General features: G+C 69.6%; 59 protein-coding genes and 1 riboswitch (1 of these 60 running past the window's edge). Of the genes, 31 read left to right on the forward strand and 28 right to left on the reverse strand.

All coding sequences use genetic code 11. From position 1 onward, the window contains the following. The first annotated feature begins 208 nt into the window (after positions 1–208). Positions 209–544, forward strand: a complete 336-nt coding sequence (locus tag ABZ796_RS22000; RefSeq protein ID WP_357339782.1) for a DUF1048 domain-containing protein — start codon at positions 209–211, stop codon at positions 542–544. 163 nt (positions 545–707) lie between these two features. On the opposite strand, the gene ABZ796_RS22005 is transcribed toward ABZ796_RS22000, so the two are convergent. Continuing rightward, positions 708–2,324 carry a GMC oxidoreductase gene (locus ABZ796_RS22005; protein WP_357339784.1) on the reverse strand — a complete coding sequence of 539 codons (1,617 nt, stop codon included), beginning with the start codon at positions 2,322–2,324 and terminating at the stop codon, positions 708–710. A gap of 297 nt (positions 2,325–2,621) precedes the next feature. On the opposite strand from ABZ796_RS22005, the gene ABZ796_RS22010 reads away from it, so the two are divergent. The 12 genes from ABZ796_RS22010 to gcvP all read left to right on the forward strand — a co-directional run bounded on the left by ABZ796_RS22010 (position 2,622) and on the right by gcvP (position 14,663). Further along, positions 2,622–3,965, forward strand: coding sequence for a hemolysin family protein (locus ABZ796_RS22010; RefSeq protein ID WP_357339785.1), 1,344 nt, complete (start codon positions 2,622–2,624; stop codon positions 3,963–3,965). Beyond that, complete coding sequence (locus ABZ796_RS22015) at positions 3,965–5,023, forward strand: hemolysin family protein (protein ID WP_357339787.1); 1,059 nt, start codon at positions 3,965–3,967, stop codon at positions 5,021–5,023. Before ABZ796_RS22010 ends, ABZ796_RS22015 begins: the two co-directional genes overlap by 1 nt. A 66-nt stretch (positions 5,024–5,089) precedes the next feature. Beyond that, on the forward strand, positions 5,090–5,782 hold the full coding sequence (locus ABZ796_RS22020) for a CDP-alcohol phosphatidyltransferase family protein (RefSeq protein WP_357339789.1): 693 nt from the start codon (positions 5,090–5,092) through the stop codon (positions 5,780–5,782). Next, a complete protein-coding gene (locus ABZ796_RS22025) occupies positions 5,775–6,704 on the forward strand; it encodes a DUF881 domain-containing protein (protein ID WP_357339790.1) in 930 nt (309 codons plus the stop codon). The genes ABZ796_RS22020 and ABZ796_RS22025 overlap by 8 nt, the downstream gene beginning before the upstream one ends. Continuing rightward, positions 6,701–7,033: a small basic family protein gene (locus tag ABZ796_RS22030; RefSeq protein ID WP_008359542.1), complete on the forward strand. Its 333-nt coding sequence runs from the start codon at positions 6,701–6,703 to the stop codon at positions 7,031–7,033. Before ABZ796_RS22025 ends, ABZ796_RS22030 begins: the two co-directional genes overlap by 4 nt. 19 nt (positions 7,034–7,052) lie before the next feature. Beyond that, positions 7,053–8,375 carry a DUF881 domain-containing protein gene (locus ABZ796_RS22035; RefSeq protein WP_357339793.1) on the forward strand — a complete coding sequence of 441 codons (1,323 nt, stop codon included), beginning with the start codon at positions 7,053–7,055 and terminating at the stop codon, positions 8,373–8,375. Between the two features lie 93 nt (positions 8,376–8,468). Beyond that, positions 8,469–8,855, forward strand: coding sequence for a glycine cleavage system protein GcvH (gcvH, locus tag ABZ796_RS22040; protein ID WP_357339795.1), 387 nt, complete (start codon positions 8,469–8,471; stop codon positions 8,853–8,855). Between the two features lie 101 nt (positions 8,856–8,956). Then, on the forward strand, positions 8,957–9,439 hold the full coding sequence (locus ABZ796_RS22045) for an FHA domain-containing protein (protein ID WP_091042036.1): 483 nt from the start codon (positions 8,957–8,959) through the stop codon (positions 9,437–9,439). Positions 9,440–9,441: 2 nt separating this feature from the next. Next, a complete protein-coding gene (locus ABZ796_RS22050; protein WP_357339797.1) occupies positions 9,442–10,194 on the forward strand; it encodes a MerR family transcriptional regulator in 753 nt (250 codons plus the stop codon). Between the two features lie 64 nt (positions 10,195–10,258). Further along, positions 10,259–10,726 carry a bifunctional nuclease family protein gene (locus ABZ796_RS22055; RefSeq protein ID WP_091042032.1) on the forward strand — a complete coding sequence of 156 codons (468 nt, stop codon included), beginning with the start codon at positions 10,259–10,261 and terminating at the stop codon, positions 10,724–10,726. A gap of 198 nt (positions 10,727–10,924) precedes the next feature. After that, positions 10,925–11,542, forward strand: coding sequence for a MerR family transcriptional regulator (locus ABZ796_RS22060; RefSeq protein ID WP_357339799.1), 618 nt, complete (start codon positions 10,925–10,927; stop codon positions 11,540–11,542). Positions 11,543–11,624: 82 nt separating this feature from the next. Then, positions 11,625–11,715: riboswitch (glycine riboswitch) on the forward strand. 77 nt (positions 11,716–11,792) lie between these two features. After that, on the forward strand, positions 11,793–14,663 hold the full coding sequence (gene gcvP, locus ABZ796_RS22065) for an aminomethyl-transferring glycine dehydrogenase (protein ID WP_357339801.1): 2,871 nt from the start codon (positions 11,793–11,795) through the stop codon (positions 14,661–14,663). Between the two features lie 111 nt (positions 14,664–14,774). On the opposite strand, the gene ABZ796_RS22070 is transcribed toward gcvP, so the two are convergent. The 4 genes from ABZ796_RS22070 to pepN all read right to left on the reverse strand — a co-directional run bounded on the left by ABZ796_RS22070 (position 14,775) and on the right by pepN (position 22,819). Beyond that, positions 14,775–15,998, reverse strand: a complete 1,224-nt coding sequence (locus ABZ796_RS22070) for a hypothetical protein (RefSeq protein WP_357339803.1) — start codon at positions 15,996–15,998, stop codon at positions 14,775–14,777. Positions 15,999–16,187: 189 nt separating this feature from the next. Next, positions 16,188–19,109 (reverse strand): SMC family ATPase, encoded by a 2,922-nt coding sequence (locus ABZ796_RS22075; RefSeq protein WP_357339804.1) that lies wholly within the window; start codon positions 19,107–19,109, stop codon positions 16,188–16,190. Continuing rightward, entirely contained in the window at positions 19,109–20,308 is a 1,200-nt protein-coding gene (locus tag ABZ796_RS22080) for an exonuclease SbcCD subunit D (RefSeq protein WP_357339806.1), read from the reverse strand. Before ABZ796_RS22080 ends, ABZ796_RS22075 begins: the two co-directional genes overlap by 1 nt. Positions 20,309–20,368: 60 nt before the next feature. Further along, on the reverse strand, positions 20,369–22,819 hold the full coding sequence (gene pepN / locus ABZ796_RS22085) for an aminopeptidase N (RefSeq protein ID WP_357339808.1): 2,451 nt from the start codon (positions 22,817–22,819) through the stop codon (positions 20,369–20,371). 37 nt (positions 22,820–22,856) lie between these two features. Between pepN and ABZ796_RS22090 the strand changes: the two genes are divergently transcribed. Then, complete coding sequence (locus ABZ796_RS22090; protein ID WP_357339810.1) at positions 22,857–23,294, forward strand: OsmC family protein; 438 nt, start codon at positions 22,857–22,859, stop codon at positions 23,292–23,294. Between the two features lie 24 nt (positions 23,295–23,318). Here the strand turns inward: ABZ796_RS22090 and ABZ796_RS22095 are convergent, their stop codons facing one another. Beyond that, positions 23,319–24,380 (reverse strand): S-adenosylmethionine:tRNA ribosyltransferase-isomerase, encoded by a 1,062-nt coding sequence (locus ABZ796_RS22095; protein ID WP_357339812.1) that lies wholly within the window; start codon positions 24,378–24,380, stop codon positions 23,319–23,321. After that, on the reverse strand, positions 24,377–25,072 hold the full coding sequence (locus ABZ796_RS22100; protein WP_357339813.1) for an SDR family NAD(P)-dependent oxidoreductase: 696 nt from the start codon (positions 25,070–25,072) through the stop codon (positions 24,377–24,379). Before ABZ796_RS22100 ends, ABZ796_RS22095 begins: the two co-directional genes overlap by 4 nt. Positions 25,073–25,133: 61 nt before the next feature. Between ABZ796_RS22100 and soxR the strand changes: the two genes are divergently transcribed. Continuing rightward, the gene (gene soxR / locus ABZ796_RS22105) at positions 25,134–25,607 is read left to right on the forward strand and encodes a redox-sensitive transcriptional activator SoxR (RefSeq protein ID WP_357339815.1); all 474 of its coding nucleotides are present in this window, start codon (positions 25,134–25,136) and stop codon (positions 25,605–25,607) included. Between the two features lie 120 nt (positions 25,608–25,727). Here soxR and ABZ796_RS22110 read toward each other — a convergent pair whose 3' ends face one another. Then, positions 25,728–26,456 carry a peptidylprolyl isomerase gene (locus ABZ796_RS22110; RefSeq protein ID WP_357339817.1) on the reverse strand — a complete coding sequence of 243 codons (729 nt, stop codon included), beginning with the start codon at positions 26,454–26,456 and terminating at the stop codon, positions 25,728–25,730. 185 nt (positions 26,457–26,641) lie between these two features. Here ABZ796_RS22110 and ABZ796_RS22115 point away from each other — a divergent pair, with 185 nt between their 5' ends. Next, complete coding sequence (locus ABZ796_RS22115; RefSeq protein WP_357339819.1) at positions 26,642–27,112, forward strand: GNAT family N-acetyltransferase; 471 nt, start codon at positions 26,642–26,644, stop codon at positions 27,110–27,112. On the opposite strand, the gene ABZ796_RS22120 is transcribed toward ABZ796_RS22115, so the two are convergent. The 5 genes from ABZ796_RS22120 to ABZ796_RS22140 all read right to left on the reverse strand — a co-directional run bounded on the left by ABZ796_RS22120 (position 27,067) and on the right by ABZ796_RS22140 (position 30,136). Further along, a complete protein-coding gene (locus tag ABZ796_RS22120; protein WP_357339821.1) occupies positions 27,067–27,594 on the reverse strand; it encodes a MauE/DoxX family redox-associated membrane protein in 528 nt (175 codons plus the stop codon). The two genes, ABZ796_RS22115 and ABZ796_RS22120, sit on opposite strands and share 46 nt — an antisense overlap. Further along, positions 27,591–27,782: a hypothetical protein gene (locus ABZ796_RS22125; RefSeq protein ID WP_357339822.1), complete on the reverse strand. Its 192-nt coding sequence runs from the start codon at positions 27,780–27,782 to the stop codon at positions 27,591–27,593. The genes ABZ796_RS22120 and ABZ796_RS22125 overlap by 4 nt, the downstream gene beginning before the upstream one ends. Before the next feature lie 98 nt (positions 27,783–27,880). Next, complete coding sequence (locus ABZ796_RS22130) at positions 27,881–29,005, reverse strand: endonuclease/exonuclease/phosphatase family protein (protein WP_357339824.1); 1,125 nt, start codon at positions 29,003–29,005, stop codon at positions 27,881–27,883. Positions 29,006–29,014: 9 nt separating this feature from the next. Further along, positions 29,015–29,764 (reverse strand): VOC family protein, encoded by a 750-nt coding sequence (locus ABZ796_RS22135; RefSeq protein WP_357339825.1) that lies wholly within the window; start codon positions 29,762–29,764, stop codon positions 29,015–29,017. 96 nt (positions 29,765–29,860) lie between these two features. Then, on the reverse strand, positions 29,861–30,136 hold the full coding sequence (locus ABZ796_RS22140; protein ID WP_357339827.1) for a Fe-S cluster assembly protein HesB: 276 nt from the start codon (positions 30,134–30,136) through the stop codon (positions 29,861–29,863). 264 nt (positions 30,137–30,400) lie between these two features. Here ABZ796_RS22140 and ABZ796_RS22145 point away from each other — a divergent pair, with 264 nt between their 5' ends. Then, the gene (locus ABZ796_RS22145) at positions 30,401–30,835 is read left to right on the forward strand and encodes an SPW repeat protein (RefSeq protein ID WP_357339829.1); all 435 of its coding nucleotides are present in this window, start codon (positions 30,401–30,403) and stop codon (positions 30,833–30,835) included. Positions 30,836–30,900: 65 nt separating this feature from the next. Here ABZ796_RS22145 and ABZ796_RS22150 read toward each other — a convergent pair whose 3' ends face one another. After that, complete coding sequence (locus tag ABZ796_RS22150; RefSeq protein WP_357339831.1) at positions 30,901–31,323, reverse strand: PPOX class F420-dependent oxidoreductase; 423 nt, start codon at positions 31,321–31,323, stop codon at positions 30,901–30,903. 151 nt (positions 31,324–31,474) lie between these two features. Between ABZ796_RS22150 and ABZ796_RS22155 the strand changes: the two genes are divergently transcribed. Further along, positions 31,475–32,896 carry an aminopeptidase gene (locus ABZ796_RS22155; protein WP_357339832.1) on the forward strand — a complete coding sequence of 474 codons (1,422 nt, stop codon included), beginning with the start codon at positions 31,475–31,477 and terminating at the stop codon, positions 32,894–32,896. 54 nt (positions 32,897–32,950) lie between these two features. Further along, complete coding sequence (locus ABZ796_RS22160; protein ID WP_357339834.1) at positions 32,951–33,829, forward strand: LLM class F420-dependent oxidoreductase; 879 nt, start codon at positions 32,951–32,953, stop codon at positions 33,827–33,829. Positions 33,830–33,886: 57 nt separating this feature from the next. Here the strand turns inward: ABZ796_RS22160 and ABZ796_RS22165 are convergent, their stop codons facing one another. Both ABZ796_RS22165 and ABZ796_RS22170 read right to left on the reverse strand, forming a co-directional pair. After that, positions 33,887–34,327, reverse strand: a complete 441-nt coding sequence (locus tag ABZ796_RS22165) for a DUF3592 domain-containing protein (protein ID WP_357339836.1) — start codon at positions 34,325–34,327, stop codon at positions 33,887–33,889. 48 nt (positions 34,328–34,375) lie between these two features. Next, on the reverse strand, positions 34,376–35,875 hold the full coding sequence (locus ABZ796_RS22170) for a carboxyl transferase domain-containing protein (protein ID WP_357339838.1): 1,500 nt from the start codon (positions 35,873–35,875) through the stop codon (positions 34,376–34,378). Between the two features lie 57 nt (positions 35,876–35,932). On the opposite strand from ABZ796_RS22170, the gene ABZ796_RS22175 reads away from it, so the two are divergent. The 3 genes from ABZ796_RS22175 (at position 35,933) to ABZ796_RS22185 (ending at position 37,227) form a co-directional block, all read left to right on the forward strand. Continuing rightward, entirely contained in the window at positions 35,933–36,106 is a 174-nt protein-coding gene (locus ABZ796_RS22175; protein WP_357339840.1) for a hypothetical protein, read from the forward strand. A 41-nt stretch (positions 36,107–36,147) separates the two neighbouring features. Beyond that, the gene (locus ABZ796_RS22180) at positions 36,148–36,669 is read left to right on the forward strand and encodes a hypothetical protein (protein WP_357339841.1); all 522 of its coding nucleotides are present in this window, start codon (positions 36,148–36,150) and stop codon (positions 36,667–36,669) included. A 189-nt stretch (positions 36,670–36,858) separates the two neighbouring features. After that, the gene (locus ABZ796_RS22185; protein WP_357339843.1) at positions 36,859–37,227 is read left to right on the forward strand and encodes a hypothetical protein; all 369 of its coding nucleotides are present in this window, start codon (positions 36,859–36,861) and stop codon (positions 37,225–37,227) included. Here ABZ796_RS22185 and ABZ796_RS22190 read toward each other — a convergent pair. Beyond that, complete coding sequence (locus ABZ796_RS22190) at positions 37,224–38,588, reverse strand: FAD-binding oxidoreductase (protein WP_357339845.1); 1,365 nt, start codon at positions 38,586–38,588, stop codon at positions 37,224–37,226. The two genes, ABZ796_RS22185 and ABZ796_RS22190, sit on opposite strands and share 4 nt — an antisense overlap. Before the next feature lie 166 nt (positions 38,589–38,754). Here ABZ796_RS22190 and ABZ796_RS22195 point away from each other — a divergent pair, with 166 nt between their 5' ends. Beyond that, positions 38,755–39,318 carry a class I SAM-dependent methyltransferase gene (locus ABZ796_RS22195; protein WP_357339847.1) on the forward strand — a complete coding sequence of 188 codons (564 nt, stop codon included), beginning with the start codon at positions 38,755–38,757 and terminating at the stop codon, positions 39,316–39,318. On the opposite strand, the gene ABZ796_RS22200 is transcribed toward ABZ796_RS22195, so the two are convergent. From ABZ796_RS22200 to tcuA, 3 genes are all read right to left on the reverse strand, one after another. After that, positions 39,312–40,325, reverse strand: a complete 1,014-nt coding sequence (locus ABZ796_RS22200) for a tyrosine-type recombinase/integrase (RefSeq protein ID WP_357339849.1) — start codon at positions 40,323–40,325, stop codon at positions 39,312–39,314. The two genes, ABZ796_RS22195 and ABZ796_RS22200, sit on opposite strands and share 7 nt — an antisense overlap. Positions 40,326–40,417: 92 nt before the next feature. Beyond that, a complete protein-coding gene (locus tag ABZ796_RS22205) occupies positions 40,418–41,086 on the reverse strand; it encodes a GntR family transcriptional regulator (protein WP_357339850.1) in 669 nt (222 codons plus the stop codon). A gap of 41 nt (positions 41,087–41,127) precedes the next feature. Then, positions 41,128–42,612: an FAD-dependent tricarballylate dehydrogenase TcuA gene (tcuA, locus tag ABZ796_RS22210; protein WP_357339851.1), complete on the reverse strand. Its 1,485-nt coding sequence runs from the start codon at positions 42,610–42,612 to the stop codon at positions 41,128–41,130. A 129-nt stretch (positions 42,613–42,741) separates the two neighbouring features. On the opposite strand from tcuA, the gene ABZ796_RS22215 reads away from it, so the two are divergent. The 4 genes from ABZ796_RS22215 to ABZ796_RS22230 all read left to right on the forward strand — a co-directional run bounded on the left by ABZ796_RS22215 (position 42,742) and on the right by ABZ796_RS22230 (position 46,479). Further along, positions 42,742–43,794, forward strand: a complete 1,053-nt coding sequence (locus ABZ796_RS22215; RefSeq protein WP_357339852.1) for a tripartite tricarboxylate transporter substrate binding protein — start codon at positions 42,742–42,744, stop codon at positions 43,792–43,794. Continuing rightward, positions 43,791–44,324 (forward strand): tripartite tricarboxylate transporter TctB family protein, encoded by a 534-nt coding sequence (locus ABZ796_RS22220; protein WP_357339853.1) that lies wholly within the window; start codon positions 43,791–43,793, stop codon positions 44,322–44,324. The genes ABZ796_RS22215 and ABZ796_RS22220 overlap by 4 nt, the downstream gene beginning before the upstream one ends. A 12-nt stretch (positions 44,325–44,336) precedes the next feature. Further along, positions 44,337–45,827 (forward strand): tripartite tricarboxylate transporter permease, encoded by a 1,491-nt coding sequence (locus ABZ796_RS22225; RefSeq protein WP_357339854.1) that lies wholly within the window; start codon positions 44,337–44,339, stop codon positions 45,825–45,827. A gap of 142 nt (positions 45,828–45,969) precedes the next feature. Next, the gene (locus ABZ796_RS22230; RefSeq protein ID WP_357339855.1) at positions 45,970–46,479 is read left to right on the forward strand and encodes a DUF1772 domain-containing protein; all 510 of its coding nucleotides are present in this window, start codon (positions 45,970–45,972) and stop codon (positions 46,477–46,479) included. Positions 46,480–46,491: 12 nt separating this feature from the next. Here ABZ796_RS22230 and ABZ796_RS22235 read toward each other — a convergent pair whose 3' ends face one another. Further along, positions 46,492–46,881: a DUF1304 domain-containing protein gene (locus tag ABZ796_RS22235; RefSeq protein ID WP_357339856.1), complete on the reverse strand. Its 390-nt coding sequence runs from the start codon at positions 46,879–46,881 to the stop codon at positions 46,492–46,494. 77 nt (positions 46,882–46,958) lie between these two features. Between ABZ796_RS22235 and ABZ796_RS22240 the strand changes: the two genes are divergently transcribed. Further along, entirely contained in the window at positions 46,959–48,044 is a 1,086-nt protein-coding gene (locus tag ABZ796_RS22240; RefSeq protein ID WP_357339857.1) for a low temperature requirement protein A, read from the forward strand. Positions 48,045–48,057: 13 nt separating this feature from the next. Here ABZ796_RS22240 and ABZ796_RS22245 read toward each other — a convergent pair whose 3' ends face one another. From ABZ796_RS22245 to ABZ796_RS22255, 3 genes are all read right to left on the reverse strand, one after another. After that, positions 48,058–48,357, reverse strand: coding sequence for a hypothetical protein (locus ABZ796_RS22245; protein ID WP_357339858.1), 300 nt, complete (start codon positions 48,355–48,357; stop codon positions 48,058–48,060). Positions 48,358–48,395: 38 nt separating this feature from the next. Then, positions 48,396–48,743 carry a TraR/DksA C4-type zinc finger protein gene (locus tag ABZ796_RS22250; protein WP_357339859.1) on the reverse strand — a complete coding sequence of 116 codons (348 nt, stop codon included), beginning with the start codon at positions 48,741–48,743 and terminating at the stop codon, positions 48,396–48,398. A 97-nt stretch (positions 48,744–48,840) separates the two neighbouring features. Beyond that, positions 48,841–49,242 (reverse strand): hypothetical protein, encoded by a 402-nt coding sequence (locus tag ABZ796_RS22255; RefSeq protein WP_357339860.1) that lies wholly within the window; start codon positions 49,240–49,242, stop codon positions 48,841–48,843. 81 nt (positions 49,243–49,323) lie between these two features. Here ABZ796_RS22255 and ABZ796_RS22260 point away from each other — a divergent pair, with 81 nt between their 5' ends. Further along, entirely contained in the window at positions 49,324–49,938 is a 615-nt protein-coding gene (locus ABZ796_RS22260) for a GyrI-like domain-containing protein (protein WP_357339861.1), read from the forward strand. A 116-nt stretch (positions 49,939–50,054) separates the two neighbouring features. Next, positions 50,055–51,416 (forward strand): lipase family protein, encoded by a 1,362-nt coding sequence (locus tag ABZ796_RS22265; protein ID WP_357339862.1) that lies wholly within the window; start codon positions 50,055–50,057, stop codon positions 51,414–51,416. On the opposite strand, the gene ddaH is transcribed toward ABZ796_RS22265, so the two are convergent. Both ddaH and ABZ796_RS22275 read right to left on the reverse strand, forming a co-directional pair. Continuing rightward, positions 51,407–52,177 carry a dimethylargininase gene (ddaH, locus tag ABZ796_RS22270; RefSeq protein WP_357339863.1) on the reverse strand — a complete coding sequence of 257 codons (771 nt, stop codon included), beginning with the start codon at positions 52,175–52,177 and terminating at the stop codon, positions 51,407–51,409. The genes ABZ796_RS22265 and ddaH overlap by 10 nt on opposite strands. 13 nt (positions 52,178–52,190) lie before the next feature. Then, positions 52,191–52,685 carry a GNAT family N-acetyltransferase gene (locus tag ABZ796_RS22275; protein ID WP_357339864.1) on the reverse strand — a complete coding sequence of 165 codons (495 nt, stop codon included), beginning with the start codon at positions 52,683–52,685 and terminating at the stop codon, positions 52,191–52,193. 73 nt (positions 52,686–52,758) lie between these two features. Here ABZ796_RS22275 and ABZ796_RS22280 point away from each other — a divergent pair, with 73 nt between their 5' ends. Next, positions 52,759–53,385 carry a class I SAM-dependent methyltransferase gene (locus tag ABZ796_RS22280; RefSeq protein WP_357339865.1) on the forward strand — a complete coding sequence of 209 codons (627 nt, stop codon included), beginning with the start codon at positions 52,759–52,761 and terminating at the stop codon, positions 53,383–53,385. Here the strand turns inward: ABZ796_RS22280 and ABZ796_RS22285 are convergent. Both ABZ796_RS22285 and ABZ796_RS22290 read right to left on the reverse strand, forming a co-directional pair. Then, entirely contained in the window at positions 53,382–53,852 is a 471-nt protein-coding gene (locus ABZ796_RS22285) for a VOC family protein (protein ID WP_357339866.1), read from the reverse strand. The genes ABZ796_RS22280 and ABZ796_RS22285 overlap by 4 nt on opposite strands. 39 nt (positions 53,853–53,891) lie before the next feature. Further along, positions 53,892–53,960, reverse strand: the 3' portion of a protein-coding gene (locus tag ABZ796_RS22290) for a DUF6069 family protein (RefSeq protein ID WP_357339867.1). The gene runs 456 nt beyond the window's last position; the window shows 69 of its 525 coding nt (coding positions 457–525); the start codon falls outside the window, past its right edge — the gene reads right to left on this strand; it ends in the stop codon at positions 53,892–53,894.

Below are 53,960 nucleotides of genomic sequence, written 5' to 3' on the forward strand. Positions count from 1 at the left end.
GGAAACCGGACCCGCCACCCCTGTCACCAGCCGAGATCCGGCTGCGCAACGTACTGCTCAACCACACCCTCGCAGCCTGAGGACCGCGACCGGCGAAAAGTTTCTTCGGATCGGTGCTTGACCTTGACGCTACGTCAAGGCCGCACGCTTCTTCCACAGCCCCAAACCCGGGGCCCGGAACGTACACACCGAACCAAGGAGCACCACCATGAACAACCTCCTCACCCGCCTGATCGGGGACAAGAAGGACTGGAAGCGCATGGAAGCCCGCGCCACCCAACTCCCGGCCGACTACCGCACCGTCTACGCCGAGATGAAGAACTACCTGTGGCGCTTCACCACCGGTGACGGCATGGACATCGTCGCCATCTTGCGCGACATCCTCGACCTGTTCGAGACCGAAGCCGCCAACGCACGCGCCGTCCTCGAGGTCACCGGACCCGACCTGGCCGCCTTCTGCGACACCCGACTCCCCGAGCAGCACGACGCCTACCGCGCCAAGCTCCGCGCGAACCTCAACGAGGTCGCCCAGAAGCTGTCGTGAGGTGGCGGAAAAACGTAAGAGCCCCGCTGGCGTCTCGGGTCACCAGCGGGGCAAGAACAATGTTGCCGCATCACCTAAGGGGTTGTCACCCCCTTTCGGCAAAATCTGCAGAATTTTGCATTGCATGATCCTGGTGGGCCCGAAGCGGCTTCGAGAGACACCGTCAGATGACGGTCCCGACGTCGTTGGCGACGATGTTGTCCATGGCACGCTCGGCGACTGCGGCGATGGTCATCGACGGGTTGCACGCTCCGGTGGTGCCGGGGATGAGCGCACCGTCGAGAACGTAGAGGCCGTCCTGGCCCTGGACCCGGCCGTCGAGATCGCAGACGGTGCCCATGTTGGCACCGCCGAGCGGGTGCCAGGTGCTGTTGACGATGGTGTTGGTGTCGATCAGGGCCCCGAGCCCGCCGCTGATCCGAGAGACCCGATCGTGGATGGCGCGATAGCTTGCCGAGTCACCGCCGAAGGGGAAGCGCAGGCTCACCGAGTCGGTCAGCGAGCTGTAGCGGAAGCTGCCGCGGTCGGCGCTGACGCCGAAGCCGACCAGCATCGTGGCGCCCAGGTCGAGTCCGAGGGGGAGTGGTGGCAGCGACGCCTGGATCACGGTGTTGGCAGTCTCCGGGTCGGCCCAGTCCTGGCTCTGGTAGACGACGGGCCCGCCCTGCGTACCGGTGAGGTTCTCGTCGAAGGGGCGCCACATGTAGATCCGATCGCCGTTGGTGCCCCAGCCCTGACCGAGCTGATCGGGGAGGTCGGGGATGGTGTCGGTCGCTGCCGCTCGGACCAGGAGCTTGCTGGTGTTGAGCGAGCCGGCCGCCATCACCAGCGCCCGGGTGGTCAGGATCTTCTGCTCGACCACGTCGCCGGTGTCGTCGGTACGGTCGACGTGCACCTCCCAGCGACCGTCGGCAGCACGGGCCACCGAGGTCACGTTGTGGCGGGTGGCGACGTGCACGCGCCCCGTAGCCTCCGCCTGGGAAATGTAGGTGACGTCGACCGAGTGCTTGCCGCCGTTGTTGACACCGAGCGCGCAGTCGCCGTTGGTGTAGGACGGCGTCATCTCGCCGCGCAGCTCCGCGAGCGCATAGGACCAGTCGATCGGCATCGGGATCTTCCGCAGGTCGTAGCCGGCAGCCTCCACGCGCTCGCCGAACGTACGCGAGACCCGGTAGCTGTCCGAGGCGATCAGCTCGTCGGGCGCGGTCGCGGCCCCGAGCATCTTGGCCACGCGTGGGTAGTGGACCCTGTCCATGAGCTCGTAGTCGAGCTCGTTCGGAAACCAGGTGTTGAAGACCTCCGCGGACGGCTGCAGCGTCATGCCCTGGTAGACCAGGGAGCCGCCGCCGACACCGGCCGCGCACATGGCCAGCATGTTCTGGCCGAGGACGGGCTCGAGCAGGCCGACGTACGGGCCGAAGTTCAGGGGAGTGCCGACCAGCTTCTGCAGCGGCTTGAGCGCCTCGGGTGCGGTGGTGTGGAACAGCACCCGCTTGTCGAGGGAGCGCACCGTCGGAAAGGTCTGCGCGTCAGGACCCGTCGGCCACCGACGGCCGCGCTCGAGCACCGTGACAGGTACGCCAGCCTCGGCCAGCCGCAGCGCGGCCACCCCGCCACCGAACCCGGACCCGATGACGACCGCCCGATGCTCCTCCCGCACCAGCCGTACGCGGCGGGGCGAGGTGGCTGCCGCTGGGCCGGCGAGCAGCCCGGACGCGGCTGCACCGGCAGCGCCGGCGGCCCCGGCCAGAAACGTACGTCTGGAGGCAGACGTGGACAACGAGGACATGGTCAAGGGGACTCCCTCGGCTCGCGAATCGTCGGTTACTGCCGCGTAAGAGTTGACGAACGGCCAAGGTGTGTCAAGGTTCACAGCCCCGTTCTGGACAACTGTGTCCGGAACGCGACACGTCCACCGAGGCCCGGTACAGCAACGCAGAAGGCGCAACCACAGCCATGTAGGCTGACCGCACTTCCAAGAGCTAAGGACGATCTGAACCCCGATGGACGGACCGCAACCCGGCCAGTATCCATGCCCGCTGAGTGATTCGAGGCCGTACCAGTCGAGGTCGGTGAGATGACCGAGGTCCTGTTCATCCTCCTGGCGCTGCTGCTCGTCGCTGCCTGTGGCGTGTTCGTGGCCGCCGAGTTCTCCCTGGTCACGGTCGACCACTCCCAGGTGGAGATGGCCGCCGAGCAGGGCGACAAGGGCGCCCAGGGCGTGCTCCGCGCGATGAAGGAGCTCTCCAGCAACCTCTCCGGCGCGCAGGTCGGCATCACCGTGACCAACCTCGGCATCGGCTGGTTGTCGGAGCCGGCGATCGCCGAGCTGATCGACGCACCGCTGCTCTCCACCGGGCTGCCCGAGGGAGTGGTGGAGGCGATCGCGGTGGCCATCGCGCTGACCCTGTCGACGATCGTGACGATGCTCTTCGGCGAGCTCGTCCCCAAGAACCTCGCGCTCGCCCTGCCGCTGGAGACCGCGCGCGTCACGCAGGGACCGATGCGCGCCTTCACCCGGCTCATGCGCGGCCCGATCAAGATCCTCAACGGCACCGCCAACGCGATCGTGCGCCGCCTGGGCATGGAGCCGCAGGAGGAGCTGCGCTCGGCGCGCAGCTCGGCCGAGCTCTCCTCGCTGATCCAGCGCAGCGCCCACGAGGGCACCCTCGACGCCGACACCGCCGAGCTGATGGAGCGCTCGGTCGAGTTCGGCACCCGCACGGCGGGGGAGATCATGACCCCGCGCGTACGCGTCCACAGCCTGGATCACAACGACCGTGCCGAGGCCCTGATCGAGCTGACGAGGCGCACGGGCAACTCCCGCTTCCCGGTGCTCGACGACCGCGAGGCCGTGGTCGGCACCGTGCACGTCAAGGCGGCCGTGGCGCTGCCGGTGCACGAGCGGCCCACGGCCAAGGTCAAGCACCTGATGGTGCCGCCGGTGGTCGTGCCCGACTCGCTGCGCCTGGACCCGCTGATGGCGCTGCTGCGCGCGGAAGGGTTCCAGCTGGCCGTGGTGCTCGACGAGTACGGAGACCAGGCCGGCATCGTCACCCTCGAGGACGTGATCGAGGAGATCGTCGGCGATATCGCAGACGAGCACGACCCGCTCAGCGCCCGCGCCCGGCTGCGCCGCGACGGCGGCTGGTCGCTCTCAGGCCTGTTGCGCCCCGACGAGGTCGAGGACATCACCGGTGTCGCCCTGCCCGAGGGGGAGGACTACGACACCGTCGCCGGTCTGATGCTGAGCCTGCTGGGCCGCATCCCCGAGCCCGGCGCGAGCGCCGAGCTGACGGTTCCCGGCAACCCGCCGCCCGACTCCGACGACGACGACGTCTACGCGAGGTATGTGAAGCTGACCGTGGAGCTCATGGACGGTCGCAGGATCGACCGGATCTCGATGCAGGTGATCGGCTGATGAGCACCACGATGGGGCTTGTGCTCGGCCTGGTGCTGCTGCTCGCCAACGCCTTCTTCGTCGGCTCGGAGTTCGCCCTGGTCTCGGCGCGGCGCAGCCAGATCGAGCCGGCCGCCCAGGCCGGTTCGCAGATGGCCAGGATCACGCTGCGGGCGATGGAGAACATCAGCCTGATGATGGCCGGTGCCCAGCTGGGCATCACGGTCTGCTCGGTGCTGCTGCTGGCGATCACCGAGCCGGCGCTCGCCCACCTGCTCGAGCCCGGCTTCGACCTGATCGGGCTGCCCGAGGCGTTCCACCACCCGGTCGCGTTCGTGATCGCGATGCTCGTGGTCACCTACCTGCACGTGGTGGTCGGCGAGATGGTGCCGAAGAACATCGCGCTGGCCGGCCCCGACAAGGCCGCCCTGGTCCTCGGCCCGGCCATCTACGCGGTCGTCTACGTGCTGCGCCCGATCATCGTCGCCTTCAACTATGTCGCCAACGTCTGCATCCGGGCGCTCGGCATCGAGCCCAAGGACGAGGTGAGCTCCGCGTTCACCCGTGCGGAGGTGGCCGCCATGGTCGAGGAGTCCCGCGGCGAGGGGCTCCTGGAGGAGGACGAGTACGGCCGCCTGGCCGGCGCGCTCGGCTTCACCGAGAAGACGGTCGCCAAGGTCACCATCCCGATCTCCGACTGGACGATCGTGCCGCGCGGGGCCTCGGGTGCCGACATCGAGGCGGTGTGCGCCTCGACCGGCTACAGCCGGTTCCCGGTCGCCGCCGAGAACGGCGACCTGGTCGGCTACCTGCACATCAAGGACATCCTCGAGCCCGATGACGTACGCCGCCGGCAGCCTGTCCAGAACAAGTGGATCCGCCCGTTCGCGACCGTCACTCCCGACGACGCGCTCCACGAGACGCTCGAGACCCTGCAGCGCCGTGGCGCCCACATGGCTCGGGTCGTCCGTGAGGACGGCAGCACCATCGGACTGGCGACGCTGGAGGATGTCATCGAGGAGCTGGTCGGCGAGATCCGCGACGCCGCCCACGCCGACGACTCCACGCCTACCGACTAGGGTTGGGTCCGTGCCGCCTCTGGTGACAGGGGCGGTGTCCTGAGTTTGTCGAAATGGAGCCCGTAGATGCCCGACCGTCGATCCGGTGATCCCCGCCTGCACCATGGCCGGGACACGCGGCAGCGACCGCCGGGATCGGCCGACCGCAACCAGCCCGTGCTCGGCAAGCTGCTCAGCATCCTGCGGCTCGTCTACGCGCCGGTGATGCTGTGGGCAGTGATGATCGCCGAGGACGACACGATCGCGCTGTCCGCGTTCGGTCTCGCGGTGGTCACCGACCTGCTCGACAGCTGGCTGAACCGCAAGCAGCTCGGCCGCCGGCGCTCGGGCGAGCTGCTCGACGTGGTGGCCAACACCGTCTTCGTGCTGGCCGCGACGCTCGCGCTCTGGCAGATCGACGTGATCCCGTGGCCGATCGCACTGCTGGTGCCGCTGCGGCTCGTCGGCCTGCTGGCGATGATCCCGGCACTGCGCAGCCGTGGGGTGCGTACGCTTCCGGTCCATCTTCTCGGCAAGGTCGCTGCCTTCTGCCTGCTGGCCTCCTTCCCGCTGCTCTACCTCAGCCATGACATCCCTGAGACGCTCGACCTCGGCCTGGAGCCGAGCCTGCCGATCCAGCTGGCGCAGGCCTTCGGCTGGGCCTTCGCGCTGTGGGGGATCCTGCTGCTGTGGTGGAGCCTGGTCCTCTACGCCCAGGAGGTGCGTCGCCTGATGGCCACCACGCCGCCGTTGGAGAAGGGCGGTACGGCCCGTGCCTGACCAGATCCCCGGCTCCGAGGACCTGCGCGCCTACGTCACCAAGCCGCTGCTGGACCGCATCACCGACCAGTCGATCGACTCCGACTACATGGCCGCCGCCGCGCGGCGCGAGCCCGCGACGGAGGAGCCGACCCGGCGTCGCCGGCCCGGGGTGTGGGCGATGGTGGTCGTCGGGCTCTTCGCGCTGCTGGCCACGACCGCCGCGGTGCAGACCTCCCGCAACGAGGACATCCGCCAGACCAGCCGGCAGGTCCTGGTCGACCGCATCGAGCAGCGCCAGGCCCGGATCGCCGACCTGCATCAGCAGATCTCCGAGCTGCGCGCGGACAACCAGAGCCGCGAGTCGACGCTCAACGCCCTCGGGTCGCGGGCCCAGTCGGCGTCGTCGGCCGCTGCGGCGACCGCGGAGGAGACCGGCTTCGCCCCGGTGACCGGACCCGGGATCAGGATCACGATCGACAACGCGGCCGACGGCAGCGAGGGCGGCACCGTGCGCGACTACGACCTCGCCGTGATCATCAACGGACTGTGGCAGGCGGGTGCGACCGCCATCGCCGTCGACGGCCAGCGGGTCACCCCGCGCAGCGGCGTGATCACCTCCGGTGCCACCCTCCGGATGAACGACGTCTCGCTCTCGCCGCCCTATGAGGTCTCGGCCATCGGCGACACGCGTACGCTGGCCGCACGCTTCGCCGAGACGGTCTCCGGCGCGATGATCCACACCACGACGCAGGACTACGGGATGCCCTACGACGTCGAGAACATCGACCGACTCACCCTTCCTGCAGCGCCGCCTGATCTGCTGGAGTTGACCCACCTCGGGGCCAAGTCCGAGGACAAGGGCTCCCAGGGCTCGGCGGAGCCCAGCGACAACACCGACGAAGACAAGCAAGAGAACAGCGAAGGGGACCGCGAAGAATGATCGCCGTCATCGGCCTAGTGATCGGCATCGTGCTGGGGCTGTTCTTCCAGCCCGAGGTGCCTGTCGGCCTGGCGCCTTACCTGCCGATCGCCGTCGTCGCCGCGCTGGACGCGGTCTTCGGTGCGCTGCGCGCTTTCATGGACGGCATCTTCGACGACAAGGTCTTCGTCGTCTCGTTCATCAGCAACGTCGTCATCGCCGCGGGCATCGTCTACCTCGGCGACCGTCTCGGCGTCGGCGGCCAGCTGTCCACGGGCGTCATCGTCGTCCTGGGCATCCGCATCTTCACCAACGTCGCAGCCATCCGGAGGCATATCTTCCATGCCTGACCGGAAGAGGAGGCCCCCGGTGAAGCGGACCGCCGCCAAGCGGACCCCTGCGAAGAAGGCCGCGGCGAAGCCTGCCGCGGCCGCGGAGGAGACCGTCACCGAGGACGTCGCCACGCCCGAGGCCGCGGAGGAGGGTACGCCGCCGGCCGAGCCGGCGCCTACGGAGTCCGTCGAGACGGCCGAGGCGAACGCCGAGGAGGCGTCCGAGACGGATGCGCCGGAGGAGGCCGGGTCCGACGAGGCTGCTGGCGAGGAGGCGGCTGGCGACGAACCAGAGGAGCCGGCGGCCGAGGACGGTTCGGAGACGAAGCCCGAGGAGTCGGACGACACCGATGTCGCCGATGAGCCGGTCGAGCCCACCGACGCGGCCGACGACGTCGAGGATTCGGCTGTGGCGGAAGAGCCCGCCGAAGAACCAGATTCCGACACGGTCGAGCCTGTCGAGCCGATCGAGGCCGCCGAGGCGGAGGAGCCGGCTGCCGAGGGGGACGACAAGGCCGAGGGGGCCGAGAAGGCCGATGAGCCCGCTGAGGTGACCGAGCCCGCCGAGGTCGCCGAGGCCGAGGAGCCGCCGAAGACCCCGGAGCCTGACACGTCGGAGGACGCGGAAGAGTCCGAGGAGGAGCCGGCACCGCTGGTCGGCCGGGCGCGGCTCTTCGACGCGCTCGCCCACTTCCGACGCGGCCAGGTGGCCGTGGCGGTCCTGCTCTGCGTACTCGGCTACGCCGCCGTGGTGCAGGTCCAGACGAACACCGAGGACTCGACGTACGCCGGTCTGCGCGAGCAGGAGCTGATCGACATCCTCTCCGGCCTGGCCGGCACCACGCAGAAGGCCCAGGAGCAGATCGAGGAGCTCGAGGCGACGCGCGACGAGCTCGAGGACCAGACCCTCCAGCAGCAGACCGCGCTCCAGCGTGCCGAGGAGCAGGTCGACACGCTGCGGGTGATCGCCGGGACCGTACCGGTCAGCGGTCCGGGGATCACGATCGAGATCGACCCGGGAGCCGATCCGCTGCGGCTGACCGCGCTCCTCGACCTGATCGAGGAGCTGCGTACCAGCGGTGCCGAGGCGATGGAGATCGAGGGGGCCGACGGCGAGGCCGTACGCCTGGTCGCGTCGTCCTCGATCGAGGTCAGCCAGCCCGGATCCGGGCTCAACGTCGGCGGCGAGATGATCAGCCCGCCGTACCGCCTCCAGGTGATCGGCCCGCCCGACACGCTGGCCGGCGCGATCGACTTCTACCAGGGCCCGCAGGACCAGCTCGAGGAGCAGGGCGCGGAGGTCACGGTGGAGTCGGAGGAGAAGATCGACATCGAGTCGATTCACACCGTGTCCCGCTGAAGGTTTCGTCGGTGGGGCGCAGTAGGGTTTCGACAACCGGTTCGCGGGACGATCTTCCGCTGCCAGACCAGCACACCTGAAGAGGAGATGGCCGTGTACCCCGAGGACCTGAAGTACACCAGCGAGCACGAGTGGCTGCGCAACCCTGGCGAGACCGAGGGCTCCGTACGGATCGGGATCACCAACTACGCTCAGGACGCCCTCGGCGACATCGTCTACGTGTCGATGCCCGCCGTCGGCGACACGATCAAGTCGGGCGAGAGCTGCGGCGAGCTCGAGTCGACCAAGTCGGTCAGCGACATCTACGCGCCGATCTCCGGCGAGGTCGTCGCGGTCAACGGATCGCTCGACGCCACGCCCGAGCTGGTCAACGACGACCCCTACGGCGGTGGCTGGCTCTTCGAGGTCACGCCGTCGGATCCTGCCGAGCTGGAGAGCCTCCTCGACGCCGCGGCGTACGAAGCATCACTCGACGCGTAACTCAACCGAACACCTGGGCCGACCTGATAGGTTGCGGATACCATCCCTCAACGTTGACTTGAGGGTAGGTGCCCGGCCCTCGATGAACCTGGAGCTCAAAAATGTCCGTGTGCCCCGCTTGCGGCAGCCAGAACCCCGACGAAGCGCGGTTCTGCTCGCAGTGTGGCGTAAGCCTGACCGGGACCGACCAGACCTCGACGATCCAGCTCGGGGCTGACGCCGACACCTCTGACCGGGTGCTCAGCCCGATCGAGGCGGCCACCGTCGAGGCCTTGCCGCGGGGCAACGGCATGCTCGTCGTGCAGCGTGGTCCCGGTGCCGGAAGCCGCTTCCTCCTCGACCAGGACACCGTGGTGGCGGGCCGCCACCCGGACAGCGACATCTTCCTCGACGACGTGACCGTCTCGCGTCGCCACGCGGAGTTCGCGCGCACCGGCGACACCTTCGAGGTCTCCGACGTCGGCAGCCTCAACGGCACCTACGTCAACCGCGACCGGATCGAGAAGGTCGTCCTCAAGGACGGCGACGAGGTCCAGGTCGGGAAGTTCCGGCTCGTCTTCTACGCCGGGCACGAAGGGGCGTAGCCATGGCCGCCGCCGCGATGCCTGACCCTCAACGGCCGGCTAGCGACTCGGGGGAGCGGCTCAACATCGGGCAGGTCCTGGATCAGCTGCGTCCGGACTTTCCCACGGTCACCATCCCGAAGATCCGGTTTCTCGAGGACAAGGGACTGATCAAGCCGGAGCGTACGCCCGCGGGCTACCGCAAGTTCTCCCGCCGCGATGTCGAGCGGCTGCGCTACGTCCTGAGGATGCAGCGCGACCACTACCTGCCGCTCAAGGTCATCGGCGAGCACCTCGACGCGATCGACCGGGGCCTCGAGCCGCCGGCGATCGAGCCGACCGTGCCGACCGTGCCTACGGTGGCCCTGACGCCCAGCGGCGCGCCAGGGGCGGAGTCGTTCAGGCGTACGGACAACATGCGGATCTCGCGGCGCGAGCTCCTCAAGGTGGCCGAGGTCGACGACGCGCTGCTCACCGAGCTGGAGAAGATGGCGCTGGTGGTGCCGCTGCGCAGCGGTCACTACGACACCGACGCTCTCGCGATCGCGCGCACGGCCAAGGAGCTGGCCAGGTTCGGCATCGAGCCCCGTCACCTGCGCGGTATGAAGGCCGCCGCCGACCGCGAGGTCGGCCTGATCGAGCAGATCGTGGCGCCGCTGCGGCGCCCGGGCAACGCCGGAGCGCAGGGCCGGGCCGAGGAGATCGGCAGCGAGATCGCCTCCCTGGCGGTCCGTCTGCACGCCACCTTGGTGAAGTCGGGACTGCGCGACCGCTGACTCGGTTCGTGTCGCCGGTCAACCGGGCTGCTGTAGCGACCCGGAGCCGGGTAGGGTGGATGACATGCGCGAGGTCGATGTGCTCGGAGTCCGAGTGGAGATGCCCTCCAACCAGCCGATCGTGCTGCTGCGCGAGGTGGCGGGTGAGCGATACCTGCCCATCTGGATCGGTGCGGTGGAGGCGACCGCGATCGCCTTCGCCCAGCAGGGCGTGGTGCCGCCCAGGCCGCTGACCCACGACCTGCTCAAGGACGTGCTCGAGGCGACTGGCAACGAGCTGACCGAGGTGCAGATCACCTCGGTCACCGACCGTGTCTTCTACGCCAACCTGGTCTTCGCCTCGGGCGTCGAGGTCAGCGCGCGACCCTCGGACTCGATCGCGCTGGCGCTGCGTACGGGGACCAAGATCGTCGTCTCCGACGAGGTTCTCGACGAGGCGGGGCTCGCCGTCCCGGCCGAGCAGGAGGACGAGATCGAGAAGTTCCGTGAGTTCCTCGACGAGATCACGCCCGAGGACTTCGAGTCCCACTGAGGCTCGGGCCGGACCGTCAGGCACCGAAAGTCTCAGGCTCTACTTGAGGGTTAGCCCCAACGACACGCCGGAGGGGTTCTTTGACCAGGGCCCTTGCGACGCTTACCTTGTAGTTGTCTCTGTTGTAACTCCAACGATGTGGTCCCCCCGCCGCAGCCGTTCATTCCCCGAGTGGAGTTACGCACAACGGAGTAGACGATGGAGGACATCGTGTTCGACCACGAGCAGAAGCCCGGCCACGGCGCCGACGACGCGCGACGCGCGGCGGAGCAGGCTGACGAGCAGGGCCTTCTCTTCACCGACGATGTCTCGCCCCTGCCGAGCGACACCGGTTACCGCGGCCCGACGGCCTGCAACGCTGCTGGGATCAGTTACCGCCAGCTCGACTACTGGGCCCGCACCGGTCTGGTCGAGCCGAGCGTGCGCGGCGCCACCGGCTCCGGCACGCAGCGGCTCTACTCCTTCCGCGACATCCTGATCCTCAAGGTCATCAAGCGACTCCTCGACGCCGGCATCTCGCTGCAGCAGATCCGTGCTGCCGTGCAGCACCTGCGTCAGCGGGGCACCGACGACCTGACCCGCGTCACCCTGATGAGCGACGGCGCCTCCGTCTACGAGTGCACCAGCAACGACGAGGTCATCGACCTGCTCCAGGGCGGGCAGGGCGTCTTCGGCATCGCCATCGGCGGGGTCTGGCGCGAGATCGAGGGCACGCTCTCCGAGCTCCCCAGCGAGCGTACGGTCGAGGACGGCGAGCAGGTCGCCTCGATGTCCGACGAGCTCTCCGCCCGCCGCGCCGCGCGCAGCGCCGGGTGATCTAGGACTCAGCCGACACCAGGCCCCGAGGCTCCGCGGAGACGGGACCTCGGGGTGCTGTCGTTTATGCTGGTGGTGCTGACCATCCCGCACGGGAGAGCTCCTCTCGAAGGGGCGCCGAAGGGGCAATTCCTCCCCGGAAACTCTCAGGCACCCACGACTGTGCGGACCAGGCAACTCTGAAGCGGCGCAGATGCGGTGACAGAGGGGGAGGGCTTACGAGTTGTCTCAAATGCCCTCAGGAGCCACTGTGTCCGACACACCCACCCTGTCCGAGCTCGACGCCGCCTCCCCGTTCGTGCAGCGCCATGTCGGGCTCTCGGCCGCCGACGAGGCGACCATGCTCGCGCGGCTCGGGTACGACTCGGTAGCGGCGATGATGGACGCCGCGGTCCCGGCCGGGATCCGCTCGGTGGAGTCGCTCGACCTGCCGGCCGCGCTGAGCGAGGCGCAGGTCGCGTCGCTGGCGCGGGAGATCGCGGCCTCCAACAAGCCCGGCGAGGCGATGATCGGGCTCGGCTACCACGCCACCGTGACGCCGCCGGTGATCCGTCGCAACGTGCTCGAGGACCCGAGCTGGTACACCGCCTACACGCCCTACCAGCCCGAGATCTCCCAGGGCCGGCTCGAGGCGCTCATCAACTTCCAGACCATGGTCGGCGACCTGACCGGCCTGCCGGTGGCCAACTCCTCGCTCCTGGACGAGGGCACCGCGGCCGCCGAGGCGCTGGCCCTGGTGCACCGCGCCAACCGCAAGGGATCCGGTCCGTTCGTCATCGACGCCGACGCGCTCCCGCAGTCGATCGAGGTCGTCAAGGTACGCGCCGAGGCGATGGGCCTCGAGGTCGTCGTGGCCGACCTCTCGCAGGGTCTGCCCGAGGGTGACGTGATCGGCGTGCTGGTGCAGTACCCCGGCGCCTCCGGCCGTGTGCCCGACCTGAAGCCGATCATCGACGCCGCCCACGAGCGGGGCGCGCTGGCCGTGGTCGCCGCCGACCTGCTCGCGCTCACCGTCCTGGAGGCGCCCGGCACCCTTGGCGCCGACGTCGTCGTCGGCTCGAGCCAGCGCTTCGGCATCCCGCTCTTCTACGGCGGCCCGCACGCCGGCTACATGGCCGTCCACGCGGGGATCGAACGGCACCTGCCCGGTCGTCTCGTCGGCGTCTCCGTCGATGCGGAGGGGCGGCCCGCGTACCGTCTCGCGCTGCAGACCCGCGAGCAGCACATCCGCCGCGAGAAGGCGACCTCCAACATCTGCACCGCACAGGTGCTGCTGGCCGTCGGTGCCTCGATGTACGCCGTCTACCACGGCCCCGCCGGGCTGCGGACGATCGCGACCCGGACCCACCGCTACGCCGCTGTGCTGGCCGCCGCGCTGAAGTCGGCCGGGCTCCCGCTGGTCTCGGAGACCTTCTTCGACACCCTGGGTGTCACCGTTCCCGGGCGGGCGGCCGATGTGGTCGCCGGGGCGCGTCGTTTCGGCGTACATCTTCGTCTCGTGGACGCCGACACCGTCGGCATCTCGACCTCGGAGGCGACCACCCGTTCGACTCTGTCGGCCGTGCTCAACGCCTTCGGCGTCTCGGGTGCGGACCTGGACGAGATCGACCGCACCACGGCCAGCGCGCTGCCCGATGCTCTGCTGCGCACCACCGACTACCTCACCCACGAGGTCTTCAACGCGCACCACAGCGAGACCCAGATGCTGCGCTACCTGCACAAGCTGTCGGCGCGCGACTACGCGCTCGACAAGGGCATGATCCCGCTCGGCTCGTGCACCATGAAGCTCAACGCGACCACCGAGATGGAGCCGATCTCGCTGCCCGGCTTCGCCGACCTGCACCCGTTCGTGCCCGTCGAGGACGCCGCCGGCTACGCGCGTCTCGTCGGCGAACTGGAGGAGTGGCTGGCCGAGGTCACCGGCTACGACGAGGTCTCCATCCAGCCGAACGCCGGCTCGCAGGGTGAGTTCGCCGGCCTGATGGCGATCCGTGGCTACCTGGACGCGCAGGGCCAGGGCCACCGCAACATCTGCCTGATGCCTTCCTCCGCGCACGGCACCAACGCCGCCTCGGCCGTGATGGCCGGGATGAAGGTCGAGGTCGTGAAGTCCTCCGAGGACGGCACCGTCGATCTCGACGACCTGCGGGCGAAGCTCGACGCTCACGGCGAGAACGTCGCCGCGATCATGGTGACCTACCCCTCGACCCACGGGGTCTACGAGGAGGGCATCACCGAGGTCTGCTCGCTGGTGCACGAGGCCGGCGGTCAGGTCTACATCGACGGCGCCAACTTCAACGCGCTCCTGGGCTACGCCAAGCCCGGCGAGTTCGGCGGCGACGTCTCCCACCTCAACCTGCACAAGACCTTCTGCATCCCGCACGGCGGTGGCGGTCCAGGCGTCGGTCCGGTCGCGGTCCGCTCCCACCTGGCGCCCTACCTGCCCTCGCACTCCTTGCACCCGGACGCCTCGAAGCGCTCGGGCATCGGCGCGATCTCGGCCGCTCCGTACGGCTCGGCGGGCATCCTGCCGATCTCGTGGGCGTACGTCCGGCTCATGGGTGCCGAGGGTCTGACCCGGGCCACCGCGGCAGCTGTGCTCTCGGCCAACTACGTCGCGGCCCGCCTGAACGAGCACTTCCCGGTGCTCTACCGCGGCGAGACCGGGCTGGTCGCGCACGAGTGCATCCTCGACCTGCGGCCGATGACCAAGGAGACCGGTGTCACCGTCGACGACGTCGCCAAGCGGCTCATCGACTACGGCTTCCACGCTCCGACGATGTCCTTCCCTGTCGCCGGCACGCTCATGGTCGAGCCGACCGAGTCCGAGGACCTCGGCGAGCTGGACCGGTTCATCGACGCGATGATCGCGATCAAGGGCGAGATCGACCGGGTCGCCTCGGGGGAGTGGACCGCGGAGACCTCGGTCCTGCGCGGTGCCCCGCACACCTCCCGCGCCCTCGTCGGCGACTGGGACCGCGCCTACTCGCGCGAGGAGGCCGTCTTCCCCCGCGGCATCGACCCCGACAAGTACTGGCCCCCGGTCGCCCGGATCGACAACACCTACGGCGACCGCAACCTGGTCTGCTCCTGCCCGCCGGTGGAGTCCTTCGCCGAATGACGCCACGCCGAGTCGGCTCGTCCTGACCGAAATGCATGCCGAGTCGGCGCGTCATGACGCGCCGACTCGGCGGGGTTTTGCGTCAAGACGAGCCGACTCGGCGCGGGTTTGTCAGCTGAGGGTCATGGTGGGCTCGCCGTTGGCCGTGAGACCGGTGCCGTGGGTGCAGGTGCCGGACCTCGGCGCGCCACCGTTGTAGGCCTGGCGCAGGCAGTTGCGCAGGGCGAGCTGTCCCCAGTAGTTGGGGTGCAGGCTCTCCTGGATGTAGTAGTTGCCGCTCGCGGTGGAGACGGTGCGGATCTGGTTGACCCACTCGGTGCTGTCGACCGCGCCGGAGGCCCGCCAGCTCGACAGCCCCTTCTCCTCGAGCAGGCCTACAGTGTTCTCGCACAGGCGGCGGCCGGCGAACGCGCCGGTGACGTCGAGCATCTTGACGTTGGTCAGGCCGGAATCGGCCGCCGCACCCGAGATCGCGTTGTTGATCGTCGGCAGGATGGTGTTGTACGCGTAGTCGGCATCGGCGTTCCAGAAGCCGCAGCCGCCGGTGTTCTGACGGGTATAGCCGGACTCGCTGTAGCGGTAGACCGACGAGGTCGCCAGCGGCGAGGGCACGTTCTGGACGATGAGGGTCCAGGCGCCGTCGGCGTAGCCCGCGTTGCGCATGGCGGTGCGCACGTTCCCGAACGCGGTGGCGATCCGGGCCCTCACCGCCGCGACGTTGCTCGCGGCCATCGCGCTGGTGACGACCGCGTCGTCCTTGCAGTAGTCCTTGAACCAGGACGGCGAGGCCAGGAAGTCCTGGACGCACTGGGTCACGATGGCGGCGAAGTTGAAGTCGTTGCCGCCGATGCCGATCGTCACCGCCTTGACGTTGTGGCTCGCCGCGAAGTTCTGCAGCATGAGCGCCTGGCCCTGGTTGCCGCTGCTGGAGTAGAAGTCGATGCCGGGCTTGAAGTAGCCCTCGCTGGTCGTGGTCGTGGCGACCTTCGCGCCCGAGCAGGCCAGGTTGAGGCTGCTCACGCCACCGCCGATGTACGCCTCGGCGGCCGTGCTGCGGTGACACCGGTTGATCGTCTCGGCGGTGTGGGTGGCGTTGTCGAGGTATGTCGCGCTGCCGCCGGCATCGATGAGCGACTCGCCGGAGTTGCTGTTGCCCGCCCAGCGGCCGGCCTCGCCGGAGACGTAGCTGTCACCCACCGTGACCATCCACGGCGCGCCGCTGCCGGGGCCGTCGGCGTGTGCGGGCGAGGCCATCAACGATGTCGCCGAGAGCAGGGACGCGGGTAGGAGAAGGGTTGCGGCGACCTTGGCGATACGGGTCGTGAGACGCGGCACGGAAACCTCCGGTTGGTCTGGGACGGGCTTCCGCGACGCGGAGCCGACTCAGGCTAGTGACGTACGGCACTCCGGGGAATGGCCGCAAAGTAATACCTGTCGTGCTGAAGGTTAATTCTTCGGTGCTAGCCCAGATCGACCCGAGATCTTCCCGGCGTCAGGGAAGGAGCGGGACAGATGCAACCCGGGTCAGGTGCCGAGGACCTGGAGGGTGGACCCCTCGCGGCCCTTGGCCACCGCCAGCTGGGTGGGGATGCGCTCGCGCATCTCGGTGACGTGGCTGACCACACCGATGATGCGGCCGCCCTCGCGCAGGGTGTCGAGCACGTCGAGCACGTCGTCGAGGGTGTCGGCGTCCAGGGAGCCGAAGCCCTCGTCGACGAAGAGCGTGTCGAGCATCTGCCCGCCGGCCTCGTTCATGATCACGTCGGCCAGGCCCAGGGCCAGGGCGAGGGAGACCACGAAGGTCTCACCACCCGACAGCGTGGCCGGGTCCCGCGACTCGCCGGACCAGTCGTCGCGGACCAGCAGCGCCAGGCCACCGCGGCGGTCGCCGGCACCCTTGGCCGCGGAGTGCTCCAGGGCGTAGCGCTGGTCGCTCATCTTCGCGAGCCGTTCGTTGGCGGCGGCGACGACCTGGGTGAGGCGGTAGGCGACGACGTAGGCCGACAGGCTCATCTGGAGCTGGTTGTCGCTGCTCTTGCCCTCGGTGAAGGCGGCGATCCTGGCAGCGACCTCGAGGTCGCCGCGTACGGGCGCCCAGGCCGAGAGCGCTTGGGTCAGGTCGCGTTGCAGGGAGTCGAGGCGGGCGGCCCGGTTGGCGGCGGTGTCGGCCGCCGAGCGTGCGGCGTCGGCGGCGTCGGCGGCCTTGCGGTGCGCGGTGGAGAGCGCCGGCAGGTCCGGCTCGTCGGTGGTCAGGATCTCGGCGGCACCGGGGGAGTCGAGGGTCGCCCGGGCGGCCGCCAGACTGTCGGCGTACGCCTTGATCTGGCCGTTGAGCGCCGCGACCCGCTCCGGTGGGATCGCGGCGGCGAGGGCGGTCTCGGGGCTGTCGAAACCGGCCCGGACCGCGGTCGCGGCGAGGGTGCACTCGGCACCGGCGAGCGCTTCGGCGGCGCGCGCGGCCGCCTCCAGGCGCTCGAGGCTCGTGGACGCCGTCCGGTGGTCGCGGTCGAGGGCACCGAGGAGGGCGTCGAGATCGGGATGGTCGCCACGGATGTCGCTCAGCTGCGCCTCGAGCCGCTCGCGTTCCTCGGTGAGATGACGCAGCGTGGTCTCGAGCTCGGCGGCGCGGGTCTCGAGCTCGGCACGGAGCGTCGCCGCACGCGACCGGGTCTCCTCGGCGGCGGTGAGCTCGTTCCGCAGGCTGGGTTCGCGCGCGGCGACGCGCTCCAGAGCGGCCAGGCGCTCGGCCAGCGACGCGGCGGGCTCGTCGGTCTCTCCGACAGCCTCCTGGGCGAGCTGGAGGCGGGTGGTCAGGTCGCGCACGTGCTGGTCGCGGGCGTGCTCTTCGGCGCTGGCGTTGTCGTACGTCGCCTGGGCGGCCTTCTCGGCAGCCGCGTCGGGAGCGCCGTCGGCGGGGGAGGCCTTGTGCGGGTGCTCGTGGGACCCGCACACCGGGCAGTCCGCGCCGACCGCGAGCGCCCCGGCGAGCTCGGCGGCGATGCCGTCCAGCCGGGCCTGGCGTACGTCGAGATAGTGGGTGCGCGCCTCCATGGCGGCCGTCCTGGCGGTCTCGTGCCTGGCTCGGGCGTCGACGAGCTCCCGCGTCAGCCGGCCGACCTCAGTGACCGCGGCGACCTGAGCACGCAGCACGGGGATCGCCGCGGCGGCCTCGGTGGCCGCCGCCAGGTCCGCCGTGAGTGCCTCGACCTGCTGTGGCAGCTCCTCGGCGAGGCGGGTCTGCTCGCGGGTCTGGGTGAGGAGCGTGTCCCGCTGCCTGCCGGTGGCCGCGAGCTCGCGGGTCACCTCGCTGAGACGGCGCTGGACCGGCACCAGGGCGCGAGCCTGGGCGAGGCGGGCCGAGATCCGGTCCACGGCCACCTTGGCATCAGGCAGGGTCAGGTCGCTCGGGGCGAGCGAGGTCGCCTTGGCGTGCTCGTGCCGCGCTTGGTCGGCGAGCTCGCTGACCCCGGCCACGGCCTCGGCCCGCTGGGCGGCCTCGACGCGGCGTACGCGCTCCTCCTGCTCCTCGGCCGCTGCGACGAGACGGCTCTCGGCTGCGGCTGCCGCTCGCAGGCCGCGCTGCTTCTCAGCCATCGCGCGCGCGGCGTCGAGTGCGGCGAGGGTCTCCGACTCCGCGGCCAGGGCCTCCATCGCGGCGCCGGAGGTGACGGCCTGTGACTCGGTGGCCTCCTCGGCCAAAGTGCGGGCCCAGGTGGCGATCGCGCCGTCGCCGGCGGGGAGGCCGAGGTCATGGACGTCCCAGTCGTCGGGGAGGGTGACGGCCGCGGTCTCGCTGATCCGGCTGACCACCTCGGCCACGCCGGCGTTGAGCTCCTCGGAGCGGCGCCGCAGCTCGACGCGGCGCTCGCGCAGCCAGCGCTCGACGTCGGCGAACCTCTCGGTGCGGAAGAGGCGCTCGAGCAGCCGCTTGCGCTCCTCGGCGCTGGAGCGGAGGAACGCCTGGAAGCGGCCCTGGGGGAGCATCGCGACCTGCACGAACTGGGTGAGAGTCATGCCGAGGAGATCCGAGACCAGGTGGCCGGCCTCGTCGAGGCGGGTGGTGAGGGTGCGCCACTCCTCACCGACCTGTTCCATGAGCACGACGGAGGCCTGCTGGGTCGTGGTGCCGGCGCCACGCCGCTTGGGCCGCTCCCACGACGGAGAGCGGGTGATCCGGAATCGTCGCTGGGCGAGGGTCGCCTCCAGCACGACCCGGGTCGCGACCTCGGCCGGGGCCCGGTCGCTGCGTAGCCGCTTGGCGACCGAACGGTCGCCCGGGACGTCGCCGTAGAGGGCGAAGCAGACCGCGTCCAGGACGCTCGTCTTCCCGGCTCCGGTGGCACCGGAGAGCAGGAAGAGCCCCGCCTCGGAGAGCTGGTCGAAGTCGACGTTCACCGTGCCCGTGAACGGGCCGAACGCGGCGACCTCCAGGTGGTGAAGGCGCATCAGAAGAGCACCTCGAGCCACTCCTCTTCCTCGGCCTCGCCGGAGCGCGAGTCGAGAGAGTCGACCTCGGGGTCCTCACAGCAGGCGTCCACGGCGCTCTGCAGCAGGGCCAGCTCGGCCTTGGCCGCCGGCTCGCCACGGAGCTCGCTCACGAACTCGGTGACCAGGTCGATGTCACGCCGCGGCCGGGACGGGTCGGGCTGGGACAGGGCGCCGAGAACCGGCGCGGTCGACTCGAAGCCCAGCACGAGCGTGTGCGGGAAGCGTCGCCGCAGCCGCTCCATCGCCTGGGCCGGACGGATCCGGTCGGTCAGGGTGACCTGCAGCCACGACTGCTCGTGGACCTCGTGGCGGGGGTCGCTCAGGAGCTCCTCGAGGGTGCCTCGCAGCCGGGCAAGCTGCCGCGGGACGGGCGCCTCCACGAACTCGCTGGCGACGAGACCCGACTCGTCGAGATCGATGATCCAGGACCCCTTGAGGTGGTTGGCCTCGGAGAAGGAGTAGGCCAGCGGGGAGCCGCTGTAGCGCACCGTCTCGGTGATCGTGTGGCGGCCGTGGAGATGCCCGAGGGCGGCGTAGGAGATGTCCTCGAAGAGACTGGCCGGCACCATCGAGACACCACCGACGGAGATGTCGCGCTCGGAGTCGGAGGGCTCCGCGCCGGTGACGAACGCATGAGCCATCACCACGCTGCGGCCGCCCCGGCGGGAGAGGTCGCCACGGACCCTGCGCATCGCCTCCCCGAGAGCCGCCTGGTGGGAGCGCGACTCCAGCCCCCACGACGCCCTGGCGGCATCGGGATCGAGATAGGGGAGACCGTAGAAGGCCACCTCGCCGTGCTCGTCGGGAAGCATCAGCGGGCGGCCGACACCGGCCAGATCGGTGCGGATGAAGATGCCGGCGGCGTCGATCAGCTCGGAGCCGAAGCCCAGACGCTGAGCCGAGTCGTGGTTGCCGCTCGTGATGACCACCTTGGCCCGCGAGGCCGCGAGCCGCGCGAGCGCCTCCGAGGCCAGCCGCACGGCGTCCACCTGCGGCAGCGCACGGTCGTAGACGTCGCCGGACACGCACACCACGTCGACGGATCCCTGCTCCACCACGGCGAGGAGATGGTCGACGTACGCCGCCTGGTGCCCGAGCATGCCCTCCCGGTGGAAGGACCGGCCCAGGTGCCAGTCGGAGGTGTGCAGGATCCGCATGAACCGAAAACTATCGGTCGGCGCCGACACTCTCTCGGCCGACTCACCGCCGGAGCCGGGCTACACGGGATAGGTGACCTTGATCGCCAGGTGGCGCTGCAGGTTGTCGGCAGCATCGGAGACCCGGCGGCGTACGCCTGGGTCCAGATCCAGCTCGATGACCGCTCGCGCGGCAGCGAGGGTCTCCTCGGTCACCGACCTGCTCGGGAAGAACGCCTCGGCGGCCTCGGCCAGGCTCCACCCCGAGCGCTTCTCGGCGGTGGCGGGGAGCTCGGCGAAGTAGCGCTCGACATAGCCCGCGGTGAGCTCGGCCGGACCGGTCCAGAAGGCCCGCCCGGCGGCCAGGATGTCGTAGTTGGGCAGATCGGTCTCGCCGGTGAACACCGACCAGCCGTACGCCTTCGCCTCGGCGTCGGGAAAGCTGACCAGGGCGCCGTTGAGGTGGATGCGGGCCTCGTTGGCCGGCTCCGCGTCGTACGCCGCCTGCAGCTCCTCACGGGTCGCGAACCCGTTCTCGGCGAGCTTGGCCAGGACGCGCCAGCGCAGGTCGAGGTCGGTCTCGATGCCGGCCGGGGGAGTGGCGAGCCACTCCCGCAGCAGCGACTCCGAGCTCGCCGAGCGGATCGCCGTGCGGTAGGCCGACAGCTGCAGCTCGGACCCGGGAGCGACCTCGGCGAGCTTGCGGAGGGCGGCCTCGTGGAGCCGCTCGCGGGCGCCGGCGGGCGCCAGCGGCACCACGGCGCCGAAGAGCCACGGCATGGTGCGCCTCGGGGAGTCCTCGAGGTCCTCGACCGGCAGCGACGCCTCGGCGATGTCGATGACGTCGGCCGGGTCCACCGCGGCGTTGAACCAGGCGCTGCGCAGGTTGTTCCACACGCCCGCGCGCAGGCCGTCGTCGGTGATCTCCGGGAGCGCCGCCTTGAGCGCCTGCACGGTTTCCCAGTCGGGGATGACCGAGGCCCAGGTGTCGTCGTAGGGGTCGAGCACGACGGCGTTGGCGGCCACCTCGAACGGCGTCCGGTCGCCAGCCACGGTGATCTCCGAGGTGGTCCACTGCGTGCCGTTGAGGACGGCCGCACGGAAGGTGTGGGACCGGTCGGCCGGGTGCAGCGACGGCGCGGTGCGGTTGACGACCATCTTGGCCGGGTCCCAGGACAGCGTGTCCGGACCGGCGGTGAGCAGCCACTGGGAGGTGAAGGCGTCGAGATCGAACTCGACCCCCGCCGCGGCCGCAGCCGAGTCCCAGGACGCGAACAGGTCGTGCATCGTCGCGTTGCCGAACCGGTGCCGGGTGAAGTGGTCGATCGCGCCGGCGAAGAAGACGTCGTCACCGAGGGACGCCGCCAGCTGGCGCAGGATCGCGGAACCCTTGGAGTAGGAGATCCCGTCGAAGTTCTGCAGCGCCGAGACGGCGTCCTCGGCGCCGTTGCCGGCGACCGAGTGCGTCGAGCCGCGCTGGTCGGCGGTCAGGCCCCACTGACGGCGGGCGTAGGACATGTCGGCCCAGGCGTCGGCGTACTCGGTCACCTCGGCGGTCACCCGGTTGCCCATGTACTCGGCGAACGACTCGTTGAGCCACAGGTCGTCCCACCACTGCGGCGTCACCAGGTCGCCGAACCACTGGTGGGCCATCTCGTGGGCGACCGTGGTGGCGCGCTGGATCCGCATGCCACGGGTGACCCGGCTCGTGAAGACCAGAGGGTCCCGGAAGGTCACGCAGCCCGGGTTCTCCATCGCACCCGCGTTGAACTCCGGCACGAACGCCTGGTGGTAGTTGCCGAACGGGTAGCGGATGCCGAAGAGCCGGTGGAACTCGTCGAAGCACTGCTTGGTGAGGGTGAAGAGCTCCTCGGCGTCCTTGTCGAGGTCGGCGGCGATGCTCTGCCGCGAGCTCAGTGACAGCGGGATCCCGTCGTGCTCGTCATGGATCATGTGCCACGGCCCGGCGACGAGCGTGACGAAGTACGTCGAGAGCGGCTGGCTCCGCTCGAACTCCCACTCGCCCGGCGAGGTCTGGGTGCCGGGCGCGTTGCCGATCACCGTCCAGTCGTGTGGCGCGGTGACGTGGAAGGTGTAGGGCGCCTTCAGGTCGGGCTGGTCGAAGCAGGCGAAGATCGTCGGGGCGGCGTCCATGAAGCACATCCCGTAGACGTAGGCCCGCCCGTCGGCCGGGTCGACGCTGCGGTGCAGCCCCTCGCCGTCGTTGCGGAACGGCATCGTGGCCTCGACGACGAGCTCGTTGGCGCCCTCCTGCGTGGTGATCGGGAGACGTCCCTTGGCGAGCGTGGCCGGGTCGACCGGACTGCCGTTGAGGCTGATCCGCGCGGCCGAGACCGGTTTGAGGTCGACGAAGGTCGGCCCGCCCTTCGAGGTGAACCGGATCGTCGTCACCGAGTCGAAGGTCTCCTCGCTGGAGGCCAGGTCGAGACGTACGTCGTAGTCCTCGATCTTCAGCAGACCGGCACGGGCGGTGGCCTCGTCACGGCGCAGGGGCAGGCTCTGGGTGCTCACGTCGCACAGGCTAACGGGCAGGTGGCACTCTTACCCCATGACTTCCTCTGCGGCAGACCTGCGCTCGGTATCTCTGGAGAAGATCGGTGAGCACCGCTTCCGTGCGACCAACGAGCGCGGAGGCTCCGTGGTGATCGGCCACGGCGACGACCCCGACTTCACCCCGGTCGAGCTGCTCCTCGCCGCGCTCGCCGGCTGCAGCGCCCTGGACGTCGACTTCATCACCGCGAAACGCTCCCCGATGGAGACCTTCGAGGCCCTCGCCGCGGCCACCAAGATCCGCGACGAGCACGGCAACCGCCTCGTCGACCTCTCGGTCACCTTCGACATCACCTTCCCCGAGGGCGAGGCCGGTGATGCGGCCCGCACGGTCCTCCCGGACGCGATCAAGAAGTCCGAGACCCGGCTGTGCACCGTCGGCCGCACCATCGCCGTCGGAAGCCCGGTCACCTACGGCGAGGGCGCCCTGTCGTAGCCGCCGCGCCCCCGCGCCGTGGCGTCAGGGGAGCAGGAGGGCGGAGTCGCCGAACTCGTGCCACAGATAGCCGTCGGCGACGGCGGCGTCGTAGGCAGCCTGGGTGAGCTCGGGGCCGGCGACGGCTTCGACGAGCAGGAGATGGCTGGCCTGCGGGTCGTGCCAGCCGGTGATGAGCCCGTTGACGACGTACGGCGGGTTGGCGGGTGTGATGACGCGGTCGGTCCAGCCGCTCGCCGCCCTGACCGCGCCGGTCGCGGGGATGACCGCCGACTCGAGGGCGCGGGTGACGGTGGTTCCGGCCGCGACGACGCGGCCGCCGGCGTACCTGGTCTGCTCCACCAGTCGTGCCGTGGTCTCGGAGACCTCGAACCACTCCGCGCCGGGGGCCTCGCCGGCCTCCTGGGAGGAGACGCCGGTGTGCAGGGTGACGGGTGCGATCTGGATGCCGCGGGTGACCAGCTCGGTGACCAGCGGATGGGTGAAGGGGCGCGCCGCCGAGGGCATCTCGGCGCTGCCGGGGCGGTGGCCGAAGACGGTCTGGTAGGCGGAGAGCGGGTAGCGCCGGTCGAGATAGCCGTACGCGATCGGGCGGCCGGCCCTCTGGAGCTCGGCGGTCACGTCGCCGGTGACGCGGGCGCGCCAGAGCCGGTTGCCCTCACCGGTCGGGGAGGAGGCGCGGCCGTCGGGGTAGGGCTCTCGGAGAGTGACCCGGAGGCCTGCGGTCACGATCACGTCACCCTCCGCGGCGTCGAGCACCGACCGAGCGGCGTCCGGAGCCGAGCGGATCTCCACGACCCAGCCGGTGTCGAGACGCTGAGCGAGGTGGAGCACGACCCGGCCACGCCCGATGAGGTCGGCGTCGAGCTGACGTGCCTCGGTCACCGAGTCGTTGACGACGATCATGTCGCCGGGCGAGAGGTGGTCGGCAAGGTTGCGGAAGCGGGCATGTCGTACGCCGTCGGGGGCCGCCACGAGCAGGCGCACGCCGTCACGCTCGAGCCCACGCCACTCCGCGGGCGCGGGGGCGGTGGTGTCGTCGGGAAAGGGGAACGTGGTGGTCGGTCGTTCGGCGAGCATGGTCATCGAGTTGCTCCTACGGCGAGGTCGGCGGCGCGGTAGCGCCCTGAGGGCTGCGTGTTCGCGAGTAGCGCGAGCACGTGCGGGACGACCGACTCCGGCAGCGGCCGGTCGGAGATGTCCTCACCGGGGAAGGCGGCTTGGTGCATCGCGGTACGCATGTCGCCGGGGTCGACGGCGTAGGCGCGGATGCCGTTCTCCTCCCCGAGTGTGAGGATCAGGTGGTCGAGCGCGGCCTTGCTCGCTGCGTACGTTCCCCAGGTGGGGTAGTGCTCGACCGCCGCGTCGCTCGAGATGCCTACGAGGGTGCCGTGCGAGGCGATCAGGTAGGGGAGGAGCCGTTGGGTGAGCGTGAGCGGAGCGAGCAGGTTCGTCTCGAGCACGCGCGCGAAGAGGCTCTCGGGGACCTCGGCCAGGGGAAGCATCGGGCCGAGCTCGCTGGCGTTGTGCACGAGCAGGTCGAGGCGCCCATGGCGGGCGACGGCGGCCGCGATCGCGTCTTGATGGTCCTGGTCGCGTACGTCGCCATTCACCGTCGTCACCCGAGAGCTGTGCGGCAGTGCGGCATGGAGACGGTCGGCGTCACGGGCGTCGGTGACGACGCTCCAGCCCTGGTCGACGAGGGTGGTCGCGAGGGCGAGCCCCAGCCCTGCGGAGCCGCCGGTGATCACGGCTACTTCGTTGTCTGATCTGGTCATGCCCCCTAGAATTCAACCTAAAGTGAACTTGAGATCAAGGGCTGTGACGGAAAGAGTTGAGATGAACACCCACGACCTGCTCACGATGGGCGAGGTGACCCGGCGCAGCGGCTATGCGGCCTCGGCAGTGCGCTACTACGAGAGTCAGGGCCTGATCCAGGCCGAGCGGTCGACCGGGGGACAGCGTACGTTCGAGCGCAGCGTCCTGCGCCGGCTCGCCTTCATCCGGGCCGCCGCCAACGTCGGGCTCTCCCTGGACGAGATCAAGGCCGAGCTCGACTGTCTGCCGGGGGACCGGACGCCCACGAAGGCCGACTGGGCGCGGATGTCCAAGCACTGGCGCCGCCGCCTCGAGGAGCAGATCCACGCCCTCGAGCGCCTCCGCGACAACCTCGACTCCTGCATCGGCTGCGGCTGCCTCTCCCTGCAGCGTTGTCGCATCTCCAATCCCGGCGACGCCGCTGCCGCCCAGAGCCCCGGCGCCGCGTACCTCCCCAAGGTCCTGCGCCGAGACCCACCTCGCCGCCGCCCCTGACCCCGCCGAATCGGCAGAAATGGCGGGCCGAGAATGCAGTTGCGGGCGACGAGACTGGAGTTTCGGCGCCCACAACTACCGATTCGGCACGCCATACGTGCGGATTCGGCGAAAGGTTGATCAGCCGACGGTGATCGTGTCGAAGTCGACCGGAGTCTTCGGAGCGCCGGTGCCGTCGGACCCGGCCTCGGCCACGCCGGCCTCGCCGACCTTCTGGAGGGTCTTGATGGCGGCGTCGTCGAGGGTGCCGAAGACGGTGTAGGCGGGGTCGAGCTGGGTGTCGCCGAAGACCATGAAGAACTGGCTGCCGCCGGAGTTGGGCTGGCCGGTGTTGGCCATCGCGAGGGTGCCGGCGGGGAAGGTGTCGGTGTCCTTGAACTCGTCGGGGATCGTGTAGCCCGGCCCGCCGGTGCCCTGGCCGGTCGGGTCGCCGCACTGCAGCAGCTCGAAGCCCGGGTTGACGCCGAGGCGGTGGCAGCTGGTGCCGTCGTAGTAGTCCTGCGAGGCCAGCGAGAGGAACGAGTTGACGGTGCAGGGCGCCTTGTCGGCGTCGAGGGTGATCGCGAGCGGGCCGACGGAGGTGTTGATGGTCGCGGCGACCTTGCCGGTGTACTGCGCGGTCTTCTCCGGCTGGTCCACCTCCTTGGAGGCCCCCATCGGGTCCTCGGTGTAGTCGCAGCTGGTGGAACCGGGCTTCACGATCGACGTCCAGTCGCTCGACTCGCTCGACTTCGGGCCCTTGCTCTCGGTCGCTTCGCCGGAACCGGACCCGCCGTCGTCGGAACCACAGGCGGAGAGCGTCAGGAGCAGGGCAGCGGCGGCTACGGCCGGAAGCGCACGAGAAGGCATGGCCAGATGCTAGGGGAGCGGTCCCAACGGCCCCGCGACGGACCCCGCACGGCGATGCCGCCGGCAGCTGCCACTAGCATCGGAGCCGCGCACTATCGCACAGCCTGGTTGCCGGCCGCGATACTGCGCCAGCCCCACCGCACCCAGAACGCCACGACAGGGGAGGGCTCGGCTAGCCTCCAGTCGTGCCACTGCTCTCCCTGCGTTTCGAGCTCGACGACCTGACCCGCCCCGAGGTGGTCCGGATCCTCGAGGAGCATCTCGAGGACATGTACGCGGTGACCCCGGCCGAGTCGGTGCACGCGCTCGACCTCGAGGCGCTGAAGGTGCCCGAGATCGCGTTCTGGTCGGCCTGGGAGGAGACCGAGCTCGTCGGCTGCGGCGCGCTGAAGTCGCTCGGTGAGGCCGACTACGAGCTCAAGTCGATGCGTACGACGGCAGCCGCCCGTGGCCGCGGCATCGCGACCGCCCTGCTCCGCCACCTCGTCGAGCAGGCCAGGTCACAGGGTGGTCGCCGGGTGCTTCTGGAGACCGGGACCGAGGCCTTCTACGAGCCCGCGCGGCGCCTCTACGCGGGCAACGGGTTCACCGAGCGCCCGCCCTTCGGCAGCTACGTGCTCGACCCCAACTCGGTCTTCTTCGAGCTCTCGCTGTAGTCGTCGACCGGCGCAGCGCCCCGTCGGAACAGCAGGTCGTCGAGGGCGAGCTTGGTGCGGCGTACGACGATCAGGTAGACCGCGATCGCGAGCCAGCCCAGGTCGCGGAGGGTGTCGGCGAGATAGGCCGGGTCGGCCGAGGCGCCGCCGCCCCCGAAGCAGCCGCAGTCGATGTTGAGCCCGCGTGCCCACGCCGAGGTGATCCCGACCAGGAACGAGCACAGGCCCAGGGCCGTCGCCACCGCCGCGGTCCGGGTGAACAGCCCGAGGATGAGCAGCACGCCGAGGACGATCTCGGCGATCGGCATCGCGATGGCGTACGCCGGGGCCAGCTGCCACGGCAGCAGCTGGTAGCCGCGCACCGCCTGCTCGGTGATCGCCGGTTCGGGGAGCTTGGCGAGCCCGGCGGCCAGGAACACGAAGCCGAGGTAGAGGCGGCCCGCGAGGCCGATCCAGCCCAACAGGTCAGCGCGGGTCCTCATGAGAGCACCACCCACGACGTGCGGAGCACGCCGAAGACGACGAAGGCCGCCACGACCGCGTAGCCGGCCCACAGCACCGGCGCCGGAGATACCTCGTCCCGGATCTCCCGCTTCACGAACCACACCCCGAGCGCCAGCACGGCCACGGAGACCGCGACCAGCCCGACGACGTACCACACCTCGTTCACCTCGCCAGAGTGCCACAGCCGGGGCACCGAACCACCGCCCGGACGCTCGCCTTCAGCGCATCTTCAGACTCGCGTGCCGACTTCTCAGGCTTCCGGGGTCACAGGTCGGTGAAGTCGGCGTAGAGACAGGCGTGGTCGGAGGCGGCGTGCTGCTCCGCGGTCAGCGTCGGGAACAGGTCCCACGGGTCCTTGGTGCGCGGTCCGTGCCACACGCCCTTGCGGAAGACGCCGCCACCGGTCTGCTTGGCACGCAGCGCGGGGGAGAGGAGCAGGTAGTCGATCTTGTCGTCCTCGTTGCCGGAACCGAACGTTCCGCGGCGGTGGTTCCAGTCCCAGTTCGCATGTTCGCTCGCGTCCGCGAGCCCGTCGACCGAGAGCAGGGGCGAGAGTGACTCGCTGCCAGGAGAGTCGTTGAGGTCGCCGGCGACACAGATGTGCTCGAACCCCTCCTCGAGCAGCCCCCGGTAGATCTCCGCGACCCGCTTCGCCTGCCGGCCGCGCCGTTTGGCGCCCTGAGAATCGCCCTTCTCGGAGTAGCCCTTGGACTTGAAGTGGTTGGCGAGCACCACGATCCGCGTGCCACCAGGAGCCTCGAGGTGATACTCGCAGCAGTCGCGGGAGAAGACCACACCCTCCTCGTCGCGGTCGAAGATGTGGGTGCGCATCTGCACCAGGCGATAGCCGTCACCGACCATCACGCCGACGTCGATGCCACGTTCGTCGTTGCCCTCCACGACCATGACCTGCTCGTACGCCTCGGCGCCGACCTCCGGCAGCAGCGTCTGGGAGAACATGTGCAGCCCCGGGCGGTCGTCGGCCTCGACCACCACCGCGACCTCGGCACGCAGCTCGGCGAAGACGCGCGCGGTGTTCTCCGTGGCGACCTCGTCGACGGCGGTGGTCTTGAGCTCGACGAACCCGACCCAGTCGTTGCGTCCCTTCGCGACCAGCTGCACCGGCCCCGAGCGGGGCCGTTTCAGCAGCGCGCCGCGCATCTTCCGCAGCCGCGCGAACTCACCCTCGTCGCTCTTGAGCAGGCCGAGTTTCTCGAGGTTGTCCAGGATCTCCTGCTCGTGGCCCGCGTAGCTGGGCTGGGCGAGCAGGGTGGAGGCGCGGGCATGCGCGGTCAGGACCGCTCGCCGCGTCTTGGCATCGACCGATTCGGTGTCCATCGCCTTCGGCCGGGCGAAGAGGTTCTCCACGTTGAACGATGCGAGGCGCATATCTCCAGGCTAGGACACTCGACCGGTCGCCGGGTCGCGATCGGTGAGGCAGTAGACCTGCCCGTAGGGCGCCCGCATCACCGTCCACCACTCGAAGACGCCGACGGTCTCGGCGCCGAGCGCCTCGTGACGGCAGGTCTCCGAGGCACGGTTGGCGACCGCGACGTCAGGATGCGCCCGGACCTCGCCGTCCTCGTCCTCGAGCCGCTGCAGGAGGATCCGGAGCCCGCCGTGCGGATCGGGGTCGGCGAGGCGTACGAACTCGGGGGTCTTGGCCGTCTCGGGAGCGCGCCCGGTGAGTGCGGCCCAGAAGGCGACCTCCTGGTCCCAGCGGGAGCGCGGGATGTCGATGCACACCTGGTCCAGGACCCGCTCGGGCTCCGAGCGCGCGAATCTCGGCGAGGATCCTTCGCCGAGGGTGTGGCAGAAGAGCATTCCGCCGGGGGAGCGCATCACCGGCACGTCGTCGTACGTCCATGCCGGATGTGCTCCGTGGGACCTCGAACGCTCGACGGCGGCCTCGCGATCGGCCGCGTCGAGGTCGACGTGGACCCGTGGCCCGCCGTCGTCGAGGGCCTGCAGCTTCAGCCAGGAATCGCCCGTCTGCGGCACCAGCGTGACGAACTGCCCGTGCTCGCCCCTCGGGCGCGAAAGCGCCCATCCGGTCGCCGCCGACCAGAACCCGACAGCCTCCTCCCAGCGTTCACGTGGCACGTCGAGGAAGAGATGGAACCAGGCAGGTACGCCGGCGGTGCTCATGGTCGCGACCCTACGCGGACAGCACGGTGGACGGGGCCGAAAACGACGTACGCCGGGGCGCACCGCGACTGCGGCGCACCCCGGCGTAGCACGGGATCAGCCCTGCTGGGAGATCCCGAACTGGACGTTGCCGGAGGCATCCATCCCGGCGTCGAGGACCTTGTCGTCGAGCTCGGCGGCGGCACCCTGGTCCAGGAAGACCCGTGCGCCCTCCTGCTCGATGACCTGGTCCTCCGCCTCGGCGGTCGGGACGAGAGCGGCGCTCAATGCGCCGTCCGGTTCTGCGTTGGAGGCGAGCCGGAGGCCGGCGCCCTGGGACTGCTCGGAGATCGAGCGGACGATCGTGGTGGCGTTCTCGGTCAGCTGAAGCATGTCGAGATCTTCCGTGGTTGGGTTCGGAGTACCCGCTCCACCATTCCTCACTGTCCGGCCGCATTCAAGCCCGGCATGCCGCGCTCAGGCGTCCCAGCCTTCCGGCCGCAGCTTCCTCGGGAGCTTCGATGGCGACCATGCTGCCACCGCTGGCGGGCGGCCGTGGCCCGTATTTCCGTCGGGTCAATCGCTGCTCAGCGGGCCTAGAATGATCGCGAGGACAGTCGTTCTTGCTTTGGCATGGGGCTGAGGAGGTGAATTCAAATGTCGTCTGAAAACCTGTCCATTCAGGAACATCCCGACATCGCGGCACTCCGAGACCGGTTCGATCTGACCGGTTCCTCCGCCACCGCTCAGGTGGTCGACGGTGTCACGATGATGGCCGGTCTCTATCTGGCCATATCGCCGTGGGTCGTGGGCTTCAACACCACGGCATCACCACTGATGGTCAGCAACCTGATCGTCGGTCTCACGGTTGCTCTGCTGGCGCTCTGCTTCGCGTCGGCGTTCGGCCGTACGCACGGTCTGGCCTGGACCGTCCCGCTCATGGGTGCATGGGCGATCGTCTCGCCGTGGCTCATGAACGGCGTCGAAACGACCGGAGGAATGATCACGTCCAACGTGATCGCCGGAGCGGTCATCTTGTTGTGCGGACTCGGCGCGTCCGGGTTCGGCACGTTGTTCAACCCGCGTAGGTAGAGCCCGCGGGTCCCGTCACCGACCGGCCGAGCGAGGAGCGCTCGGCCGGCCCTCCGCCCGCTGGATCAGCCGATGTTCGCGCCGTAGACCTTCGTGACCGCGATGGTGATGAGCACGCGGCGGTCCTTGACCATCACCTCGCGGTACTCGTCCCAGTCAGGGTGCTCGCCGGCCCCGCGCTGGTAGTAGTCGACGAGCGCGTCGACCTCCGGGCTGTCGGGGGAAGCGCCCGGCCCGGTCAGCGTGACGGTGCCTTCGGCCGTGGCCCAGGATCGTCCTTCCGGCCCGTCGACCTCGATGGCCGCCCGCGGGTCGCGGCGGAGGTTCTTGGTCTTGATGAGCCCCTCACGCGTGGAGATCAGGATCTCGCCGCGCTCGCGGTCGTAGAACTGCCACACCGGCGAGAGCTGTGGCAGGCCGTCGGCCTTGATCGTGGCCAGGATCCCGTGGCGGGTGGTGGCCAGCAGCTCGTGTGCGTCGAACGTCATGGTGATGCGCCTCCTCCTCGGGCGTCGCCCGTGTGGTCGTTGCCTTCTAGAAGGCAACCGGACACGACTTCCTTCCCGTGCTCCTAATTCGGAGGTGCGCCGCGAGCAGGTCGGCTAGGTTGCCGAGAACCCGCACCGAAGGAGACCCCACATGCGTGCAATGTTCGGCCGGATCCTGGTGGCGATGGGGCTGGTATCCCTGCTCCTCGTCACCCCCGCCAGCCCCGCGGCAGCCGCCGAGGACGACATCCTCGACCGCCTGCTCGCCATCGACGGCGTCAGCCTGATCCAGGAGAAGCCCGTCTCGGGCTACCGCTACTTCGTCCTGACCTTCACCCAGCCGGTCGACCACCGCCGGCCCGATGGTGACACCTTCCAGCAGCGGTTCACCGTGCTCCACAAGGACACCGCCCGCCCCACGGTGTTCCAGACCAGCGGCTACAACGTCTCGACCAATCCCGGCCGCAGCGAGCCGACCCGGATCGTGGACGGCAACCAGGTCTCGATGGAGTACCGGTTCTTCACCCCGTCGCGCCCCGACCCGGCCGACTGGGACGACCTCGACATCTGGCAGGCCGCCAGCGACCAGCACGCCATCTTCAAGGCGCTGAAGCCGATCTACTCCGCCAACTGGCTCGCCACCGGCGGCTCCAAGGGCGGCATGACCGCCACCTACTTCGAGCGGTTCTACCCCCGTGACATGGACGGCATCGTCGCCTACGTCGCGCCGAACGACGTGGTCAACCGCGAGGACTCCGCCTACGACGACTTCTTCGCCACCGTCGGCACCGAGGACTGCCGCGACCGGCTCAACGGCGTCCAGCGCGAGGCGCTCGTCCGTCGCGAGGCGCTGAAGGCGAAGTACGCCGACCTGGCAGCGGCCGAGGGCTACACCTTCGAGACCGTGGGCAGCCTCGACGCCGCGTACGAGATGGTGGTGCTCGACTATGTCTGGGCCTTCTGGCAGTACGCCGGCACCTCCCAGTGCGCCAACATCCCTGCCGACGCGGCGACCGCGGACGACCAGGCGATCTGGGACTCGATCGACTACTACTCGGGCTTCGGCTTCTACACCGACCAGGGACTGAGCCCCTACACGCCCTACTACTACCAGGCCGGCACCGAGCTCGGAGCGCCGACGATCGGCTTCCCGCACATCGAAAACGAGCTGATCCGCTACGGCTACCAGCCGCCGCGCAGCTTCGTCCCGCGCGACATCGACATGCGGTTCGACCCCTCGGCGATGCGTGACGTCGACTCGTGGGTGCGCAAGCACGCCCACCAGATGCTCTTCGTCTACGGAGAGGCCGACCCGTGGGGCGCCGAGCGCTTCCGCCCGGGTGTGAGGGCCACCGACTCCTACGTCTTCACCGCCCCGGGCATGAACCACGGCGCCAACGTCGCCGGCCTGGTCGCCGACGAGCGCGAGCTCGCCACCGCTCGGATCCTGGAGTGGGCCGGCGTCGCGACCGCCGCGGTCGAGGCCGACGCGGCCAAGGCGAAGCCGCTGGCTGCGTACGACGCGAAGCTCGACAAGCGCGACCTGCGCGAGGAGCGGCGCATGCGCCCGTGAAACCTCGGCGAAGGGCTTGTCTTCGAGCGCACTCGAAGCCATAGCGTCTGAGGTATGGATCTTGGACTCCACTACTTCACGTTCACCCACCCCGAGTGGGAACCCACGCTCGCCGACAAGCTGACCGAGACGGCCCGAATCGCAGACGAGGGTGGTGTCGACCTGCTCACCGTCATGGACCACTGGTTTCAGATGGAGCAGGCCGGCGGCCCCTTCGAACCGATGCTCGAGGGCTACACCACGCTGGGCTACCTGGCCGGGATCACCGACAACGTACGCCTCAGCCTGCTCGTCACCGGAGTGACCTACCGCCATCCGGGCCTGCTCGCCAAGATCGTCACCACCCTCGACCGGCTCTCCGGCGGCCGCGCGCTCCTGGGGATCGGCGCGGCGTGGTACGAGCGGGAGCACCGGGGCCTCGGTGTGCCCTACCCGCCGACCGCCGAGCGGTTCGAACGCCTGGAGGAGACCCTCGAGATCTGCCGCCAGATGTGGTCGGACAACGACGGCGCCTACGAGGGCAAGCACTACCAGCTCGCCGAGACGATCTCGCTGCCGCAGCCGGTCAACGGCACGGTCCCGGTCCTGATCGGCGGGGGAGGCGAGAAGAAGACCCTCCGCCTGGTTGCCAAGTACGGCCAGGGCACCAACCTCTTCGGTGCGCCCGGTCCGGAGGCCCTCGCCACGGTCAAGCACAAGCTCGAGGTGCTCCGCGGCCACTGCGACGACCTCGGCACCGACTACGACGCGATCGAGAAGACCATGCTCTTCCAGGGCCCTTCGGTCGATGACCCGGATGCCTTCCTGAAGTCGATGGAGGAGTACGCCGCCCTCGGCATCACGCTCGTCGGACTGATGCCGACGCCGTACGTCGACCCGGTTCCCTGGGCGACCGCGGCCGTCGACCTGGTGCCTCGGCTCAAGGAGATCTGAGCGACGAGCGGACAGCGACGACCGGACAGCGAGCCAGCTCGTCGGGCCGCTTTTGATTCATCGGACGCTCGCCTGGGTCAGCCCGAGGCCGACCAGGGCGAAGAGCGCACCAAACGCCCCGAAGGCGATCGCGAACGGGATCACGCATCCGATCGGGGTGCTCTCTCCGGCCACCATCGAGCGACTCGGGTCGAGCGGATCGATCACGATCGGCAACGAGACGGGAGAGCCATCGACCGCGAACCGCTGTTCGGAGACGGTGCCTTCGTCGGCGTACTCCTCACCGTTCGGCCCTCGATACTCGTAGTGGGCGACGAGATAGGTTCGGGATCCGCCCTGAGAGCTGCTTCTCCTGCGGGTCTCGAACTCGCGGACGGTCGCGGTCGACGGATTCCAGCTCTGGAGACGCTGTCGCTGCACGATGGTCGTGACGACCATCGCGATCCCGAAGCCGACGAAGGCCAGCCCGCCGAGGGCGAAGAACCATCCGATCCACATGGACGACATCGAACCACGAGGGTCGGGTGATCGGCGCGACGAACGCGCCTAGCGTGCCCGGCGCAGTGTTGCCGCTACGACGGAGCGGGTCTCGACTGGGTCGATGACGTCGTCGATCTCGAACATCCGGGCGGCGTTGAGGGCGCTGGCCTGCTTGCGGTACTCCTCGGTGAGCACGGCCACGCGCTCCTCCCGCTCGGCCTCCGGCATCGCGGCGAGCTCGGCGGCCATGGAGAGGCGTACCGCACCCTCCAGACCCATCGGGCCGAGGTGGGCGTCGGGCCAGGCGACGGTGAGCAGCGGGCGATGGGTGCTGCCGCCGAGCATCGCCTGTGCGCCGAGCCCGTAGCCGCGGCGCAGGATCACCCCGACCAGCGGTGTCGACAGCTGGGCACCGGCGACAACCATCCGGGAGGCGTGCCGCACCAGGCCGCCGCGCTCGGCCTCGGGGCCGACCATGAACCCCGGGGTATCGACCAGCGAGACCACCGGGAGGCGCCAGCGCTCGCAGAGCGCGAGGAAGTCGGCGGCCTTGACGGACGCCTCGCTGGTGAGTGCTCCGGCGAGGTGCGTCGACTGGTTGGCGATCACCCCGACCGCGATCCCGTCGATCCGTGCCAGGGCGGTCACCAGCTCGGGGGCGTACGCCTCACGGAGCCAGGTGACCGAGTCGATGTCGGCGAGGGCGTCGACCACCGGTCGTACGTCGAAGGCCTCGCGGTCGTTGTGGGGGAGGAGCGTGCGCAGGTCGGCCTGGTCGAGGCCCTCGCCGCCGTCGGTGGCCGGCTCGAGGTAGGAGAGGATGGTGCGTACGGCCTCGACGGCGTCCGCCTCGTCCTCGACGAGCAGGTCGATGACGCCGTTGGCGGTCTGGTCCTTGACCGGGCCGATCTCCTCCGGCGCGAAACTCCCGAGCCCGCCACCGGCGATCATCGCCGGGCCGGCCATCCCGAGGTTGGCGTCCGGGGTGGCGATGCGGAGGTCGGCAGAGCCGGCGAGGACCGCGTTGCCGGCGAAGCATCGTCCGGAGACGACGGCGATGCGTGGCACCACGCCCTCGAGCTCGCCCCAGAGCGCGAACGAGCCGACGTCGAGCGCGGAGACCAGCGGGATGTCCGTGTCGCCGGGACGGCCGCCGCCGCCCTCGGTGAAGAAGACGGCCGGCAGTCGCATCCGCCCGATGACCTCGATCAGCCGGTCCGACTTGCGATGCCCGCGCATGCCCTGGGTGCCGGCCATCACCAGGTAGTCGTAGGACAGCACCGCGCACGGCTTCCCGGCGACCGTCGCGGTGCCGCCGATGATCCCGTCGGCGGGCGTCTCGACGACGAGATCGGCCAGGTCACGGCGCCGTTCCTGGGCCGCGGTGATGAACCTCCCGTACTCCACGAACGAGCCCGGATCGACCAGATCGGCGATGTTCTCCCGGGCCGTACGCCGCCCCTTGGCGTGCCAACGGGCGACCTTGTCGGCGCGCGCGGCGTCGGTGGTCAGGAAGCGGCGCGCGTGCAGCTCGGTCAGTCCGGTGGCGGGTGCGTCGTCGGTCACGGAGCACATGGTGCCACGTACGTTCGACGCGTCAGGGGGTGACGATCGCGAACGGCGATGACCATGGTCTTCTGGTTGAGCAACCTCGCGCTGAGCCTGGTCTTCGCCCGCCTCTCGGACCGTACGCAGCGACGCAAGGCCTTCATGGTCGGCGGCGGCATTGGTGTCACCGCGGTGGTTGCGGCCGGGATCGCCCTCGTCGAGGTGGTCGGGATCGCCGGCCCCTGGTAGCGGCGCTTGAAAACGACGGGCAACGAGGTAAGCATGATTACATGCTTACAAACGAGTTGCGAGGGTGGTTCAGCGGACGACTGCCCGATGGTGTGTACGACGAGATCGTCGATGTGGTGGTCGACCGCGAGGAGATCACCGTCGTCGGGCGGATCAAGGAGCCGAAGACCGCCGAGGGCGCTTCGGACGAAGAGCGAGCAGCAGCCAACGAGGGTCGAGCGAGCGAGTTTCGCGAGCGCACCCGCGAAGACCGGATGGCCGTGGCGCGGCAGGCGGAGCGACGGTTCGAGCGAAAGGTCTCCTGGGGGGTGGAGATCGGGGGAGAGCGGCACATGTTCACCACCGTCTCCGCACCGGTGATGACCCGACTGCGTCAGCCCGAGCGTGCGGTCCTCGACCTGCTCGTCTCCGGCGGCGTCGCCCGCAGCCGGAGCGACGCGCTCGGCTGGTGCGTCAAGCTGGTCCAGCAGCACTCGGGCGAGTGGCTCGACGAGCTCCAGGAGTCGCTGGTCAACGTCGAGCGGGTGCGAGCCAAGGGGCCTGGCGGATCGACCACGTCCTAGCCCGAGGCGTCGAGGGCCAGCAGCGCGAGTGCTGCCGTCTGATCGCCGAGGCGGCCGCTTCACTCGGGGCGGCGCCCAGCGGGACCATCGTGGTCGGGACCTGCTGGCTGACGAACGAGAAGTCCTCGGCGCCCATCGTCGGCCTTGGCACCTCGCCCGGGACGACCAGCCGTCGGACAGGATGGGTCCATGGACTCTGAGAGTGCGCGGCGCTCGGCCGCCTTGGTCGGAATGGCCACGCTGCCGATCGGGGCGGCGATCCTCCTCGAGCCGGAGTGGGTGGGGCGGTCGCTGAAGCTCGGCGACCATCCCGTGGCGCTGCGGGTGATCGGCGCTGCCGACCTGGCGCTCGTGCCCGGGCTGCTGGCAGGTCGGCGCAGACTGCCGTGGATGGTGGCCCGCGCCGGCCTCAACGTGGCGATCGCGGCGTACTGCGCCCACCTCGCGCGCAGCGAGGGCACCGTCGCGCCCAAGATCGCGGCATCCGCGCTGGTGTTCGCGACGGCTGCCGACACCCGGACGATCCTCGCCCTGCACCGGGACGAGACTCGTCCCTAGGGCGCGATGTTCTGGTTGTGGCGGAACAGGTTCCCCGGGTCGTAGGCACGCTTGATCTTCCTGAGCCGCTCGTAGTTGCTGCCGTAGGTGTCGGTGACGCGGCCCTGGTCGTCCTCGGACATGAAGTTCACGTACCCGCCCGCCTCGGAGTGCGGGGTGAGGGCGGCGGCGTAGTCGCGGACCCACCCGATGTGGGCGGCGTCCTCCGAGGCGTCCGGCCATGCCGAGACGATCACCGTCGAGAACGTGGCGTGGCGGTAGGAGAACGCGGTGTCCGTCGCGCCGACGCGGGAGGCAGCACCGTTGATCGGGTACAGGTGCATCGTCGAGCTCGCGTTCGGTGCCTTCGGGCCGTGCGCCAGGTGCACGTCGATCGCCTCGTCGGTCAGCTCGGTGACGTAGTTGCCCTTCCAGTAGCTGCGTACGCCGCGGGGGAACAGGTCGTCGAAGGCGCTGTTGAGCCACGGGTACGGCATGGGCTCGACCATCTCGCCGACGCGCGGGGCGAGGTCACGGAACGGCTGCATCGCCGCCTCACCCTCCTCGACCGGTCCGCTCCAGTGGACGACGGCGACGCAGAACGTGTCGCCGTGGCGCTCCTCCGGCAGGAAGGGCAGGGGAGGGGCCACCTGGAACGCGGGGAAGCCGCCACAGCGCTCGTCAGCGTCGGTGACCCAGGTGCGAAAGTGGCGCAGCAGGTCGCCGGCGTGCTCCAGCTCGTAGAAGAAGAGTCCGACGACCGCCTGGTCCACGGGGTGCAGGTCGAACTCGAAGGTGGTGACGACGCCGAAGTTTCCGCTGCCTCCGCGCAGCGCCCAGAACAGGTCGGGGTTCTCGGACTCGCTGGCGTGGCGCAGCTGCCCGTCTGCGGTGACGACGTCGGCCGAGCGAAGGTTGTCGATCGAGAGCCCGAAACCGCGCGTGAGGTATCCGATGCCGCCACCGAGCGTCAGGCCGGCGACACCGGTCGTCGACACGATCCCGCCGGGCGTGGCGAGGCCGTTCGCGTGGGTGGCTTCGTTGAGGTCTGCCAGCGTCGCGCCGCCACCCACACGAGCAGTTCGAGCGTCGGGGTCGACCTCGACGGCACGCATGGGGGACAGGTCGATGACCACACCGTCATCGATCGTTCCGAAGCCCGGCGCGCTGTGCCCGCCGCCGCGCACTGCCAGAGGCAGGCCGTTGTCGCGGGCGAAGTTCACCGTGGCGATGACGTCGGCGACTTCCTTGGCCGGCACGACAGCGGCCGGACGACGGTCGATCATTCCGTTCCAGACGGCTCGAGCGGCGTCGTAGTCGGGGTCGTCGGGTGTGATGACCCGGGCCTGTACGTGTTCGCGAAGTTCGTTGATGGATGTCATGACGCCAGCGTCATCCGGTGCGGTCGCGGCGATCCTTCCCGCGGTGTCATGTCATCGAGTTCCGGTACACGGGGTCACCAGTAGGGGGTCCCGGATGACCGAGTTGACATAATGTGCATTATCGGCGAATAGGTGGGCAGCGGCGGAGACAGTCCTCGGGCCGCTAATGTGCACTGCTGCCGGCGCCACGGTGACCGTGTTCGACAACTCGCCCAAGCAGCTGGCCCGCGATGACGAGGTGGCCGCTCGTGACGGGCTGGCGCTGCGTACGGTGCTCGGCGACATGCGTGACCTCGGCGCCTTCGACGACGGCGCCTTCGATGTCATCGTCAACCCCGTGTCGAACGTGTTCTGCCCGGACCTGACGCCGGTGTGGAACGAGGCGCTCCGCGTGCTGCGTCCTGGCGGAGCGCTCCTGGCGGGATTCATGAACCCGGACGTCTACATCTTCGACGAGATGGCACTGGACCGGCACGAGCTGGTGGTGCGTCACCGGCTCCCGTTCAGCTCGCTCGACCTCTCGGAGGCCGACCGGATGCGCGCCTACGGAGACGGCCCGATCGAGTACAGCCACTCGCTGACCGAACAGATCGGTGGGCAGCTGGCCGCAGGGTTCATCCTGACGCACCTCAGCGAAGCGCCGCACCATGCCGACGTCACCGCGCAGCACCTCTCGGCCTACATCGCCACCCGGGCGGTCAAGCCACCCATCACCTTGCTGGCTCACTGAGGTTTCGGGACCGCCGTCTCGCGCAGGACCTCGCGCGCCGGTGAGAGCAGTACGGCATCACGTGTGTCGGCGGCGGTCGCCTTGACGTAGATCCCGGTCGTCTTGAGGTCTTCGTGACCGAGCAGCCCCTGCACGGCAGGCACCGGTACGCCCGAACGGATCAGTCCCTTGGCGGCGCTGTGCCGAAATGCGTGCGCGGCCTCGCCCGGTTGCTTCGGGACACCGGCGAGCCGGATCCAGGTCTCGACCAGATGGTTGAGCGCGCCCGGACGCAGCTGCTTGCCCGAGGTCAGCACGAACAGGCTGTCGGCGCTGTCGCGAGCACCGAAGCGGGCCTCCAGCTCGGCCAGGTAGACGTCGACCGCATCCACCGCCTCGGGGGGCAAGGGCAGGTTGCGCTGCTTGTCGCCCTTGCCGATGACCCGCACCAACGTCTCGCCGTCGGGTTCGCGTCGGATGGAGCCGACGGTGAGCCCGCACAGCTCCGCGGCGCGTACGCCTGTGGTGACCAGCACCGCGAAGATCGCCCGGTCGCGAGCCGGCCAGCGCCGTCGGTCGGTGCCTTCCCGCGGCGTCGAGGCGACGCGCGCCAGCCGGCGGAGCTCATCGACGCTCCAGCCGGCCGGCAGCCGGCTGGGCCGCTCGGGTGCCTCGATACGCAGCGTGGGATCCACCAGCAGGTATCCCTCGAGCTGCAGCCAGTGGGTGAACAGCCGCAACGTGCCGACGCGGCGCTGACAGGTCGCCGCGGCCGAGCTCTCGCGCAGCGACCTGTAGGCGATACGTACGTTCTGGTCGGTCAGCGCCGAGATCGGCACCAGCGCCAGCACGTCGGCATCACGCTCGCCGCCCGCGTCGACATGCAGCTGCCGCGCCCAGGCGGCGATGTCCTGCCGGTAGGCGCTGCGGGACTTGTCGTTGAGCCCGCGACGCGTGAGTGTGGCCCGGTCGGTCAGGAAGTCCTCGACGACATCGCCGAACATCACACCATCGTCAGGTACGCTCACATCCCCCTATACTACAGTCTTTTCGAACATTTCTGCGATAGGGGGTACTATCGCGGAAATGCCCGATCCGCGGCGCGAGCAGTGTTCTCGGCTCAGCGCATCGAGTCGGTGGTGTGCCGGCGCAGCAGGTCGAGTCGGATCTCGCGTGCGCGCGACATGTGGGCCGAGGCCAGTGACCGCGCCGTGTCGGCGTCGCGGTCACGGATCGCCGCGACGACGGCAGCGTGCTCGTCGAGAGCCTGCTCCCAGCGACCGGCCACCGAGAGGGTCGAGTGTGGCGTCCGCACCAGATGCACGGTCAGGCGGTGCAGCAGATCCTGGAGCACCGGGTTGTGGGTCGCGGTCCAGATCGCCTCGTGGAACTCGGTGTTCGTGGCGGCCCGGGTCGCGTCGTCAGGATCCTCGAGGGAGCGGTCTCGTTCGACCAGCGACTCCAGGCGGAGCAGGTCGGCCTCGCTGCGGCTGCCGGCGGCCTCTGCCGCGCACTCCCCCTCCAGCATGATCCGGACGTTGTAGATCTGGATGACCTCGTCGGCCTCCACCGCGCGCACCACCAGGCCACGAGCCGAGGACACCAGGATCCGGTCGTGCTCCAGCCGACGCAGGGCCTCGCGCACCGGCGTGCGCGAGACCCCGAAACGTGCCGCGATCGCGACCTCGCGGACCGGCTCGCCGGCCGTCAGGTCGCCCCGGAGGATGTCAGCGCGCAGGTCAGCGTAGATGGCGGATGCATCCGCCTTGCCGCGCCGCTCGTCGGTCACCGTTGTGCTCCTTGTCGTCAATCCCGGCTGGACCGGGTCGGTCAGGCCACCGCCCCCGCGCGTCGGCCGAAGACCGCGCCGGAGACCAGCCCGGTGCCGCCAGGGTAGTTGCCGCTGAACAGGCCACCAAGCATCTCCCCACACACGAACAGCCCGTCGATCGGCGCGCCGGACTCGGCCAGCACTCTTCCGTGCGTGTCCGCGCGCAGACCCCCGAAGGTGAAGGTGATGCCGCACGTGACCGGGAAGGCGTAGAACGGCCCGGTCTCCAGAGGCAGAGCCCAGTTGCTCTTCGGTGGCTCGACGTCCGCGCGGCGCCCGTCCTTGACCGCGGCGTCGAACGGTACCGAGCCGTCGATGGATGCGTTGAACTCCGTGACCGTCCGGGCCAGCGACTCCTCGTCGATGCCGAGCTTCGCGGCCAGGCCGGCGATGCTGTCGGCCGTCACCTCGGTCGTGCCCGGCGCGTCGTACTCCTCGGTCCGCAGCATCTTCCGCGAGATGGCGTCGAAGAGCTGGTAGGCGAGCCCGTCGGTCTGCGCGAGGATGTGCCGGCCGTACTTGGCGTAGGTGTAGTTGCGGAAGTCGGCGCCCTCGTCGACGAACCGTCGACCTTCCTTGTTGACCATGATCCCGAGCGGGTAGCCGCCACGGGTCAGCTGGTTGGTGAGATCGCGGTCGCCTTCGTCGCCGGCGCCGGCGTCCCAGGCGACGGAGTGGCAGGTCGACCAGTCGCCGTACGCCACGGCGCCGATCTCGAGTGCGGCCTGGATCATGTCGCCGGTGTTGAGGGGCGTGCCGCGGACCTTGGCGCGCTGCCAGCCCTCGCCGAGATGCCGGCGCCGGAGCTCGGCATTCGCCTCGAACCCACCTGCTGCCAGGATCACCGAGTCTGCCTGCAGCTCGGCGGTGGTGCCGTCCTGCTCGTAGCGCACGCCGACGACCCGACCGTCCTCGACCACCAGTCCGGTGGCGGCACAGCCGTACCGCACCTCGACGCCCGCCTTCGCGGCGGCAGCCTCGTGCTGCTCGATGAGGCCCTTCCCTCCCCCGGTGCTGCCGATCGCCAGACCGCCCCAGAACACGTGGCGACCGGCGTCGGGGCCGGTCTCGGCGATGTAGGCCTGGCGCTCGTACATCAGCCGGAAGCTCAGTCCGTGCTGCTTGAGCCAGCGCATGACCGGCTCGCTCTCCGCGATCAGCACATCGGTGAGCTCGGCATCGTTGCCGCCTCCGGTCACCCGGGCCATGTCCGCGCGGAAGTCCTCGGCCGTGTACGGCGGAAGCACCGAGGTGTCGAGCCGGGGGTCGTCGTCGACCAGGTCGCGCACCGAGTCGACGTCGCCATGGATGACTCGCATGGCGCCCGCCGTGTAGTACGAGTTGCCACCGTGTTCGCCGCGGACACCCTTCTCCAGCACCAGCACCCGGCGGCCCCGCTCGGCCGCGGACAGGGCCGCGGCGTGACCGGCGTTTCCGCCGCCGACCACGACGACGTCGTACGAACTCTGTTGCTGCTCCGGCATGTCTCTCCTTTGGTCTCGGCCCCTCGAACCAACCGTCGGAGAGGCTTGTGCACGACAGGATACCAATGTATACAAAGGGGTACAACCGGTGACCGCGGTCACACTCCCCTACCCTGGAGGCGTCTCACGATGACCTTTCCATCGAGCGACCGGCGTGCGGCCGCACCGCCTGCGCGGTCCGCACCGACCAAGCTCCTTCCGTACGCCGTGGCGGTCGCCCTGGCCCTCGCGCTGGCGGTCGTGACCATCTCCCGCGGTGGCGCGTCCGAGGTGGCCGACGCGGCGCTGGGTGACCAGCAGCTCAAGGTCATGGCACCGGCAGACCCAGGTGGCGGCTGGGACCAGACCTCGCGCGCGATGCAGGCGGCCTTGAAGGAGACGGCGGGACGTACCGAGGTCTACAACGTCGGCGGCGCCGGCGGGACCATCGGACTCAGCCAGTTCGCCCAGCTCGATGGTCAGAGCCACCAGCTGATGACGATGGGGCTCATCATGGTCGGAGCGATCGCAGCCAACGACTCTGCCGTCACGCTCGACGAGGTGACTCCGCTGATCCGGCTGACCACCGACAGCCAGGTGATCGTGGTGCCGGCCGACTCCGAGATCACCTCCATGGAGCAGCTTGCCGAGATGATGCGCGCCAAGCTGCCTTCGATCTCGATCGCGGGCGGGTCCGCCGGCGGGGTCGAACAGATCCTCGCAGCGTTGATCGCCGAGAACCTCGGTGGTGACCCGGCGCAGGTCAACTACATCGCCCACTCGGGCGGCGGCGAGGCGGTCGCGACCCTGCTCTCCGGAAGCGCCGTGGCCGGCATCTCCGGAGTCTCGGAGATCATGCCTCAGATCGAGGCGGGCCAGATGCGCCCGCTCGCGGTCTCCAGCGCCGAGCGGGTCGAGCTGCTGCCGGAGGTGCCGACGTTGCGTGAAGGGGGCATCGACGTCGAGCTGACCAACTGGCGAGGCGTCGTGGCGCCGGCCGGGATCACCGAGGCGCAGGAGCAGGCGCTCGAGACCCTGCTCATGGACATGACCCGCACCCCGGAGTGGAAGGCGACCCTCGAGCGCGAGGGCTGGGGCGATGTGGCCCTGGGCGGTCCCGAGTTCGAGGAGTTCCTCGCCGACGAGGTCACGCGCGTCTCCACGGTCATCGACGAGCTGGGCCTGAGTGGTGAGAGCGCATGAGCGAACGCACCGATGGCGCTGTGTCGGCCCACGACGCACCTGACCCGGACCAGCGTCTGGGCATGGACCAACGGCGAACCGCCCTCGCGACCCTGATCCTCGGCGGTCTCATGGTGGCCTTCGGCGTCGTCGTACTGATCCAGGCGATCCTTCTCGACAACGACGCCCACGTGGTGGGCCCGGCGACGATGCCCTGGGTGGTCGCGGTGCTGCTGCTGGTCATCGGAGGGGCCCTCGGCCTGAGCGCCCGCCCTGACCTCCGAGCCTGGCGTCAGGCCCCGCAGACCTCGCCGCAGGACTGGAGGCGAGCCGCAGTTCTTCTCGCGGTCCTCCTGGTCTTCGCTGTCGTCGTCACCCATCTCGGCTACGTGGTCTCCGCGACCCTGCTCTTCGGCACCGTCGCCGTCGTGCTCGGAGCCCCTGCCCGGTTCCGTGCGTACGTCTATGGCTGGTCGGTCTCCGTCGTGGTCTTCCTTGCGTTCGACGTACTCATCGGTATCGCCCTCCCGGCCGGGCCGTGGGGATTCTAGGAAAGGCCCGACATGGATTCCTTCAGCATGCTTCTCGATGGCTTCGCCGCCGCGGCGACGCCGACCAACCTGCTCTTCGCCCTCATCGGTGTCACCATCGGCACCGCCGTCGGTGTGCTCCCCGGTATCGGACCGGCACTGACCGTGGCGCTGTTGCTGCCACTGACCTTCCGGCTCGAGCCGGACGCCGCTCTCATTCTGTTCGCCGGGGTCTACTACGGAGGGATGTACGGCGGCTCCACCTCGGCGATCCTCCTGCGGACCCCTGGTGAGTCGGCCTCCATGGTCGCCGCCCTGGAAGGCAACAAGATGGCTCGAGCCGGCCGGGCGGCCTCCGCGCTGGCGACCGCCGCGATCGGCTCCTTCGTCGCAGGCACGATCGCGACCATCCTGCTGACCTTCGTGGCGCAGCCTTTTGCTGAGGTCGCGGTGAAGTTCACCCCCGCGGACTACGTGGCGCTGATGGCGATCGCGTTCGTGACCGTGGCCAGCCTGCTCGGTGCCTCGCCTCTGAAGGGCATCGCGTCCCTGGTCATCGGCCTCACCGTCGGACTGGTCGGGATCGAGGCCCAAAGTGGTCAGTCCCGGCTCACCTTCGGTGTTCCGACGCTGCTTGACGGGATCGATGTCGTCATCGTCGTCATCGCCCTGTTCGCCATCGGCGAGGTCTTCGCGCACGCGCTGCGGGGCGGCGGGGGTGGCACCGTCACGCCGCTCCGGGGACGAGCGGTGATGACCCGTCAGGACTGGCGTCGCTCCTGGCCGGCATGGCTGCGCGGCACCGCCTTCGGGTTCCCGATCGGGGCGCTGCCAGCCGGCGGCGCGGAGATCCCGACCTTCCTGTCGTACGCCACCGAGCGACGGATCTCGAAGCACAAGGACGAGTTCGGGCACGGCGCCATCGAAGGCGTCGCCGGGCCCGAAGCAGCCAACAACGCCGCCGCGGCCGGGGTGCTCGTGCCGCTCCTCACCATCGGTCTACCGACCTCGGCGACGGCCGCGGTGATCCTCACCGCGTTCCAGTCCTATGGCCTGCAGCCCGGGCCGCAGCTGTTCAGCGAGTCCGGGCCGCTCGTCTACGCCCTGATCGCCTCGCTCTTCATCGGCAACCTGATGCTCCTGGTGCTCAACCTGCCCTTGGCGCGGGTCTGGGCACGGCTGCTGCAGATCCCGGCGTACGGCATCTACGCGGGCATCCTGGTCTTCGCGACGCTCGGGACGCTGGCCTCCGGCGGCGGGTTCCCGGATCTGCTGCTGCTCTATGTCATCGGTCTGCTGGGTGTGCTCATGGCAATGGCCGACGTGCCGGTCGCCCCGGCGGTGGTCGGTCTCATCCTGGGGCCCCTCTTTGAGACGCAGCTGCAGCGCACGCTGCTGATCTCGGAGGGAGACCTGACGGTGCTCCTGGACAGCACGCTCAGCAAGGTGCTGTGGGCGATCGCTGTGGCAGCGCTGGTGCTGCCGATACTCATCGGGTGGCTGCGCCGCTCGACCAGGGCGTAGCCCTCGGCGCGGAGACGGGTGCTGTGCCGAGCTGCCTCGAAGGCTTGCCGCAGCACCCGTCTCGCCATCCCAACTCCCCCGTGGGCCGGCGAGCATCGGCGAAGCACCGGAACGGCCGGCCGGAACCTGCTTGGATGTGCCCATGCTCGAGGACATCCGAACGCTGTCGCTGATCACCGCGACCATGACCATGGGACTGATGGCCGGCTACTTCGGCCTCTATGCCCACACGATCATGCCTGGCCTGGGGTCGACCGACGACCGCACGTTCGTCGGCTCGTTCCAGGCGATCGACCGGGCGATCATCAACCCGTGGTTCATGGTGAGCGGGTTCCTCGGGGCGCTCGTGTTCACCATCCTCGCGGTCGCGCTGTCCCTGGGGTCGGACCAGCGACGCCTGCTGGTGTGGGTGGGGGTCGCGCTCGTCCTCTACCTGATCGCCTTCGTCCTCACGATCGCGATCCATCTCCCCCTCAACGACGCGCTCAAGGCCGCGGGATCACCGGATCTGATCTCCGACCTCGCCCAGGTGCGCGAGGCTTTCGACGAGGCGAAGTGGGTCCGCTGGAACGTCGTACGCACCATCGCCACGACCGCTGCCTTCGGCTGTCTCGCGTGGAGCCTCGTGCTCCAGGGCCGCCTGTCCGCCTGACCTACGCCGAGGTCAGAGGAGTGAGCCGATGAGGAGCGCGACCACGGCGAGCAGCGGGACGACTCCCTGCTTGAGCGCTGCGCTCCGCTTGTCGGGCGAGGAGACGAACAGCACCGTCGCGGCTGCTGCCATCGACCCGGTGCCCGCGAACACCAGCGCGACACCCGCGGCCTGCGAGTCCGCCGCGACCAAGACGATGCCGACCGCGGTGACGATCGCCAGGAACAGGTTGTAGAAGCCTTGGTTGTAGGCGAGCTCCCTGGTCGCCTCGGCCTCCTGGGCGCTCGTCCCGAAGACGGCGCGCGTCTTGGCACTCGTCCAGGTCACCGACTCCATCACGAAGATGTAGACGTGCACCAACGCAGCAAGCCCGGCGAGCACCAGCGCCACAACGATCATCATGCGCTGAGACTAACCGGCTCAGAAGCACTTGGCGCACTCCCTCCCCGAGACGTCTCCACGGTGGCAGGATCTTCGCCATGACCGCCGTACGACCTCATCGGCTGATGCGGATGAGCGGACGCTACCCCGATGAGGTCGGCCGCTCCGCCACTCCCCTGGAGCTGCTGTTCGACCTCGCCTTCGTCGTCGCGTTCGCGCAGGCCGGCGACGCGTTTGCTCATCTGGTCGCCGAGGAGCACCTGGCGTCCGCGATCGGTGGCTTCGTGTTCACCTCGGTCGCGATCTGCTGGGCATGGATCAACTTCGCCTGGTTCGCCTCCGGGTTCGACACCGACGACTGGGTGTTCCGCTCCCTCACCATCGTGCAGATGGGCGGTGCCATCGTCGTGGCACTGGGCGTCGCACCGCTGTTCGAGTCGCTCGAGCACGGCGGCGTCCTCGACAACAGCGTCCTGGTCGCGGGCTACGTCGTGATGCGGGTCGCCATGGTCGCTCAGTGGCTCCGAGCCGCGTCGCAGTCCCCCGTCTACCGTCGCACCGCACTCACCTACGCCGGGTCGATCCTGGTCGCTCAGATCGGCTGGGTGATCCTCGCGGTGACGCAGACGAGCTCGGTGGTCCTGGTGGTGCTCGCGGCGGTGGCATCGGCCGTCGAGAACGTCGGCTGGTCGCAGGAGTCGATCCTGCTCGTGGTCGCCGGGACCCTGTTGGCGTTCGGGATCTGGTGGGACTACTACATCGTTCCGTTCGCTCGTTTCATCGAGCGGCATCGGGACCGGGCCTGGATCTTCGGCTACGGGCACATCCTCATCTTCGCCTCGGTGGCGGCCTTCGGTGGCGGCATCCACGTGGCGGCGTACGTCGTCGAGGGCGAGGCGAGCATCGGCGTGCTCGGCGCGGTGCTCGCGGTCGCGATCCCGCTGGCGATCTTCACGATCGCCTACTTCGGCATCTACTCCTCGCTGATGCGGCGCGTGGACATGCTGCACGTCAACCTGGCCGTCGGCATGCTTGCGGTCCTGACGCTCGCGGTCGTCGCGGCGGCGACCGGTGTCTCCCTCGGCTGGTCGCTGCTGATCGCGGCCGCCGCGCCCTATGTGACGGTCGTCGTCTACGAGACCTGGGGCTATCGGCACGTGGCCGCGGACGTCGAGGCCATCTGAGCGGACCGGCGGATCAGAATCGCACCGGGAACAGCTCGGTGCGGGCCACGGCCGCGTCGCGTTCGGGGGCCAGCGACGTACGCCGGTCGTCGTTCAGATAGGCGTCGAGCGCAGTCTGGCCCGAGAACCGGAAGCGCTGGACCTCGTCGGGCTGGCCGGCGGTGTCGGCGAGCGCCCGCTGGACGACCTCTCCTCCGTGCTCCTCGATCAGCTGGAGCACACGGTCCTCGTAGGCGTGCAGAGCGTCGGCCTGTCCCTCGTGCGCCCACAGCAGGCAGCACAGCAGGATCGGATCTTCGGACGAACGTGACATACCCACTCCCGGTCGAGGACGAGCCATCGTACGGCCGGTCAACGCCTGGCGGCGGCGCAGGTGATGCAGGTGCGTGCCACGGGGCGCGCTTCGAGCCGCCCTTCGCTGATCGGCTGACCGCAGATCTCGCAGATCCCGTAGGTGCCCTCGGTCAGCCGATCCAGGGCAGCCTCGACCTCGTCGAGGTGCCGGCAGGCCTGGCGTACGAGTGCCTGGAGCTGGGAGCGTTCGAAGGCGATCGTGGCCCCCTCGGGATCGTGCTCGTCATCGGCGTTGGAGTCTCGCGAGGCCGAGACGACGGCATCGAAGTCGTCGGTGAGGTCCGCGAGCCGGGTGAGTGCCTGCCGGCGTTCGGTCTCCAGTAGTTCTCGGGTTCGCTCCTTCATTCGAAGACCGACCAGCAGATGTCGTTGCGGATCCGCTGGTCGTCGAGGACGAGCTCGCGGACGGGGTCCGTGAGCTGCTCGTGCTCCTTGGCCAGGATCATCGCGCTCCCCTCTTCGCCGGCCCGGTCTCGGGACGGTCCGGCCCAGGGCCGTCGGGATGGGTGAGATCGTAGGCGGCGGAGACCTTCTTCGGTACGCAGAGGCGCCAGGCGTCGACGACGAACTCGCACGCCTCGGCCGGGTCGAGCGCGGCCAGGGACGACTCCACCCAGTTGAACCGCAGCTCCGACTCGCGGGGCAGGTGGAATCTGTCGGGAGCGCTGGCGACCAGCGCAGCACGCTCCTCCTTCGGGAAGCCGAACCCCATCTCGGTCTCGTCCAGGGAGAAGGCGACATAGACGATCGAGCCGACCCGGAACTTCAGCCGGCTGCGTACGAAGACCTCGTAGGACCGCTCCAGGCTCGATCCGAGCCAGCGAACGTCCTCCACGGTGGCCATGTCAGGAGCGTAGGCGCAGACTCCCCGGACGGCATCCGAGTTTCGCGCCCACCGGCCTCGACGGCGCGACATCATGGCCCCATGGTGGCGAAGGTGGATCTGAAGAAGGAGCTCGACATCTTTCGGGCGCGCCAGGGGGAGTTCCGGGTTCTCGAGGTGCCGCCACTCCCCTACCTGATGGTCGACGGGCACGGGGATCCCAACACCGCCCAGGAGTACGCGGATGCGCTCGCCGCGCTCTACCCGGTGGCCTACAAGCTGAAGTTCGCCAGCAAGGACCAGGGCCGGGACTACGTGGTGCCGCCGCTGGAGGCGCTGTGGTGGGCCGAAGACATGGAGGCGTTCACCCGTGCGCGGGACAAGTCGCGCTGGGACTGGACCGCGATGATCATGACGCCCGACTGGATCACTGCACAGATGTTCGACGAGGCGGTCTCGAAGGTCGGCGAGAAGGACCGCCCGGCGAGCCTGGGCGAGGTGCGGCTGGAGAAGCTCGCGGAGGGCATGTGCGTGCAGACGCTGCACGTCGGGCCGTACGACGACGAGGGCCCGGTGCTCGAGGAGCTGCACGAGCGGTTCATCCCCGGGAGCGGGCTGCGGATGAGCGGGAAGCACCACGAGATCTACCTGGGTGACCCGCGGCGCGTGGTACCCGAGAAGCTCCGCACGATCCTGCGCCAGCCGGTCGTCTCCTAGGGCCGCGAATCTCGGTGTACAAGTGTGGACTGAAACTCTTGTCACCGTGACCGCGCTCACATTACTCTTCAGTAACTCGGGACGACGCGGTCCCGCTTACGTGAGGAGAGTCCCCCATGGCTCAGCACGCATCGAGCATCTTCGTGAAGCACCCCGTACGCACGTTGGCGACCGCGCTGGCCGTCGCCGCCGTCATGCCCGCAGTCCTGGCCGCGCCGGCCGAGGCCGCCGAGCAGAGCACCGCCGTCGTCTCGCGTGGCGTCGAGATCCCGGAGTTCTACAACCCGCCGGCCGAGCTTCCCGAGGCGGACGGTGCGCTCGTCCGCACCGAGCCACTCCCCCTCGGCGTCGGCCTCTCGATCCCCGGCGTCGGCTCGCTGCCCGGCACCGCCACCCGGGTGATGTACAAGACGACCGACAACAACGGCGCCCCGGCCGCGGTGACCGGCGCCTACATCGAGCCGTTCGCGGCCTGGAGGGGTGCGGGAGACCGCCCGCTCGTGGTCGTCGCGCCCGGCACCATGGGACAGGGCGACCAGTGCTCGGCCTCGCTCGGTCTGGAGCGCCCGATCCTCTTCAACGGCAGGACCGTCTCGGTGGGCTATGAGGACATCGGGATCTACCGTCTCCTGGCGCGCGGGGTCGCGGTGATGGTCACCGACTACGTCGGCCTCGGCACCACCGACCGGCTCCACACCTACGTCGACCGCGTCGACGGGGGCCACGCCGTCCTCGACGCCGCGCGGGCAGCGCGCGAGGTCCCGGATGCATCGGTGACCGCCGGGTCGCGGGTCGCCCTCTACGGCTACAGCCAGGGCGGCGGCGCGACCGGGTCAGCCTCCGAGCTCGCCGCGACGTACGCTCCCGAGATCGACCTCGTCGGAGCCTATGTCGGCGCACCGCCGGCCGACCTGCGGGCGACGGCGCAGGGCATCGACGGTTCGGCCCTGGTGGCGGCGCTGGGCTGGACCATCAACGGCCTGGCGCAGTCCGACCCGGAGCTGCAGCCGATCCTCGACGAGAACCTGAACGCCAAGGGGAAGGCGGCGCTCGAGGACCTGTCGACCGCGTGCGTCGGCGACGGCATCATCAGCTATCCATTCCAGCGCAGCAACAGCTGGACCACGACCGGCGAGAGCCTCGACGACATCATCGAGCGCGAGCCCACGGTGCAGGCGATCATGACCGAGCAGAAGCTCGGCAACCTGGCTCCTCGGATCCCCGTGAGGCTGGCGACCGGCACCGAGGACGACATCGTCCCGCACGCGCAGGCCCGCCAGCTGGCGGTGGACTGGTGTGGTCAGGGGGTCGAGGTGACCTACCAGGCCGTCATCTTGCCGAACCTCGGCGACGGGCTGATCACCAACCACATCACGCCGCTCCTGGTCGACCAGACCGCCGCGATCAACTGGATCACCGACCGGGTCAAGGGCGTCGCGACGGGATCGAACTGCGCGACGATGCCTCGTCAGCCCTGAGACGCTCGTAGCCGCACGGACAGGCAGGTGACGCAGCCCTCGAGCTTCTCGAACTCGGAGATGTCGACCGGCACGACCGTGTAGCCACGCTCCTCGAAGATCGCTCTGCTCAGCGGAGCCGAGGTAGCCATGAGCAGCGTGCGGTCGTCGAGCACGACCACGTGGGAGCCCGATTCCTCCGGGACCGGCAAGAACCGGGCTCCCCAGACGCTCGGGTCGTCGACCAGCGGCTCGTGGCCGATGACGGTGCCGTCGGGGAGCGCGGTGACCGCCGACTTGAGGTGGAGCACCTTCGAGACGGGGACGGCGCGGACGTCGGCGCCGAGCGGTGCGAGCAGCGCCCGGAGCTGGGCGATCCCCTCGGCGTTCGTACGCCCGCCCTCCCCCACCCACACGGTCTCACCGAGCTTGAGCACGTCGCCTCCGTCGAGGGTTCCGGGCGCCTCGATGTGGGCGATCCGGTAGCCCCGCGCACGGACGGCGTCCTCGGCCGCGACGGTCTCCGGACGCCGTTCCAGCGCACCCGGGCGACTGATCACGGCCAGGTCCGCGAAGACCACCATCGTGTCCTCGACGAAGACCGAGTCCGGGCAGTCGTCGGCGGGATCGACCTCGTGCGTCGTCCAGCCCGCCGAGCGCATCGCTGCGAGGTACGCCTCCCACTGCTCGTGGGCGAGGCCGACGTCGACCGGGCTCCGCTCGATGTGGGTGACGAGCCCGTCGGCGAGGCGGGGCGAGGGGCGGCGTACGAGAGCGTGCATGGGTGCAGTATCCCTACCCGATCCAGAACCTGAGCTCGTTGCCCAGTTGCTCGTCGGCCGCGCCGCCGTTCTTCTCGATCACCCGCCGCGACGCGTCGTTGTCCGGGGCACAGGTGAGCAGGGCGCGGGAGACGCCGTGCTCACGGGCCTTCTCGAGGCCTCGTTCGAGCATGCGGGTCGCGTGACCCTGGCGCCGCCACGGCGCGACGACGTGGTAGCCGATGTGACCACCGTCGACGGCGAGCTCGGGCGTCAGTGCGTGGCGCACGACGAGGGTGCCGAGGTAGTGCTCCCCGGAGACGTACCAGTAGACCGTCGACATCACCTCCCAGCGCTCCTTGTCGTGGTCCCTCGCGGCGACGAACGCGTCGAAGTCCTCGCTGGCCGGGCCGAGCCAGTCGGTGTCGGTGCCGCGGAGGAGGCAGTCGGCCTGCTCGCCGGTGAGATAGGAGGTGCGTACGGCCGTCGTCGGACGGACCAGGCGAGGTGGTTCGCTCAGGGTGATCATCGCCGGTCAGGCAATCACATGGCATGCCTGCAACGCACCAGGTTTACCCAGCAGCGACGGCTAGATTGAGGCCATGAGCGAGAACGACGGACGCGAGATGTTCGAGCCGGAGTCGTGGGAGGAGCGCTACGCCGGTGAGGAGAAGGTCTGGAGCGGCAACCCGAACCCTCAGCTCGTCGCCGACGTCTCGGCACTGACGCCGGGCACGGCGCTCGATGTCGGCTGCGGTGAGGGTGGAGACGTCATCTGGCTCGCCCAGCAGGGCTGGACGGTGACCGGGGCCGACTTCTCGGCCAACGGGCTGGCCCGGGCACGGCGGCATGCCGAAGAGGCCGGGGTGGCGGATCGTACGTCCTGGTGGCAGGTCGACGCCCGCACCTTCGACGCCGAGGGCCGAGAGTTCGACCTGGTGACGTGCCACTTCCTGCACACGCCCGACGGGAGCATGGTCGAGGTCGCCGGGCGCCTGGCCACCGCGGTCGCGCCCAGAGGCCATCTGCTCGTCGTCGGCCACGCGCCCTCGGAGGTCTTCGAGCACCACAACCACCACGACGCGATGTTTCTCGCCGCCGACCTGCTCCCCGGGCTGCCCGACGGCTTCGAGCCCGTCGTTGTCGAGCAGCGACCCCGCTCGGTCGTCCGTGACGGCGTCCAGGTCGACATCGACGACTCGACCCTGCTCGCCCGGCGCGTCGGTTAGTCCAGGCACCACTCGTTTCCCTCGGGGTCCTGCATGACGATGAAGCCGTTGCTCATCGGCGGCTCGGGCTCGAAGCGGCGGACGCGGGTCGCCCCGAGGGCGACGACCCGCTCGCACTCCGCCTCGAGCGCAGCCATCCGCTCCTCGCCCAGCAGCCCGGGCGCGGCGCGGACGTCGAGGTGGACGCGGTTCTTGGCGGTCTTCGACTCCGGCACGCGCTGGAAGAAGACGCGCGGGCCGGCGCCCGCGGGATCCTCGATCGCCGAGGCGTTGTTGCGCTCGTCTTCCGGCACCCCGACACGGGCGAGGAACTCGTCCCAGGCGTCCAGCGGGTCGCTGCCCTCGGGGACCTCGACTCCCGGCGGACCGGGGTGGACGTAGCCGAGCACGTCACGCCAGAACGTGGAGAGCGCGCGGGGGTCGTGGGCGTCGAAGGTGACCTGGAAGGTGCGAGTCTCTGCTGCCATGGCTCCACCATGGCATCGAATCAGGACGGTCGGCGTCCGCTATCGGCGATGGGTGGGAACGTGCAGCCCGAGGCCGCGGCGCTCCTCCATCCGCCGGGCGATCATCGG

The sequence above is a fragment of the Nocardioides sp. NPDC047086 genome (genome assembly GCF_040643685.1).
In the GTDB taxonomy this organism is placed as follows: Bacteria; Actinomycetota; Actinomycetes; order Propionibacteriales; family Nocardioidaceae; genus Nocardioides.

Coding starts and splice junctions, on each gene's coding strand:
- ABZ796_RS22000 (WP_357339782.1), top strand. CDS start 209: ATGAACAACCTCCTCACCCGCCTGATCGGGGACAAGAAGGACTGGAAG.
- ABZ796_RS22010 (WP_357339785.1), top strand. CDS start 2,622: ATGACCGAGGTCCTGTTCATCCTCCTGGCGCTGCTGCTCGTCGCTGCC.
- ABZ796_RS22015 (WP_357339787.1), top strand. CDS start 3,965: ATGAGCACCACGATGGGGCTTGTGCTCGGCCTGGTGCTGCTGCTCGCC.
- ABZ796_RS22020 (WP_357339789.1), top strand. CDS start 5,090: ATGCCCGACCGTCGATCCGGTGATCCCCGCCTGCACCATGGCCGGGAC.
- ABZ796_RS22030 (WP_008359542.1), top strand. CDS start 6,701: ATGATCGCCGTCATCGGCCTAGTGATCGGCATCGTGCTGGGGCTGTTC.
- ABZ796_RS22045 (WP_091042036.1), top strand. CDS start 8,957: ATGTCCGTGTGCCCCGCTTGCGGCAGCCAGAACCCCGACGAAGCGCGG.
- ABZ796_RS22050 (WP_357339797.1), top strand. CDS start 9,442: ATGGCCGCCGCCGCGATGCCTGACCCTCAACGGCCGGCTAGCGACTCG.
- ABZ796_RS22055 (WP_091042032.1), top strand. CDS start 10,259: ATGCGCGAGGTCGATGTGCTCGGAGTCCGAGTGGAGATGCCCTCCAAC.
- ABZ796_RS22060 (WP_357339799.1), top strand. CDS start 10,925: ATGGAGGACATCGTGTTCGACCACGAGCAGAAGCCCGGCCACGGCGCC.
- ABZ796_RS22075 (WP_357339804.1), bottom strand. CDS start 19,109: ATGCGCCTTCACCACCTGGAGGTCGCCGCGTTCGGCCCGTTCACGGGC.
- ABZ796_RS22080 (WP_357339806.1), bottom strand. CDS start 20,308: ATGCGGATCCTGCACACCTCCGACTGGCACCTGGGCCGGTCCTTCCAC.
- ABZ796_RS22090 (WP_357339810.1), top strand. CDS start 22,857: ATGACTTCCTCTGCGGCAGACCTGCGCTCGGTATCTCTGGAGAAGATC.
- ABZ796_RS22095 (WP_357339812.1), bottom strand. CDS start 24,380: ATGACCATGCTCGCCGAACGACCGACCACCACGTTCCCCTTTCCCGAC.
- ABZ796_RS22100 (WP_357339813.1), bottom strand. CDS start 25,072: ATGACCAGATCAGACAACGAAGTAGCCGTGATCACCGGCGGCTCCGCA.
- soxR (WP_357339815.1), top strand. CDS start 25,134: ATGAACACCCACGACCTGCTCACGATGGGCGAGGTGACCCGGCGCAGC.
- ABZ796_RS22110 (WP_357339817.1), bottom strand. CDS start 26,456: ATGCCTTCTCGTGCGCTTCCGGCCGTAGCCGCCGCTGCCCTGCTCCTG.
- ABZ796_RS22120 (WP_357339821.1), bottom strand. CDS start 27,594: ATGAGGACCCGCGCTGACCTGTTGGGCTGGATCGGCCTCGCGGGCCGC.
- ABZ796_RS22130 (WP_357339824.1), bottom strand. CDS start 29,005: ATGCGCCTCGCATCGTTCAACGTGGAGAACCTCTTCGCCCGGCCGAAG.
- ABZ796_RS22135 (WP_357339825.1), bottom strand. CDS start 29,764: ATGAGCACCGCCGGCGTACCTGCCTGGTTCCATCTCTTCCTCGACGTG.
- ABZ796_RS22140 (WP_357339827.1), bottom strand. CDS start 30,136: ATGCTTCAGCTGACCGAGAACGCCACCACGATCGTCCGCTCGATCTCC.
- ABZ796_RS22145 (WP_357339829.1), top strand. CDS start 30,401: ATGTCGTCTGAAAACCTGTCCATTCAGGAACATCCCGACATCGCGGCA.
- ABZ796_RS22150 (WP_357339831.1), bottom strand. CDS start 31,323: ATGACGTTCGACGCACACGAGCTGCTGGCCACCACCCGCCACGGGATC.
- ABZ796_RS22155 (WP_357339832.1), top strand. CDS start 31,475: ATGCGTGCAATGTTCGGCCGGATCCTGGTGGCGATGGGGCTGGTATCC.
- ABZ796_RS22160 (WP_357339834.1), top strand. CDS start 32,951: ATGGATCTTGGACTCCACTACTTCACGTTCACCCACCCCGAGTGGGAA.
- ABZ796_RS22165 (WP_357339836.1), bottom strand. CDS start 34,327: ATGTGGATCGGATGGTTCTTCGCCCTCGGCGGGCTGGCCTTCGTCGGC.
- ABZ796_RS22175 (WP_357339840.1), top strand. CDS start 35,933: ATGACCATGGTCTTCTGGTTGAGCAACCTCGCGCTGAGCCTGGTCTTC.
- ABZ796_RS22180 (WP_357339841.1), top strand. CDS start 36,148: ATGCTTACAAACGAGTTGCGAGGGTGGTTCAGCGGACGACTGCCCGAT.
- ABZ796_RS22185 (WP_357339843.1), top strand. CDS start 36,859: ATGGACTCTGAGAGTGCGCGGCGCTCGGCCGCCTTGGTCGGAATGGCC.
- ABZ796_RS22190 (WP_357339845.1), bottom strand. CDS start 38,588: ATGACATCCATCAACGAACTTCGCGAACACGTACAGGCCCGGGTCATC.
- ABZ796_RS22195 (WP_357339847.1), top strand. CDS start 38,755: ATGTGCACTGCTGCCGGCGCCACGGTGACCGTGTTCGACAACTCGCCC.
- tcuA (WP_357339851.1), bottom strand. CDS start 42,612: ATGCCGGAGCAGCAACAGAGTTCGTACGACGTCGTCGTGGTCGGCGGC.
- ABZ796_RS22215 (WP_357339852.1), top strand. CDS start 42,742: ATGACCTTTCCATCGAGCGACCGGCGTGCGGCCGCACCGCCTGCGCGG.
- ABZ796_RS22220 (WP_357339853.1), top strand. CDS start 43,791: ATGAGCGAACGCACCGATGGCGCTGTGTCGGCCCACGACGCACCTGAC.
- ABZ796_RS22225 (WP_357339854.1), top strand. CDS start 44,337: ATGGATTCCTTCAGCATGCTTCTCGATGGCTTCGCCGCCGCGGCGACG.
- ABZ796_RS22230 (WP_357339855.1), top strand. CDS start 45,970: ATGCTCGAGGACATCCGAACGCTGTCGCTGATCACCGCGACCATGACC.
- ABZ796_RS22235 (WP_357339856.1), bottom strand. CDS start 46,881: ATGATGATCGTTGTGGCGCTGGTGCTCGCCGGGCTTGCTGCGTTGGTG.
- ABZ796_RS22240 (WP_357339857.1), top strand. CDS start 46,959: ATGACCGCCGTACGACCTCATCGGCTGATGCGGATGAGCGGACGCTAC.
- ABZ796_RS22245 (WP_357339858.1), bottom strand. CDS start 48,357: ATGTCACGTTCGTCCGAAGATCCGATCCTGCTGTGCTGCCTGCTGTGG.
- ABZ796_RS22250 (WP_357339859.1), bottom strand. CDS start 48,743: ATGAAGGAGCGAACCCGAGAACTACTGGAGACCGAACGCCGGCAGGCA.
- ABZ796_RS22255 (WP_357339860.1), bottom strand. CDS start 49,242: ATGGCCACCGTGGAGGACGTTCGCTGGCTCGGATCGAGCCTGGAGCGG.
- ABZ796_RS22260 (WP_357339861.1), top strand. CDS start 49,324: ATGGTGGCGAAGGTGGATCTGAAGAAGGAGCTCGACATCTTTCGGGCG.
- ABZ796_RS22265 (WP_357339862.1), top strand. CDS start 50,055: ATGGCTCAGCACGCATCGAGCATCTTCGTGAAGCACCCCGTACGCACG.
- ddaH (WP_357339863.1), bottom strand. CDS start 52,177: ATGCACGCTCTCGTACGCCGCCCCTCGCCCCGCCTCGCCGACGGGCTC.
- ABZ796_RS22275 (WP_357339864.1), bottom strand. CDS start 52,685: ATGATCACCCTGAGCGAACCACCTCGCCTGGTCCGTCCGACGACGGCC.
- ABZ796_RS22280 (WP_357339865.1), top strand. CDS start 52,759: ATGAGCGAGAACGACGGACGCGAGATGTTCGAGCCGGAGTCGTGGGAG.
- ABZ796_RS22285 (WP_357339866.1), bottom strand. CDS start 53,852: ATGGCAGCAGAGACTCGCACCTTCCAGGTCACCTTCGACGCCCACGAC.